General features: G+C 73.1%; 46 protein-coding genes and 1 pseudogene. 32 read left to right on the forward strand and 15 right to left on the reverse strand.

Annotated features, from left to right (window positions below):
* From IE274_RS39765 to IE274_RS32230, 3 genes are all read left to right on the forward strand, one after another.
* A partial coding sequence (locus IE274_RS39765; protein ID WP_229909971.1) for a hypothetical protein occupies window positions 1-1429 on the forward strand: 1429 nt, incomplete at its 5' end.
* The gene (mycP, locus tag IE274_RS32225) at window positions 1426-2613 is read left to right on the forward strand and encodes a type VII secretion-associated serine protease mycosin (protein ID WP_190119481.1); all 1188 of its coding nucleotides are present in this window, start codon (window positions 1426-1428) and stop codon (window positions 2611-2613) included. The genes IE274_RS39765 and mycP, both read left to right, overlap by 4 nt.
* 77 nt (window positions 2614-2690) lie before the next feature.
* Window positions 2691-3461 (forward strand): SseB family protein, encoded by a 771-nt coding sequence (locus IE274_RS32230; RefSeq protein ID WP_190119482.1) that lies wholly within the window; start codon window positions 2691-2693, stop codon window positions 3459-3461.
* 10 nt (window positions 3462-3471) lie between these two features.
* On the opposite strand, the gene IE274_RS32235 is transcribed toward IE274_RS32230, so the two are convergent.
* The gene (locus IE274_RS32235; protein ID WP_190119483.1) at window positions 3472-3858 is read right to left on the reverse strand and encodes a DUF1844 domain-containing protein; all 387 of its coding nucleotides are present in this window, start codon (window positions 3856-3858) and stop codon (window positions 3472-3474) included.
* A 360-nt stretch (window positions 3859-4218) separates the two neighbouring features.
* Between IE274_RS32235 and infC the strand changes: the two genes are divergently transcribed.
* From infC to IE274_RS32285, 10 genes are all read left to right on the forward strand, one after another.
* Window positions 4219-4878 (forward strand): translation initiation factor IF-3, encoded by a 660-nt coding sequence (gene infC, locus IE274_RS32240; protein ID WP_190119627.1) that lies wholly within the window; start codon window positions 4219-4221, stop codon window positions 4876-4878.
* Window positions 4879-4984: 106 nt separating this feature from the next.
* Window positions 4985-5179, forward strand: coding sequence for a 50S ribosomal protein L35 (rpmI, locus tag IE274_RS32245; RefSeq protein ID WP_004944288.1), 195 nt, complete (start codon window positions 4985-4987; stop codon window positions 5177-5179).
* A 96-nt stretch (window positions 5180-5275) separates the two neighbouring features.
* The gene (gene rplT, locus IE274_RS32250; protein ID WP_030356289.1) at window positions 5276-5659 is read left to right on the forward strand and encodes a 50S ribosomal protein L20; all 384 of its coding nucleotides are present in this window, start codon (window positions 5276-5278) and stop codon (window positions 5657-5659) included.
* 428 nt (window positions 5660-6087) lie between these two features.
* Complete coding sequence (locus IE274_RS32255; protein WP_372447044.1) at window positions 6088-6945, forward strand: TrmH family RNA methyltransferase; 858 nt, start codon at window positions 6088-6090, stop codon at window positions 6943-6945.
* 57 nt (window positions 6946-7002) lie between these two features.
* Window positions 7003-8151 carry a sensor histidine kinase gene (locus IE274_RS32260; protein WP_190119485.1) on the forward strand — a complete coding sequence of 383 codons (1149 nt, stop codon included), beginning with the start codon at window positions 7003-7005 and terminating at the stop codon, window positions 8149-8151.
* A 159-nt stretch (window positions 8152-8310) separates the two neighbouring features.
* A complete protein-coding gene (gene pheS / locus IE274_RS32265; protein WP_190119486.1) occupies window positions 8311-9465 on the forward strand; it encodes a phenylalanine--tRNA ligase subunit alpha in 1155 nt (384 codons plus the stop codon).
* A complete protein-coding gene (pheT, locus tag IE274_RS32270; protein WP_190119487.1) occupies window positions 9465-12041 on the forward strand; it encodes a phenylalanine--tRNA ligase subunit beta in 2577 nt (858 codons plus the stop codon). Before pheS ends, pheT begins: the two co-directional genes overlap by 1 nt.
* A gap of 240 nt (window positions 12042-12281) precedes the next feature.
* Window positions 12282-13436 (forward strand): PP2C family protein-serine/threonine phosphatase, encoded by a 1155-nt coding sequence (locus IE274_RS32275; protein WP_233102978.1) that lies wholly within the window; start codon window positions 12282-12284, stop codon window positions 13434-13436.
* Between the two features lie 268 nt (window positions 13437-13704).
* The gene (locus IE274_RS32280; protein WP_190119488.1) at window positions 13705-15054 is read left to right on the forward strand and encodes an NsdA family TPR-like regulatory protein; all 1350 of its coding nucleotides are present in this window, start codon (window positions 13705-13707) and stop codon (window positions 15052-15054) included.
* A 155-nt stretch (window positions 15055-15209) separates the two neighbouring features.
* The gene (locus IE274_RS32285; protein ID WP_190119489.1) at window positions 15210-15752 is read left to right on the forward strand and encodes an NUDIX hydrolase; all 543 of its coding nucleotides are present in this window, start codon (window positions 15210-15212) and stop codon (window positions 15750-15752) included.
* 22 nt (window positions 15753-15774) lie between these two features.
* Here IE274_RS32285 and IE274_RS32290 read toward each other — a convergent pair whose 3' ends face one another.
* Both IE274_RS32290 and IE274_RS32295 read right to left on the reverse strand, forming a co-directional pair.
* Window positions 15775-16032 carry a hypothetical protein gene (locus IE274_RS32290; protein WP_190119490.1) on the reverse strand — a complete coding sequence of 86 codons (258 nt, stop codon included), beginning with the start codon at window positions 16030-16032 and terminating at the stop codon, window positions 15775-15777.
* A gap of 282 nt (window positions 16033-16314) precedes the next feature.
* Window positions 16315-17175, reverse strand: a complete 861-nt coding sequence (locus tag IE274_RS32295; RefSeq protein WP_190119491.1) for a 3-hydroxybutyryl-CoA dehydrogenase — start codon at window positions 17173-17175, stop codon at window positions 16315-16317.
* A 182-nt stretch (window positions 17176-17357) separates the two neighbouring features.
* Between IE274_RS32295 and IE274_RS32300 the strand changes: the two genes are divergently transcribed.
* Window positions 17358-18620, forward strand: coding sequence for a glycoside hydrolase family 10-like protein (locus IE274_RS32300; protein WP_443732138.1), 1263 nt, complete (start codon window positions 17358-17360; stop codon window positions 18618-18620).
* A gap of 76 nt (window positions 18621-18696) precedes the next feature.
* Here the strand turns inward: IE274_RS32300 and IE274_RS32305 are convergent, their stop codons facing one another.
* Window positions 18697-18894 carry a DUF1918 domain-containing protein gene (locus IE274_RS32305; protein WP_190119492.1) on the reverse strand — a complete coding sequence of 66 codons (198 nt, stop codon included), beginning with the start codon at window positions 18892-18894 and terminating at the stop codon, window positions 18697-18699.
* A gap of 79 nt (window positions 18895-18973) precedes the next feature.
* Window positions 18974-20026, reverse strand: coding sequence for a DMT family transporter (locus IE274_RS32310; RefSeq protein WP_229909958.1), 1053 nt, complete (start codon window positions 20024-20026; stop codon window positions 18974-18976).
* Here IE274_RS32310 and IE274_RS32315 point away from each other — a divergent pair.
* The 3 genes from IE274_RS32315 (at window position 20025) to IE274_RS32325 (ending at window position 22823) form a co-directional block, all read left to right on the forward strand.
* Window positions 20025-21464 (forward strand): aminotransferase-like domain-containing protein, encoded by a 1440-nt coding sequence (locus IE274_RS32315; RefSeq protein ID WP_190119493.1) that lies wholly within the window; start codon window positions 20025-20027, stop codon window positions 21462-21464. The genes IE274_RS32310 and IE274_RS32315 overlap by 2 nt on opposite strands.
* A 147-nt stretch (window positions 21465-21611) precedes the next feature.
* Complete coding sequence (locus IE274_RS32320) at window positions 21612-22073, forward strand: GNAT family N-acetyltransferase (protein ID WP_190119494.1); 462 nt, start codon at window positions 21612-21614, stop codon at window positions 22071-22073.
* A gap of 174 nt (window positions 22074-22247) precedes the next feature.
* A complete protein-coding gene (locus IE274_RS32325; protein WP_190119495.1) occupies window positions 22248-22823 on the forward strand; it encodes a histidine phosphatase family protein in 576 nt (191 codons plus the stop codon).
* A 38-nt stretch (window positions 22824-22861) separates the two neighbouring features.
* On the opposite strand, the gene IE274_RS32330 is transcribed toward IE274_RS32325, so the two are convergent.
* Complete coding sequence (locus IE274_RS32330; RefSeq protein ID WP_190119631.1) at window positions 22862-23323, reverse strand: DUF6314 family protein; 462 nt, start codon at window positions 23321-23323, stop codon at window positions 22862-22864.
* 124 nt (window positions 23324-23447) lie between these two features.
* Window positions 23448-24437: an aldo/keto reductase gene (locus tag IE274_RS32335; RefSeq protein WP_190119496.1), complete on the reverse strand. Its 990-nt coding sequence runs from the start codon at window positions 24435-24437 to the stop codon at window positions 23448-23450.
* A 231-nt stretch (window positions 24438-24668) separates the two neighbouring features.
* Between IE274_RS32335 and IE274_RS32340 the strand changes: the two genes are divergently transcribed.
* Complete coding sequence (locus IE274_RS32340; RefSeq protein WP_190119497.1) at window positions 24669-26297, forward strand: alpha/beta fold hydrolase; 1629 nt, start codon at window positions 24669-24671, stop codon at window positions 26295-26297.
* Here IE274_RS32340 and IE274_RS32345 read toward each other — a convergent pair whose 3' ends face one another.
* Window positions 26298-27266, reverse strand: coding sequence for an oxidoreductase (locus tag IE274_RS32345; RefSeq protein WP_190119498.1), 969 nt, complete (start codon window positions 27264-27266; stop codon window positions 26298-26300).
* Window positions 27267-27358: 92 nt separating this feature from the next.
* Between IE274_RS32345 and IE274_RS32350 the strand changes: the two genes are divergently transcribed.
* The 7 genes from IE274_RS32350 to IE274_RS32380 all read left to right on the forward strand — a co-directional run bounded on the left by IE274_RS32350 (window position 27359) and on the right by IE274_RS32380 (window position 35605).
* Window positions 27359-27814 (forward strand): MerR family transcriptional regulator, encoded by a 456-nt coding sequence (locus IE274_RS32350; RefSeq protein ID WP_190119499.1) that lies wholly within the window; start codon window positions 27359-27361, stop codon window positions 27812-27814.
* 147 nt (window positions 27815-27961) lie between these two features.
* Entirely contained in the window at window positions 27962-30181 is a 2220-nt protein-coding gene (locus tag IE274_RS32355; RefSeq protein ID WP_190119500.1) for an NADP-dependent isocitrate dehydrogenase, read from the forward strand.
* A gap of 425 nt (window positions 30182-30606) precedes the next feature.
* Window positions 30607-31635, forward strand: coding sequence for an N-acetyl-gamma-glutamyl-phosphate reductase (gene argC / locus IE274_RS32360; RefSeq protein ID WP_190119501.1), 1029 nt, complete (start codon window positions 30607-30609; stop codon window positions 31633-31635).
* A gap of 55 nt (window positions 31636-31690) precedes the next feature.
* Window positions 31691-32842 (forward strand): bifunctional glutamate N-acetyltransferase/amino-acid acetyltransferase ArgJ, encoded by a 1152-nt coding sequence (argJ, locus tag IE274_RS32365; RefSeq protein ID WP_190119502.1) that lies wholly within the window; start codon window positions 31691-31693, stop codon window positions 32840-32842.
* A gap of 62 nt (window positions 32843-32904) precedes the next feature.
* Window positions 32905-33810 carry an acetylglutamate kinase gene (gene argB / locus IE274_RS32370; RefSeq protein WP_190119503.1) on the forward strand — a complete coding sequence of 302 codons (906 nt, stop codon included), beginning with the start codon at window positions 32905-32907 and terminating at the stop codon, window positions 33808-33810.
* Window positions 33811-33825: 15 nt separating this feature from the next.
* The gene (locus IE274_RS32375; RefSeq protein WP_190119504.1) at window positions 33826-35052 is read left to right on the forward strand and encodes an acetylornithine transaminase; all 1227 of its coding nucleotides are present in this window, start codon (window positions 33826-33828) and stop codon (window positions 35050-35052) included.
* 7 nt (window positions 35053-35059) lie between these two features.
* On the forward strand, window positions 35060-35605 hold the full coding sequence (locus IE274_RS32380) for an arginine repressor (protein ID WP_030356315.1): 546 nt from the start codon (window positions 35060-35062) through the stop codon (window positions 35603-35605).
* Here the strand turns inward: IE274_RS32380 and IE274_RS32385 are convergent.
* The 6 genes and pseudogenes from IE274_RS32385 to IE274_RS39770 form a co-directional block, all read right to left on the reverse strand.
* Entirely contained in the window at window positions 35602-40713 is a 5112-nt protein-coding gene (locus IE274_RS32385; RefSeq protein ID WP_190119505.1) for an HD domain-containing protein, read from the reverse strand. The genes IE274_RS32380 and IE274_RS32385 overlap by 4 nt on opposite strands.
* Window positions 40714-40879: 166 nt before the next feature.
* Complete coding sequence (locus IE274_RS32390) at window positions 40880-41884, reverse strand: bile acid:sodium symporter family protein (protein ID WP_233103015.1); 1005 nt, start codon at window positions 41882-41884, stop codon at window positions 40880-40882.
* 86 nt (window positions 41885-41970) lie between these two features.
* Window positions 41971-42660 (reverse strand): hypothetical protein, encoded by a 690-nt coding sequence (locus IE274_RS32395; RefSeq protein WP_190119507.1) that lies wholly within the window; start codon window positions 42658-42660, stop codon window positions 41971-41973.
* Window positions 42657-43040, reverse strand: coding sequence for a hypothetical protein (locus IE274_RS32400; RefSeq protein WP_190119508.1), 384 nt, complete (start codon window positions 43038-43040; stop codon window positions 42657-42659). Before IE274_RS32400 ends, IE274_RS32395 begins: the two co-directional genes overlap by 4 nt.
* Complete coding sequence (locus IE274_RS32405; protein ID WP_190119509.1) at window positions 43037-48034, reverse strand: HD domain-containing protein; 4998 nt, start codon at window positions 48032-48034, stop codon at window positions 43037-43039. The genes IE274_RS32400 and IE274_RS32405 overlap by 4 nt, the downstream gene beginning before the upstream one ends.
* 62 nt (window positions 48035-48096) lie before the next feature.
* Window positions 48097-48226: pseudogene (locus IE274_RS39770) on the reverse strand (pyridoxamine 5'-phosphate oxidase family protein); the annotation flags it as partial.
* A 108-nt stretch (window positions 48227-48334) separates the two neighbouring features.
* On the opposite strand from IE274_RS39770, the gene IE274_RS32410 reads away from it, so the two are divergent.
* From IE274_RS32410 to IE274_RS32430, 5 genes are all read left to right on the forward strand, one after another.
* Complete coding sequence (locus IE274_RS32410) at window positions 48335-49528, forward strand: argininosuccinate synthase (RefSeq protein ID WP_190119510.1); 1194 nt, start codon at window positions 48335-48337, stop codon at window positions 49526-49528.
* 119 nt (window positions 49529-49647) lie between these two features.
* Window positions 49648-51078 carry an argininosuccinate lyase gene (gene argH, locus IE274_RS32415; RefSeq protein ID WP_190119511.1) on the forward strand — a complete coding sequence of 477 codons (1431 nt, stop codon included), beginning with the start codon at window positions 49648-49650 and terminating at the stop codon, window positions 51076-51078.
* A 271-nt stretch (window positions 51079-51349) separates the two neighbouring features.
* The gene (locus tag IE274_RS32420) at window positions 51350-52318 is read left to right on the forward strand and encodes an aldo/keto reductase (protein ID WP_190119512.1); all 969 of its coding nucleotides are present in this window, start codon (window positions 51350-51352) and stop codon (window positions 52316-52318) included.
* 154 nt (window positions 52319-52472) lie between these two features.
* Window positions 52473-53024 (forward strand): TetR/AcrR family transcriptional regulator, encoded by a 552-nt coding sequence (locus IE274_RS32425; protein ID WP_190119513.1) that lies wholly within the window; start codon window positions 52473-52475, stop codon window positions 53022-53024.
* Window positions 53021-54562: an MFS transporter gene (locus tag IE274_RS32430; protein ID WP_190119514.1), complete on the forward strand. Its 1542-nt coding sequence runs from the start codon at window positions 53021-53023 to the stop codon at window positions 54560-54562. Before IE274_RS32425 ends, IE274_RS32430 begins: the two co-directional genes overlap by 4 nt.
* Before the next feature lie 115 nt (window positions 54563-54677).
* Here the strand turns inward: IE274_RS32430 and IE274_RS32435 are convergent, their stop codons facing one another.
* Complete coding sequence (locus IE274_RS32435; protein ID WP_229909959.1) at window positions 54678-55349, reverse strand: lysophospholipid acyltransferase family protein; 672 nt, start codon at window positions 55347-55349, stop codon at window positions 54678-54680.
* Between the two features lie 422 nt (window positions 55350-55771).
* Between IE274_RS32435 and IE274_RS32440 the strand changes: the two genes are divergently transcribed.
* Together IE274_RS32440 and IE274_RS32445 are read left to right on the forward strand one after the other, a co-directional pair.
* On the forward strand, window positions 55772-56953 hold the full coding sequence (locus IE274_RS32440) for a glycerophosphodiester phosphodiesterase (RefSeq protein ID WP_190119516.1): 1182 nt from the start codon (window positions 55772-55774) through the stop codon (window positions 56951-56953).
* A gap of 134 nt (window positions 56954-57087) precedes the next feature.
* The gene (locus IE274_RS32445) at window positions 57088-57645 is read left to right on the forward strand and encodes an RNA polymerase sigma factor (RefSeq protein ID WP_190119517.1); all 558 of its coding nucleotides are present in this window, start codon (window positions 57088-57090) and stop codon (window positions 57643-57645) included.
* Window positions 57646-57671: the final 26 nt, after the last annotated feature.

Consider the following 57671-nt stretch of genomic DNA (forward strand, 5'->3'; position numbering starts at 1 on the left):
GTCTGTGGGCGCGGGGGGCCTGCGAATCACCACCCCGGCCTCGGACTCGGGGGAGCCGCGCACCGGTACCGCCCCGTCCCTGGGCGCGGGGGACCCGCGCACCACCACCCCGACCCCTGGTGCGAGGGACCCGCGGACCGCCGCCGTCCAGAGCCCGGGCGCGAGCGGCCCGCGAACCACCGCCACCCCGCCCCCGGGCGCCCCACGGACCGAAGCCACCGCCCCCACTTCCCCACCGGGCGCGCGAGACCGCCGTACCCAGACCGCCACCCCGGACCAGGACACCCGCGCCTCCCGCGCCAGGGCCACCACCCCCCAACCGGCCGTGCCCGCCCCGCCGTTGGGCCCGGCGCCCGCCGCGCGTACGGCCGCCACGGAGGCGGACCCCACCGCACCGAAAAGCCCCACCGGCGTCCCGCCACGCCCCTTCCCCGCACCTCGCAGCGGCGACAGCCCGGCGAGCGGCGCCACCCCGGAAGGCCGCAACAGCGGCACCACGGCCGCCGGTACCGGCGCCGTGCGGGCCTTCGCCGCCCGACGGACCGCCGCCGCCCGCCGTGCCGTCGGGGCCGTGGACCTGACGCCGGGTCCTGACACGGGCCGCCCCTTCGTGTTTCTGGCGCGGCCCGCGCTGTACGACGACACCACCACCCGGCTGCGCCCCGTCGGCGCGTGGGTGCGGCCCCGGGCGGCGGCGGCCGCGGCCTGTGTGGTGCTGGGGCTCGGGCTCATCGGCGGGGCGGCGACGGGGAGTTGGCTGACGGGAGAGTCCGACGCGGCGGGGAGCTCGCGGAACGCGTACGTCGAGGCGGGGGAGCTCTGGCACAGCGTGCCCGTCGACGAGCTGTTCCCGCGCTCGATCAAGGGTGAGGGCGCGGGCCCCGGTGGCGCCGACCGCACCTGGAACCGCGTCGCCGTCGCCCCCGACAGCACCTGCAAGGACGCCTTCGACCCGCTGCTGCGCAAGGCCCTCGCTCCGGCGGGCTGCCTGCGCCTGCTGCGCGCCACGTACACGGACGCGACCCGCAGCCACGTCACCACCGTCGGCCTGCTGTTCACGAAGGCGGACGCCGAGGCGATGCGGGCCCTGCGCACCCGGTTCACCGAGGAGGGCCTCGACGCCCGGCCGGACCTGATGCCCCGCCCGTACGCCGCCGAGGGCACCGTCGCCGGGGACTTCGGCGACCTCCAGCGCGCCACCTGGACCCTGTCCGTGCTGCCCGACGCCCCCGTCATCGCGTACGCCGTCTCCGGCTTCGCCGACGGCCGCGCCGTCACCGACCCGGAGCCCGCCGCCGAAGCCATGAAGGCGGGCGCCACCTCCGCCCCCGCCCAGGCGGGGCTCGGCAACGACGCGAAGGGCATCGCCGACCGCGTCGAGCGCGGCCTGCGCAAGACCGTCACCGCGGCCACGGAGAAGTCCTCATGACCATGAGCGGAATGCGCCAGCGCACGCGGCGGGCGGTGGTCGGCACGGTCGCCGCCACCTGTGCGCTGCTGCCCGCCGTCGGCACCGCCCACGCCGACGACGGCATCCGCGGCCAGCAGTGGGCCCTCGACGTGATGCGCACCGACCAGGCCTGGCGGACCACCAAGGGCGCGGGCGTCACCGTCGCCGTGCTCGACACCGGCGTGGACGCCTCCCACCCCGACCTGGCCGGCAACGTCAGGACCGGCAAGGACATGGTCGGCTTCGGCGCCCGCCGCGGCGACAAGTCCTGGGCCCGGCACGGCACCGCCATGGCGGGGATCGTCGCCGGTCACGGGCACGGCGCGGGCCGCCGCGACGGCGTGCTCGGCATCGCGCCCGAAGCGCGGATCCTGCCGGTGCGGGTGATCCTCGAGGACGGCGACCCCGCCCGCAAGAAGGCCCGCTCCACCCGCGGCAACGCCCTCGCCGAAGGCATCCGCTGGGCCGCCGACCACGGCGCCGACGTCATCAACCTCTCCCTCGGCGACGACTCCAAGTCCGCCCACCCGGAGCCGACGGAGGACGCCGCCGTCCAGTACGCGCTGAAGAAGGGCGCCGTCGTCGTCGCCTCCGCGGGCAACGGCGGCGAACGCGGCGACCACATCTCGTACCCGGCCGCGTACCCGGGCGTCATCGCCGCGACCGCCGTCGACAGCAACGGCACGCGCGCCCCCTTCTCCACCCGCCGCTGGTACGCCACCGTCAGCGCGCCCGGCGACGACGTCGTCATCGCCGACCCCAACCGCAGGTACTACGAGGGCTGGGGCACGAGCGCGGCGGCCGCCTTCGTCTCCGGTGCCGTCGCCCTCATCCGCGCCGCCCACCCCGGCCTCGGCCCCGCCGAGATCAAGCAGCTCCTGCGGGACACCGCACGGGACGCCCCGGCCGGCGGCCGCGACGACTCCCGCGGCTTCGGCCTCGTCGACCCGGTCGCGGCACTCGCTCGCGCCGACAAGATCAAGCCCCAGTCCCTGCGTGCCACGGCCCGCACCGACAAGTACTTCGGCCCCGGCCCGGACAAGGCGCCCGAGGACGACGGCCCCGCCGGGTGGGTCGGCCCCGCGGCCGGAGGCCTGGGCGTGGCCCTGCTGGCGGCGGGGATCTGGCTGTGGCGGGGGCGGGCGGGGGCCGCGCGGCGGTAGGCGGCCGCGGCGGTACGTCGTCCGTGCGCCGGTGGGCGGCCGCAGCCGCCGGACACCGGCGGGCTAGGGTCGGGACCGTGGCGAACAAGAACATTCCCGACCCCGGCTTCTCCGACGACGACGGGTCGGCCGACCCCGCGCTCCGGGCGGCGCTCGCCGCCTGGGCCGAGGACCGGAGCGCCCACGGGCCGGTCCTCGAAGCGCTCGCGGGGGCCCGTCTCCTGGTACCCGTCGTCGCCGTGCTCGGCGAGGTCGAGGAGGGCGATCAACAGGGGGGCGAAGCTCTTCATGAGGGTGGTGGGAGACGGGCGGGCGGGCTGCGGCGCGAGAAGACCAGTGACATGGCCGTGCCCACGTTGAAGGCGGGCCACCGCACCGCGCTGCCCGCCTTCACCTCCACCGAGGCGCTGGCCCTGTGGGACCCCGAGGCCCGCCCCGTCGCCGTACCGCTGCACCAGGCGCTGCAGGCCGCCGCGCACGAGAAGGCCGACACGATCGTCCTCGACCTCGCGGGCCCCGTCCCCTACGAGCTGAACCGGCCCGCGCTGATCGCCCTCGCCGAAGGGCGCCGCAGCGCCGACGCGCTCACGGACCCGGCCGTCGTCGCCGCCGTGCGCGCCGTCGTCGCCGCCGAGCCCGCCGTGCTCCGCGCCCACCTCGGCCCCGGCACGGCCGACGGCACCCTCGCCCTGGTCCTGGACCCCGCGGCCACGCAGGCCGCCGCCCAGCGCCTCGCCGAGGCCCTCGCCGCCGACGAAACACTGAGGGCCCGCCTGGTGCGCGGCCTCGACCTGGCACTGCTGCCGGCCGAGGCGACGCCACCGGGCGAGCCCCTCTACGTACGGTGATGCGTGGGCGTCAGCCGAAGACGGGCCCCGTGTACTTCTCGCCGGGGCCCTGACCGGGCTCGTCCGGCACCAGGGACGCCTCGCGGAACGCGAGCTGCAGGGACTTCAGGCCGTCCCGCAGCGGCGCCGCGTGGAAGGAGCTGATCTCCGTCGCGCTCGCGTCCATCAGACCGGCCAGGGCCTGGATCAGCTTGCGGGCCTCGTCCAGGTCCTTGTGGGCCTCGCCCTCCTCGGCGAGGCCCAGGTTCACCGCCGCCGCGCTCATCAGGTGCACCGCGACCGTCGTGATCACCTCGACCGCGGGAACGTCCGCGATGTCGCGGGTCATGGCGTCGAAGCCGGGGCTCTGGGATGCGTCGTGGGGTGCGGGGGTGGCCGCGGGGCTCGTGTCACTCATGCCCCTCACCCTAGAGCCGCGCTCCGACGGTTAGCCCCACCCCCCGGGACCTGCTAACCTTGTGTAACGACCGGCTGGACACCCGCGTGCCAACGCAAGCGTCCGGCCCACAAGTGGAGGCTCCGATCTCCCACCTGGCCGCTCCGAGGGGCGGCGGGTCACCGGTCAGGCGGACACCGTGCGAAGCGCGAGCGTCCGCCCGATGCGCCCCGCGATCATCGCGGAGGTGCTCCGGTATTCGTTTGGAGCCCCTTCTGTGATCAGTCGGGGCATTTTTTGTGTTCCGGCTCGGTTGGTCGAGAAAACAGACGTAACGCGGCTGTCCGCCAGACGGTCGCGTGGTGCTACCGAGGAGGATCCATCAGCGCCGAGCCCCGCATCAACGACCGGATTCGCGTTCCCGAAGTGCGACTTGTCGGTCCCAGCGGCGAGCAGGTCGGGATTGTCCCGCTTGCCAAGGCCCTGGAGCTTGCGCAGGAGTACGACCTGGACCTGGTCGAGGTCGCGGCGAACGCCCGTCCGCCCGTGTGCAAGCTCATGGACTACGGGAAGTTCAAGTACGAGTCGGCCATGAAGGCCCGTGAGGCGCGCAAGAACCAGGCGCACACGGTCATCAAGGAGATGAAGCTCCGGCCGAAGATCGACCCGCACGACTACGACACCAAGAAGGGTCACGTCGTCCGGTTCCTCAAGCAGGGCGACAAAGTCAAGATCACGATCATGTTCCGTGGTCGCGAGCAGTCCCGTCCGGAGCTCGGCTTCCGGCTGCTGCAGCGGCTCGCGGAGGACGTCCAGGACCTCGGGTTCATCGAGTCGAACCCGAAGCAGGACGGCCGAAACATGATCATGGTCCTCGGTCCGCACAAGAAGAAGACCGAGGCGATGGCCGAGGCCCGTGAGGCCCAGGCGGCTCGCAAGGCGGAAGCGAAGGCCAACCCCGGCAAGTCGCAGAACGCCGCCGAGGAGGAGCTTTCCGAAGCCCCCGTCGAGGCCCCGGCCGAGGCTCCCGCCGAGGCCTGATCCCCGGACGCGAGTCCAGGGATCGCCAACCGAACACATGACGCTCCCGGATGCCCGGTTTCACGACCGGGCATCGGAGTGCCACTGACGAGGAGAGAACGGCGCTATGCCGAAGAACAAGACGCACAGCGGTGCCAGCAAGCGCTTCAAGGTCACCGGCTCCGGCAAGGTGCTCCGCGAGCGCGCCGGCAAGCGCCACCTGCTCGAGCACAAGTCGTCCCGTCTGACGCGTCGCCTCACCGGCAACGCCGAGATGGCCCCGGGCGACGCCAAGAAGATCAAGAAGCTTCTCGGCAAGTGAGTCCGGGCGCGCACCGCGCGCCTGAGCTCTGACCGGGACCCAATCGATACCGGGTCGTGTGAGTCCAACCACGGCCCCGCTACAAGGAGTTAACAAGTGGCACGCGTCAAGCGGGCAGTCAACGCCCACAAGAAGCGTCGGGCGATCCTCGAAGCGGCCAGCGGCTACCGCGGCCAGCGGTCGCGCCTGTACCGCAAGGCCAAGGAGCAGGTCACCCACTCCCTGGTCTACAACTACAACGACCGCAAGAAGCGCAAGGGCGACTTCCGTCAGCTGTGGATCCAGCGCATCAACGCCGCTGCCCGCGCCAACGGCATCACCTACAACCGCTTCATCCAGGGTCTGAAGGCCGCCAACATCGAGGTGGACCGCAAGATCCTCGCCGAGCTGGCCGTGAACGACGCCAACGCGTTCGCCGCGCTGGTCGAGGTCGCGCAGAAGGCCCTGCCGTCGGACGTCAACGCCCCCAAGGCCGCCTGACGTTCGCACTGGGCTTGAGCTGTGATTGGACCCGTAGGCCGATGGCCTGCGGGTCCCGTCTTGTTCGGCCCGCTCTTCGCCGCGCGTCGCTGCGGGCGGTTCGGCACCGCCGGTCGCTGACGTTTCGGCTGAGCGCCGTTGCGGCGGGGAAGGAATACCCGCCCCTCCCGGCGGGGGGCCGCCTGCCTCGCGGCGGCGTGCGGCCCTCGTCTCGCGGCGGTGAGAAGTGCCCGTCTCGCGGCGGCGTGCAGCCCCTGCCTCTTGGCGGTGAGGAAGCCCCCGCCTCTTGGTGGTGAGGAAGCCTCCGCCCCGTGGTGGTGAGCAGTGGCCGTCTCGCGGCGGTGAGAATGCCTCCGCCCCCTGGCGGTGAAGAAGTGCCCGCCCCCGGCGGTGAGAAGCCCCGACCCCGTATCCCCGAAGGCGACTTGATGGCCAGCAGTCCGGAACTGATCTCCCCGCGTTCGGTGCGCGTCAGCGCCGCGCGGCGGCTTGCCAAGCGGAACTTTCGCGGGAAGGAGCGGCTGTTCCTGGCGGAGGGGCCGCAGGCCGTGCGGGAGGCCGCCGGGCATCGCGGGAACGGGCGGGCCACGCTCGTGGAGCTGTTCGCGACCGTCGAGGCCGCCGAGCGGTACGCGGACATCGTCGGCGCGGCCCGGGACGCCGGGGCGAGCGTGCACCTGGCCGACGAGAGCGTCATCGCGGACATCTCGACGACCGTCACCCCGCAGGGTCTTGTCGGGGTGTGCCGGTTCCTCGACGTGCCGTTGGACGAGATCCTCGCGGGGCGGCCCAAACTCGTCGCCGTGCTCGCCCACGTACGCGACCCCGGAAACGCCGGGACCGTGCTGCGCTGCGCCGACGCCGCGGGCGCCGAGGCCGTGATCCTCACCGACGCCTCCGTCGACCTCTACAACCCCAAGGCCGTGCGCGCCTCGGTCGGCTCGCACTTCCACCTGCCGGTGGCCGTGGGCGTGCCCGTCGAGGAGGCCGTCCGCGGCCTGAAGGGCTCGGGCGTGCGGGTGCTCGCCGCCGACGGGGCCGGGGCGGACGACCTGGACGCCGAGCTGGACCAGGGGACCATGGGCACCGAGACGGCGTGGATCTTCGGCAACGAGGCCTGGGGGCTGCCGGAGGAGACCCGCGCACTCGCCGACGCGGTGGTGCGCGTTCCGATCCACGGAAGCGCCGAGAGCTTGAACCTCGCGACCGCGGCAGCCGTATGCCTCTATGCGTCCGCGCGTGCACAGCGCGCCGCCGGAGGGTGCCGCTCCGTCACCCCCGGCTAGTAGTGTGTCGGGCTCACAGGCCCATTGCGCCGGTTCCGAGAGGCGGGGATACGGGGAATGACTGTCGGCACGAGCAGACCACCGGGAGTACGGGACATCCTGTGCCCTCCCGCAGGCCAGTCGGGCCAGGCGGGCCCGGGCCCCGGCGAGCTCGGCATCGACCCGGACGACCTGCCCGACGGCCTGGTCGTGGCCGACGAGTCGGGGCGCGTGATCTGTTTCAACGCCGCCGCGGCCCGCATCACCGCCGTCCGCGCCAGCGACGCCATGGGCGCCTCCATCGAGCGGGCGCTGCCCCTGGAGGACCTAGAAGGACGCCGCTGGTGGCAGCTCACCGACCCCTACGGCGGCCTCACCACCCGGTTCGCCCAGCCCGAGCGGAACCTGCTGCTTCCCGGCGGCCGCGAAGTGCTCGTGTCCGCGCGGTACGTACGGACGCGGCCGACCGGGCCGTTGCGCCGCCTCGTGGTGTCCCTGCGCGACACCGAGGCGCGCCGCCGCACCGAGCGCAGCCACGCCGAGCTGATCGCCACCGTCGCCCATGAACTGCGCTCGCCGCTGACGTCCGTCAAGGGCTTCACGGCGACGCTGCTCGCCAAGTGGGAGCGGTTCACCGACGACCAGAAGAAGCTGATGCTGGAGACGGTGGACGCCGACGCCAACCGCGTCACCCGGCTCATCGCCGAACTGCTCGACATCTCCCGCATCGACTCCGGGCGGCTCGAACTGCGCCGCCAGCCCGTCGACATCGGCGCGGCCGTCGGGCGGCACATCCAGGCCCACGTCGCCGCCGGTCAGGACGCGGACCGCTTCCTCGTACGGCTGCAGCAGCCGCTGCCCGACCTGTGGGCCGATCCGGACAAGATCGATCAGGTGCTGAGCAATCTGCTGGAAAACGCGGTGCGGCACGGCGAGGGAACGGTCACCATTGATGTGGCGCCCTCGCCCTCCCTGCGGGTGCGGGGAGCCGCCGACACCGCGGTCACCGTCAGCGACGAGGGTTCCGGCATTCCGGAGGAGTCGATGGGCCGCGTCTTCACCCGCTTCTGGCGGGGCAGCAAACGCGGCGGGACGGGACTGGGGTTGTACATCGTGAAGGGCATCGTCGAAGCGCACGGCGGCACGATCACCGTGGGCCGCGCGGCCGGCGGCGGCGCCCAGTTCCGATTTACGTTGCCCGTGGGGGCCCCGGCGTATCTCCAGTGATCATCGCCGCGGCCGCCCGCGGGCGCATGCGTTCACCGCACCCCCGTTAGACTCGGACGTTGGCACCTTTGTGTCCCCATTCTCGGGACGATCTCAGGACCAGTCGTCTCCGACTCGTCGACGGGGACCATCCGCCAGTCAACGGAAGCACGGGAAGAGATGTCGGCACCGAACAAGTCGTACGACCCTGTCGAGGTCGAGGCACTGAAACCTGAAGAGATCGAGCGCATGCGGGACGAGGCGCTCGCCGCCTTCGCGGCCGCCGCCGACCTCGACCAGCTGCAGGAGGCGAAGACCGCCCACACCGGCGGCACCTCGCCGCTGGCGCTCGCCAACCGCGAGATCGGCGCGCTGCCCCCGCAGGCCAAGGCCGACGCCGGAAAGCGCGTGGGCATGGCCCGCGGCGCCGTGAACAAGGCGCTCGCCGCCCGCCAGACCGAGCTCGAGGCCGAGCGGGACGCGCGCGTCCTGGTCGAGGAGGCCGTGGACGTCTCGCTGCCCCACGACCGCGTACCGGCCGGTGCCCGGCACCCGCTGACCACGCTGTCGGAGCGCATCGAGGACATCTTCGTGGCCATGGGCTACGCGGTCGCCGAGGGCCCCGAGGTCGAGTCCGAGTGGTTCAACTTCGACGCCCTGAACATCGGCCCGGACCACCCGGCCCGCGGTGAGCAGGACACGTTCTTCGTCGACGCTGCGTCTCTGGGGGCCCCGGACGCCGCCCCGGCCGTGGACGCGGACGACTCCGGTGTCGTGCTGCGCACCCACACCTCGCCCGTGCAGATCCGCTCGCTCATCGACCGCGAGCCGCCGGTGTACGTGATCTGCCCCGGCCGGGTCTACCGCACCGACGAGCTGGACGCCACGCACACCCCCGTCTTCCACCAGGTCGAGCTGCTCGCCGTGGACGAGGGCCTGACCATGGCCGACCTGAAGGGCACCCTGGACCACATGGTGCAGGCGCTCTTCGGCGGCGAGGGCATGAAGACGCGGCTGCGGCCGAACTTCTTCCCCTTCACCGAGCCGTCCGCCGAGATGGACATGGTCTGCTACGTGTGCCGGGGCGAGTCCGTGGGCAACCCCGACCGCCCCTGCCGCACCTGCTCCTCCGAGGGCTGGATCGAGCTCGGCGGCTGCGGCATGGTCAACCCCAAGGTGCTGGCCTCCTGCGGCGTGGACCCCGAGAAGTACAGCGGGTTCGCCTTCGGGTTCGGCATCGAGCGGATGCTGATGTTCCGCCACCACGTAGAAGACATGCGAGACATGGTCGAGGGTGACGTGCGCTTCACCCGGCCGTTCGGGATGGAGATCTGATGCGGGTCCCGCTTTCCTGGCTGCGGGAGTATGTCGATCTCCCCGCCACCGAGACCGGCCGCGATGTGCAGGCCAAGCTCGTCTCGGCCGGTCTCGAGGTCGAGACCGTCGAACAGCTCGGCGCGGGCCTCAAGGGCCCCCTCGTCGTCGGCAAGGTCCTGACCATCGAGGAGCTGGAGGGCTTCAAGAAGCCCATCCGCTTCTGCACCGTCGACGTCGGCACGGCCAACGGCACCGGTGAGCCGCAGGAGATCGTCTGCGGCGCCCGGAACTTCGCCGTCGGCGACAAGGTCGTCGTGGTCCTGCCCGGCGCCGTCCTGCCCGGCGACTTCGCGATCGCCGCGCGCAAGACGTACGGCAAGACCTCGCACGGCATGATCTGCTCCGGCGACGAGCTGGGCATGGGCGACGACGGTTCCGGGGGCATCATCGTGCTGCCGCCCGAGCACGAGGCCGGCACCGACGCCATCGAGCTGCTCGAACTCGTCGACGAGGTCCTCGACATCGCCGTCACGCCGGACCGCGGCTACTGCCTGTCGATGCGCGGCGTCGCCCGCGAGACGGCCACCGCGTACGGCCTGCCGCTGCGCGACCCGGCGCTGCTCGACGTCCCGGCGCCGAACTCCTTCGGCTACCCGGTGCGCGTCAGCGACCCGGCCGGCTGTGACCGCTTCACCGCGCGCACCGTCACCGGCCTGCGCCCCGACGCCCGCTCGCCGATCTGGCTGCGCCGCCGCCTGCAGAAGGCGGGCATGCGCCCGATCTCGCTGGCCGTCGACGTCACCAACTACGTGATGCTGGAGCTCGGCCAGCCCCTGCACGCCTACGACCGCGCGCGCGTCCAGGGCACCATCGGCGTGCGCCGGGCCGAGCAGGGCGAGAAGTTCACCACCCTCGACGGCGCCCAGCGGGTGCTCGACGCCGAGGACCTGGTGATCACCGACGACCGTGGCGCGATCGGCCTCGCGGGCGTCATGGGCGGCGCCAACACCGAGATCGCCGACACCGTCGTGGACGAGCGGTCCGGCGAGGCGCAGGGCACCACCGATGTGGTCATCGAGGCCGCGCACTTCGACGCGGTCTCCGTGGCCCGCACCGCGCGCCGCCACAAGCTGTCCTCCGAGGCGGCCAAGCGCTTCGAGCGCGGCGTCGACCCGCAGGCCGCGTCCGCCGCCGCGCAGCGCACCGTCGACCTCCTCGTGCTGCTCGCGGGCGGCACCGCCGAGGCCGGTGTCACGGAGGTCATCGCGCCCTCCGCGCCGCACACCATCAGCATGCGCGCCGACCACCCGGACCGGGTCGCCGGTGTGACCTACGGCCGCGAGACCGTCGTGCGCCGCCTCCAGGAGGTCGGCTGCGACGTGTACGGACAGGACTCCCTGACCGTCACCGTGCCGTCCTGGCGGCCCGACCTCGCCGAGATCAACGACCTCGCCGAGGAAGTCATCCGCCTGGAGGGCTACGAGAACCTGCCCTCGACGCTGCCCCGGCCCCCCGCCGGTCGCGGCCTGACCGAGCGGCAGCGGCTGCACCGCCGGGTGGGCCGCGCGCTCGCCGGGGACGGCTTCGTCGAGGCGCCGAACTACCCGTTCGTCGGCGAGCAGGTCTTCGACCAGCTCGGCCTCGACAAGGACGACCCGAACCGCCGCGTCGTCAAGCTCGTCAACCCGCTGTCCGACGAGGAGCCCGCGCTCCGCACGACGCTGCTGCCGGGCCTGCTCGCCACGCTGCGCCGCAACGACGGGCGCGGCAGCCACGACCTGGCGCTGTTCGAGACCGGCCTGGTCTTCCACCCCCGCACCGCCGACGCGGCTTCGGGCAACGGCTCCGCCGGGCGCCCGCCCGTCGACCGGCGGCCCTCGGACGAGCAGCTCGCGGCGCTCGACGAGACGCTGCCCGAGCAGCCCCGGCACGTCGCGGTCGTCCTCGCGGGCGCCCACGAGCAGGCCGGCTGGTGGGGCAAGGGCCGCCCGGCCGACTGGGCGGACGCCGTCGAGGCGGCGCGCACCGTGGCCCGTGAGGCCGGGGCCGAACTCATCGTCCAGCAGGGGCAGTACGGCCCGTGGCACCCGGGCCGCTGCGCCGAGCTGAACGTGTTCCTGGAGCACGCCGACGGCGTCGCCGAGGACGGCACCGAGGGCGAGATCGTCTGCGTCGGCCACGCCGGTGAGCTGCACCCGCGTGTCATCAAGGCGCTGGGCCTGCCCGCCCGCAGCTGCGCGATGGAGCTGAACCTGGACGTGCTCGCCCAGGCCGGTGAGGGCACCCTCCAGGCGCCGCACATCTCGGCCTTCCCGGTGGCCACGCAGGACGTCGCGCTCGTCGTCGACACCGACGTGCCCGCGGCCGTCGTCGAGGCCTTCCTGCGCGACGGCGCCGGTGAACTCCTGGAGGACATCCGCCTGTTCGACGTCTTCACCGGCGAGCAGATCGGCGCGGGCAAGAAGTCGCTGGCGTACGCGCTGCGGTTCCGCGCCGCCGACCGCACACTGACCGTCGACGAGGCCACCGCCGCGCGCGACGCGGCCGTGGCGCGCGCCGCCGAGGTGACCGGCGCGGTGCTGCGCGGGGCGTAGTTCCGCGAGGCCCCGCCGTCTCGGCGGCGGGGCCGAACGGCGCCGCGAAGGCATCGCCGGTGCGCGAAGGCGCAGTTGAGGGGCGTATCCGTGGACACGGATACGCCCCTCACTCGTTAGGGTGACAACTTCCGGTGATCTGATCCGATCCGCCCATGCGGTCGACAGAATCAGTTCGGCCGTAGGGGCCGGTCCCGCACACGGCCCGCACGCTGGACTGGGCCTTAGGGGGCCGTCGGCATGATCCGGATCAAGCCTCGCGCGCCCGGTCGCGGCGCCGGGGCCCACTGCACGGCGCGGCTTCGGGCGAGAACTCCCCAGGGAGACTGCCCCGGAGCCACCGCTTCGTTCGAGCTGCCTCGCGCCCGCCGCCTGCGCCGGGCCCTGTCGCTCGGCCTGCCCACGGTGTGGGGCGCCGTCGCCATCACATACAAACTGACCTGTCCGCTCGCCCAACAGCAGAGCCTGGGTGCCCGGATCGTCACCAGCGCCGTCTTCTTCGCCGTCGGCACCGGGCTCGTCCTGCAGGTGCGGCGCGCGCTGCTGCGCGAGCTGCGCCAGCTCAGGGCGGTCGCGGGCGCCGCGCAGAACGTCCTGCTCCGGCCGCTGCCGCCGCGCGTCGACGGGCTCGCGCTCGCCGCCGGGCGGCTGTCCGCCACGCACGGCGCGTCCGTCGGCGGGGATCTGTACGAGGTCGCGGCCACCGACCACGGCGTGCGCCTGGTGATGGGGGACGTCCGGGGCCATGGCCTGGCCGCGATCGGCACCGCCGCCGCCGTCCTCGGCAGCTTCCGCGAGGCCGCCCACGAAGAGCCCGAACTGCCGCTCGTCCTCCGGCGCCTCGAGCGTGCCCTCGACCGGCACCTGCGTGAGCGCTCCCGCGCCGAGCACCCCGCGAACGGCGCCGCCCCGCCCGAGAGCCCGCTCGCCGAGGAGTTCGTGACCGTACTCCTGGTGGAGATCAGCCGGGACGGCGACGTGCGGGCGCTCAACTGCGGCCACCCCTGGCCCTATCGGCTGCGCGGCCGGGCCGAACCGATGCCGGGCGGGGACCCGCTGCCGCCGCTCGGACCCTTCCCGCTCCCGGCCGAACTGCCCCTGGCCCACTGCGGACGGCTGCTGCCGGGCGACGCCCTGGTGCTGTACACCGACGGGATGGAGGACGCCCGCAACGCCGCGGGCCGGTTCTTCGCCCTGCAGTCCGTGCTCAGCGAGGCCGCCCGGACCCTGCCTGTCTCACCGCAGGCCGTCATCCACGCCGTGTACGGCGAACTCCTGCGCCACATCGGCCGGCTGACGTCCGACGACGCCGCGCTCCTGGTGCTGCGCAACGACCGCTCGCGGGTGCCGTCACAGGCGACGGAGACCGGGCGGCGCGCCCGCACCATGAGCTGAACACCGCCCGGTCCGCTGCGGCCTGCGCCGTCCGGGCCGTCGCGGAACTGCCGGGCAGACGACGGCCGTCGGACGGCGCCACAGAGGGGCCGCCGCACTGTATGAGGGGGAGCCGGCGGCCCGGCCGCCTCCTGGTGAGGGCTCTCAGTCAACCGACCACGCGCCCGGCGCGGCAGAGCGCGCGCTCCCCGGATGCGAGCACTCCGTTCACACCCCGTGTGAAGAGGGCTCCACTAGGCTGGTCGCACCGAGCCACCGGAGGGCCTCCATGCAGCCCAACACCCTGCTCGACGCGATCCTCGACGAAGCGGGCATCTCCCACGCGGGCCTCGCCGCCCATGTGAATCAGGCGGGAAAGGCCAGGGGCCTCTCGCTGAGATACGAACACACCGCCGTGGCCCGCTGGTTGAAGGGCCAGCGCCCCCGCGGCCAAGTGCCCGACCTGATCTGCGAAGTCCTCGCGGGACGCCTCCAACGCACGGTCGCACTCGACGACATCGGCCTCGGCGTGCCCGGGATCCCGGCCGCGCGGCAGGGCTCGATGGCGTCCACGCTCTCCGGGTTCGTCGAGCGCGCCACCGCGCTGTGGCGCTCCGACGAACAGCAGCGCCCGCATCTGCTCGGCGCCCCCGCCGTCACCGGCACGCCCGCCGTGATGCCCGTCTGGGAGTGGGAGAACCCGCCCGAGGACGTGGACGTCTCCCGCGGCGGCCGCCACCCGGTCAGCATGGCGGAGGTGGAGATGATGCGCGCGGCCCGCACCCACTACGAGCAGATGTACCGCAAGACCGGCGGCGTCGCGATGCGCACCCGCATAGTCGGATTCCTCAACGCCGAGGCGGCGCCGCTGATCAGAGGCAGCTACACCGACGCGATGGGCCGTCAACTGCACCGCGCGACCGGCGGCCTGGTCGCGATCGCGGGCATCTGCGCGTACGACTCGGACGCGCACGGCCTGGCCCAGCGCTACTTCCACCAGGCGCTGCGGCTCGCCAAGGCCAGCGGGGACCGGGGACTCGGCGCGTACGTCATCGCGCTGCTCGTCAACCAGTCGCTGTTCATGCGGGAGTACCGCCAGGCGGTCGCCTTCGCGGAGGCCGCGCTGCGCGCCGCGGGCCGCGACATCACCCCGGCGCTCGCGTCCGATCTGTACGCGATGCAGGCCAAGGCGTACGCGCACCTGGGCGACGGCAGCAGCGCGCTGTCCTGCATCCGGCGTGCCGAGGCCGCGGCCGACCGGATCCGGCGGGGGCGCGAGCCGGACGAGACGGGCTATGTCCAACCCGGCCTGGTGAACGTACAGGTGGCGGAGGCGCTGCTCAGCCTCGGCGATCTCACCGGAGCGCACGAGCACGCGGCGGCGGCCGTGGACACCCCGGCGCACGACCGCGGCCGGGTGCACCGGCTCGCCATGCTGAGCCAGATCGAACTGCGCCAGGGCAACACCGACGAGGCGGTGGCCACGGCGGTGGAAATGGCTGAACAGGCGCGCGGGATGGAGTCCCAGCGGCTGCGCGACCGGCTGCGGGCGGTGCGCGAGCACCTGGTGCGCAGCGACTGCGCGGGCACCGCCGAGGCCGCCGAACTCATCGACGGCGCACTGCGCGTCCCGCTGTAGGAGCGCGTCGCGGCGTCGCGCGACCCTTGTGCTTCCGCGGGGAGCGGGGGCGAACCCACGCGTGACACGTGCTACTTCGCTCTGCCGTGCGCGGAGTGCTCTGGACACCCTCCTGCTGCGATATTGCCATCTATTCGGCGGAAGGTGGCAGAACCGTGCAGTGGACGAAACAGAGCGAACAAACTGTGTATGGAAACCGATGGTTCACCGTCAATCTCGCAGATGTCGAGCTACCTGACGGGCGGCACCTCGACCACTTCCTGATACGCCTGCGGCCCGTCGCGATCGCCACGGTCGTCAACGAGGCCAACGAGGTGCTGCTCCTGTGGCGGCACCGCTTCATCACCGACAGCTGGGGCTGGGAGCTGGCCGCCGGCGTCGTCGAGGACGGCGAGGACATCGCCTACGCGGCGGCTCGCGAGATGGAGGAGGAGACCGGCTGGCGGCCGGGACCCTTGCGGCACCTGATGAGCGTGGAGCCGTCCAACGGCCTCACCGACGCCCGGCACCACATCTACTGGTCGGACGAGGGGACCTACATCGGCCACCCCGAGGACGACTTCGAGTCGGACCGCCGTGAGTGGGTCCCGCTGAAGCTCGTCCCCGACATGGTGGCGCGGGGCGAGGTCCCGGCCGCCAACATGGCGGCGGCACTCCTTCTGTTGCACCATCTGCGTCTTGGCCAGGACGCGCGTTAACCGGCCTGTCTCCCGTCTCGGGCTAGCGCCCGAGTGCCTGCCATGCCGCCACCGCCAACGCCCCGATGGAGGTGAGGGCGGCGAGGGCCGGCAGTGGCCACCGGTTGTGCTCGAGGGCCGTGATCCGGACGGACAGGTCGTCCTGGTCCTTGGTGTGCTGGGTGTCGCTCTGGGTGAGTAACGCGAGCCGTCCGTCGACGCGGGCGAGGCCCACGTCCAGGCTGCGACGTAACTCTGCGAGTTCTTCCGGGACCACGGGACGCTCGGGGTCGGTGGTCACGAGTCGGCTCCTTTCGGTAGTCGTCACATCCCCCCTGTGCGCACGGAAAGTCAACTCGCCTGGTGGTCGGGGCGGGAGCGTGTGCGAAGGGCATATGCGAGCCCCCCGCGCACACGGTGTGTGAACGGCGCGGGCCCGGCACTCGCGGAGTGCCGGGCCCGTGAACTGGCCGAAAATTGACTTGAGTTCAGGTACGGAGAGTAATCGCCCCGGGGTTGCCAGGGGTGAAGCGGAAGGTGATCAGCCGCACCTGGACGCGAGTCGGGCGGGTGCTGGCCGGAATCAGGCGTACGTGTAGAAGCCCGAGCCCGACTTGCGGCCGAGGCGGCCCGCGTCGACCATGCGCTGGAGCAGCGGGGGAGCGGCGTACAGCGGCTCCTTGTACTCCTCGTACATGCTGTCCGCCACCGACGCCACGGTGTCCAGGCCGATCAGGTCGGACAGCTTCAGCGGCCCCATCGGGTGGGCGCAGCCCATCTCCATGCCGTTGTCGATGTCCTCGCGGGACGCGATGCCCGACTCGAACATCCGGATGGCCGAAAGGAGATACGGGATGAGCAGCGCGTTCACCACGAAGCCCGAGCGGTCCTGGGCGCGGATCGCGTGCTTGCCGAGCACCTTCTCCACCAGGGTCTGCGCCCGGCTGATCGTGCCCTCCGACGTGGTCAGCGCCGGGATCAGCTCGACGAGCTGCTGCACGGGGGCCGGGTTGAAGAAGTGGATGCCGATGACCTGGTCCGGGCGGGAGGTCGCCACGGCCAGCTTCACCAGCGGGATGGAGGAGGTGTTGGAGGCGAGGATCGCGTCCTGACGCGTCACCACCTGGTCGAGCACCTGGAAGATCTCGGTCTTCACCTGCTCGTTCTCCACGACCGCCTCGATGACGAGGTCACGGTCGGCGAACTCGCCCAGGTCGGTGGTGAAGCTGAGGCGGGCGATCGCCTCGTCCCGCTCCGTCTCGGAGATCTTGCCGCGCTCGGCCGCCTTGGACAGGGAGTTGTGCAGCCGGGTACGGCCGATCTCCAGGGCCTCGCCGGTGGTCTCCGCGACCTTCACGTCCAGGCCGGAGCGGGCGCAGACCTCCGCGATACCCGCGCCCATCTGGCCACAGCCCACCACTCCGACGCGCGCAATGTCGGCCATAGAGTCGGTCACCTCGTGCCTTTCGCTGATCAACGGACCGGCAGGATCCCCCGTACGAGCCGGTGCCTGCCTCGCCGGTGAACGTTACTCCGCAACCTGCGGTGGGATTCGGGCCGGGTCGGGCATGCTGTCCCCGAACGACCAGCGATTGTCGGTGGAATCCGGACTCGAGGGGCGGCTTCATGAGGCATTTGTCACGTCAGGGTGCGCGTACGGGATCACGTCGGATGTCGCGCCGGGCGTTCACGATGGCGGCGGCCTCGGTGGCCGCGGGGCTCGCGATGGCGGAAGGTGCGGCGGCGCTGCCGTCGGCGGGGCGCCGGGGCCGGGAGCTGCGCGGCATGTGGGTGGCCACGGTGGTCAACATCGACTGGCCCTCGAAGCCGGGCCTGTCCGCCGAGGACCAGCGCGCCGAACTGATCGCCTATCTCGACGAGGCGGTCCGCAGACGGCTGAACGCGGTGGTCCTCCAGGTGCGGCCGACGGCCGACGCGTTCTGGCCCTCGCGGTACGAGCCGTGGTCGGAGTGGCTGACGGGCACCCAGGGCAAGGACCCGGGCTGGGACCCGCTGGGCACCGCCGTCCGGGAGGCGCACCGCCGGGGTCTGGAGCTGCACGCCTGGTTCAACCCGTTCCGGATCGCCATGCACACCGACCCCGGCCGCCTCGTCCCGACCCACCCCGCCCGGCTGCACCCCGAGTGGGTCGTGCCGTACGGCGGGAAGCTCTACTACAACCCGGGCCTGCCCGAGGTGCGCCGGTTCATGCAGGACGCGATGCTCGACGCGGTCCGGCGCTACCGCCTGGACGCGGTGCACTGGGACGACTACTTCTACCCCTATCCCGTCGCGGGCCAGACCTTCGACGACGACGAGGCGTTCGCGCGGTACGGCGCCGGCTTCCCGGACCGGGCCTCGTGGCGGCGCGACAACATCGACCGGCTGGTGCGGGAGATGGGCCGCCGGGTGCACCGGATCCGCCCCGGCACCCGGTTCGGCATCAGCCCCTTCGGGGTGTGGCGCAACATCGCGACCGACCCGACGGGCTCGGACACGCGCGCGGGCGTGCAGACGTACGACGACCTGTACGCGGACACCCGCGGCTGGGTGCGGAAGGGCTGGATCGACTACATCTGCCCGCAGCTCTACTGGCACATCGGCCTGGCCGCCGCCGACTACGCCAAGCTCGTGCCCTGGTGGGACGAGGTGGCGCGGGGCACCGGCGTGCGGCTGTACGTGGGGGAGGCGCTGTACAAGGCGGGCGATCCGGCGCAGCCCGCCCCCTGGCAGGACCCGGCCGAGCTGTCCCGGCACCTGACTCTCGCCGCCGGGTACCGGCAGGTGCGCGGGCACATCTTCTACTCGGCGAAGCACGTCGTGGCCGACCGGATCGGCGCGATGCAGCGCGTCGTGGACGACCACTACACGTACCGGGCCGACGGCTGAGCGACGCCGGTCCCGTGCCTCGGCCCGTCCCGGGCCGGGGTGGTGGACCCGGGCCTTCCCGGCCCGGGTCCGGGGTTCAGTCCTCGTCTGCGGCGAAGCGGCGCACGACGGTGTCGGGCCCCGGCGACATGAGGGTCTCGTGTCCGTCGTCGAACCGCACGCGGTAGGGCGGCGCGCCGTTCTCGCCGAGGATCTCGATGACCTCCGCCGTCCGGTCGTGCTGCCCGACGATCCTGCCGTGGATCAGCAGCCGGTCGCCCACGGATGCATGCATGGGGAGTGCCCTCCTCGTCGGGATCACAACGGTGGCGGTGCGTGGCCGTCAGTGTACGACCGGTGGTGGCCGCCTGGCCCTACCCGCGTGCCCGTTGGGTCACGGCGATGCAGACCAGTACCGCCACGGCCGTCAGCGGCGCGGCGGGCGTCAGGGTCTCGCCGAGCAGGAACAGCGACCAGCCGAGGGTGAGCAGCGGCTGGGCGAGCTGGAGTTGGCTGGCCTTCGGGATGCCGATGGCGGCCATGCCCCGGTACCAGACGAGCAGGCCGAGGAACTGGGAGCCGATCGCGAGGTAGAGCACGCCCGCCGTGCTGTGCCAGGTGAGCTGGAACGGCTCGTGGCGCAGCGCGATCACCGCCCACACGATGTTGAGCGGCAGGCACAGGACGAGCGCCCAGCCGATGACCTGCCAGCCCGGCATGTGGCGGGCGAGGCGGCCGCCCTCGGTGTACCCGGCGGCGCACACGACGAGCGCCCCGAACAGATACAGGTCGGCGGTCGACAGGGCGCCCCCGCTCTGCTGCACCGTGAACCCGGCCACCGCCACGGCCCCCGCGATCGCCGCCGCCCAGAACGTACGGGACGGCCGTATCCCGGTGCGCAGCGCGGAGAACACGGCGGTCGTGAGCGGGAGCAGTCCCACGACGACCGCCGCGTGCGCGGTACTCGACGTCTGCAACGCCAGTGACGTCAGCAGCGGGAACCCGACCACGACACCGCCACCGACGACCGCGAGTCCGCCCCAGTGGGCGCGGGGCGGCAACGGCACCCGCAGCGCGAGGAGACAGCCGCCCGCGATGACGGCACTGAGCGCACAGCGCAGCGCGACGAGACTCCAGGGGCCGATGCCTTCGAGGCCCCAGGCGGTGGCGGGGAAGGTGAGGGAGAAGGCGATGACGCCCAGGGCGGCTTGTGCCGTGCCCGCGCGGCGGCGGTCGGGGGTGGCGGGTGCCGGGGGCGCGCCGACGGGCTGCGCGGCCGCGTCGGGCTTCGCGGCGCCGGGGGTCTTCGCGGCGCCGCCAGCCCCTGCGCTCCCGGCGGGCGTGCGGGTCGCGACCGTCTCGTCGGGGGCGGGCTGGGTGTCGACCGCTATCCGTCGCGGGGCAGTAGCGCTATCCTGTGCTCTCATGCATGAGCGTAGCAGTGTGGGTGAGTTGGCACAGAAGCTGCGGGGGGAGCTGAACCGCTACTCTCCGGGTGAGAAGCTGCCGTCCAGTCGGGTGTTGGTGGAGCGGTTCCGGGTGAGTCCGGTGACTGTGTCGCGGGCGCTCGCGCAGCTCGCCGCGGAGGGGCTCGTCGTCACGCGGCCCGGTGCCGGGGCGTTCCGGGCGGAACCGACGGGGGCGAGTGAGGCCGTCGTCGGTGACACCTCCTGGCAGGAGGTGACGCTCAGTGCGGACGCCATGACGGACGTCGTACCGCGGTCCGTCGACGCCACCGGCGTCCTCGCCACCCTCGCCGCGCCACCGCCGGGCGTCATGGAGTTCAACAGCGGCTATCTGCACCCGGCGCTCCAGCCCGAGCGCGCCATGGCCGCCGCGCTCGCCCGCGCGGGCCGCCGCCCCGGCGCCTGGGACCGGCCCCCGGTCGAGGGCCTGCCCGAACTGCGCGAGTGGTTCGCGCGCGGCATCGGCGGCGCGATCACCGCCGCCGAGGTCCTGATCACCTCGGGCGGCCAGAGCGCCCTGACGACGGCGCTGCGCGCCCTCGCCCCGCCCGGTGCGCCCGTCCTGCTGGAATCGCCCACCTATCCGGGCCTGTTGGCGATCGCGCGGGCCGCCGGACTGCGCCCGGTGCCGGTGCCCGTGGACACCGACGGCGTGCGCCCGGAGCTGCTCGCCGCCGCGTTCCGGGCCACCGGGGCGCGCGTGTTCGTCTGCCAGCCGCTGTTCCAGAACCCCACCGGCGCCGTGCTGTCCGCCGCGCGCCGCCCGGAGGTGCTGCGGATCGCCCGCGAGGCGGGCGCGTTCGTCGTCGAGGACGACTTCGTACGCCGACTCGTGCACGAGGACGCGGGCCCGCTGCCCCGGCCCCTCGCGTCCGACGACCGGGACGGCGTGGTCGTGCACGTCTGCTCGCTCACCAAGGCGACCTCGCCGAGCTTCCGGGTGAGCGCGCTCGCCGCGCGCGGGCCCGTCCTGGAACGGCTGCGCGCCATCCAGGTCGTCGACCACTTCTTCGTGCCGCGTCCGCTCCAGGAGGCCGCGCTCGAACTCGTCGGGTCCCCGGCCTGGCCGCGTCATCTGCGGACCGTGGCGGTCGAGTTGCGCAACCGCAGGGACGCGATGGCGGCGGCGCTGCGCCTGCGCCTGCCCGAACTGGCGCTGCCGCACATCCCGGTCGGCGGCTACCACCTGTGGCTGCGGCTGCCCGACGGCACCGACGAACTGGCCCTCGCGGCGGCGGGGTTGCGCGCCGGGGTCGCGGTCGCGCCCGGTCGGCCCTACTTCGCGGCGGAGCCGCCGGCGGCCCACTTCCGGCTGAGCTTCGCGGCGCTCGCGGGCGCGGGGGAGATCGCGGAAGGGGTACGCAGACTGCGACAGGCGTGCGACGAGGTGCTGGTGTGACAGGGGACGCGCGGCCGGGGCGCCGCGAGCGGGCGGCGGACGAAGGGTGGGTGAGGGGCGAACGAGGGCCGGGTGAGGGGCGGGCGAGCGGCGAAAGCGCGGGGAAAGACGCTCGACGCCAGCCGTCGTCCCTGCCAGTCTCACGTCATGACCGACGAGTATGTTGCCCCTGACGGAAGCGAGTACGCCCTCCCCGACGGGTACGAGCTGTCCACCGACCCCGCCCGCCTCGACCTCGTCCGCATCCACGAGTGGCTCTCCACGGACGCCTACTGGTCCATGGGCAGGCCCCGCGAGAAGCAGGACGCGGCCGTCGCCGGTTCGCTCAACTTCGGCGTGTACGAGGAGGCCTCGGGCAGACAGGTCGCGTACGCGCGCGTGGTGACCGACCACGCGACCTTCGCCTACCTCTGCGACGTGTACGTCGACCGCGCGGTGCGCGGCAAGGGGATCGGCGTCGCGCTCGCCGCCGGGGTCCGCGACCACCTCGCCCCGTACGGGATGCGCAGGATCCTGCTCGCGACCGGGGACGCGCACGGCGTGTACGAGAAGGTGGGGTTCGCGGGGATCGACAACCCGCGGCAGTGGATGGTGCTCGGGGAGCAGTGAGGGCGCGGCGGGCGGTGGCGGCGTGTGCCGCCGCGCCGCGGCGGAGAGCCCCGCGGGGCCGCGGTCGGGCGTGCTGCCCGGCCGTGGCGGAATGTCGCGGGCCGGGACGGAGTCCTGTCGCGGTCCCGCCCGCACCCCCTTGACCGCGGGCACCACGCGCCCCACGATCACCGCATGCACGTTGGCGTGACGCTCATAGCGGCCGCGCGCGGCGCCGCCCTGCTGGCCGAGCGGTTCGACGACGACCGGCCCCTCGACGAGGCGGGCTGGCACGAGGTGCGCCGCGCCGCCCCCGCGCTGCTCCCGCTCGGCGTGGCCGAACTGCGCTACTGCTCGCCGACCCCGCGCAGCCGCGCCACCGGGGACGCCCTCGGCCTCGCGCCGCTCGCCCAACCCGCCCTGAGCGACTGCGACATGGGCCGCTGGCGCGGATACACCCTGGCCGAGGTGGCCGCGGGCGAGCCGGGTGGCGTCGACGCCTGGCTGCGCGATCCGCGGTCGGCGCCGCACGGCGGTGAGTCGCTGTTCGCGTTCATCATGCGGGTCGGCGGCTGGCTCGACACCCGGCCCGTCGGGGACGGCGCCCGGGTCGTCGCGGTGGCCGAGCCCGCGGTGGTGCGGGCGGCGCTCGTGTACGCCCTGCAGGCGCCCCCGTCGACGTACTGGAACATCGACGTCGGCCCGCTGTCGACGGTGACCCTCGCCGGGGACGGCCGTCACTGGAGCCTGCGGATCGGGGCGGTGGCGTAGGCCTCGCCCGGCACGCGGGCGGTGCCTCGGGCCCGGGGTCAGAGCAGGCGCGTGTAGTCCGTCGTCAGGAGCAGGTCCTTGGCGGGGCCCGCGACCCGCCACCGGGTGCGCCAGCGGGCCGCGTCGTACACCTCGAACGCGCCCCGGTACAGGTCCGCCGCGCACGGGTGGTCCGCGGTGTGCCGCCCGGTGCGCAGGTCCAGGTCGTGGAAGAAGCGGCCGTCGGCGAAGTCGACGCGGACCGTGCCCGCGCCGGTGCCCGGCAGGAAGCGGAGCGTGCGCTCGGCGGGGCGGGCGACGCCGTGCCAGGTGAACGTGCCGGACTCGTGGTGCAGCAGGCCGGTGCCGTCCTGCCCCGCCCCGTCGAGCGGCGTGAACAGGGTGGTGCCCGTGAACCGCCCCGCCGCCCCGTCGCCCGCCGTATCCGCCGCCTTCGCGTAGTCCCGCACCGTGCGCTCGACGTGCCAGCCCCCGGCCAGGTAGCCGAGGGTGTCCGGCACGGCGTGCACGAGGGCCGTCACGGCGGCGGAGAACTCGGCGGAGCGCTCATCGGAGAGGGGCATGCCCGCAGGCTACCCGGAAGGCTCTTTGTCGACTTGCCTCCCGCTGTCGCGGCTCGGGGTGTTACTTGTCGACGACCTTCAGGCTGTTCTCGTCGTAGCGCGTCCCGGCGATCCCGTCCGCCGGGGCCGCCGCCTCGATCGCGGCCAGCTCGGCGGCGGACAGTTCGAGCGTCGCCGCGGCCACGTTCTCCTCCAGGTACTTCTGGCGGCGCGTGCCCGGGATCGGCACCACGTCGTCGCCCTGGTGCTGCACCCAGGCGAGCGCGAGCTGCCCGGCCGTGACGCCGCGCCGGGCCGCGAGGTCGTTGAGGGTGTCGACGATGGCGAGGTTGCGCTCCAGGTTGCCGTCGGCGAACCGGGGCTGGGTCCGCCGGATGTCGTCCGCCGCCAGGCCGTCGACGGAGGTGACCCGGCCGGTCAGGAAGCCGCGGCCGAGCGGCGAGAACGGCACGATGCCGATGCCGAGCTCCCGGCAGACCGGCGCGATTTCCTCCTGCAGGTCCCGCGTCCACAGCGACCACTCGCTCTGCAGCGCCGCGACGGGGTGCACGGCGTGGGCGCGCCGGATGGTGCGCGCGCTGGCCTCGGACAGGCCGAGGTGGCGCACCTTCCCGGCGGCGACGAGTTCGGCCATGGCGCCGACGGTCTCCTCGATCGGCACGTCCGGGTCGACGCGGTGCACGTAGTAGAGGTCGATGTGGTCGACGCCGAGGCGGCGCAGCGAGGCGTCGCAGGCCTGGCGTACGTACGCGGCGTCGCCCCGGATCTCGATGGGCTCGCCGAGGCGGTTGGCGAAGCCGAACTTCGTGGCGAGCACGGCCTGTTCGCGTCGGTGGCCCGCGAGGGCACGGCCGATCAGCTCCTCGTTGTGCCCGCCGCCGTAGTAGTCGGAGGTGTCGAGCAGGGTGACGCCGAGGTCGAGCGCGCGGTGGATGGTGGCAGTCGACGTGGCGTCGTCCGAGGCCCCGTAGGCATGGCTCATCCCCATGCAGCCGAGCCCCTGCGCGGAGACGGTGAGGGCGCCGAGCCTGCGGGTGGGCATGCCGGTCATGTCGTACCTCCTGGTGAAGCGGTGTTCTTGGGCGTGACCTTAGGAGTTGAAGCGCACTCCACCGCAAACGGCTTTCCGCGCGGCGGCGGGAGTACGGGGGCTGTCCCCAGGGCCGGGGCTCCTGCTCGCCGGATGGCCGGCCGGGGCGCGGGTTCGTAGCGTGCTGGCGGACTGCCCGGCCGGATCTCCCCGGACCGCGAGCACCGCCCGCACCACGCCCCGAGGAGCACGATGCGCGCCACCACCACGACCACCGCCGGGCTCGGCCTGGCCGCCGTCCTCACGGGTGTCCTGCCCGCGCAGGCCCTGGCCGAGCGGCCGGCACCACCGGCCCCCGCCGGCCGCGCCGCGTCGGCCGCTCCGTCCGGGCCGGGCACTCCGGGCCAGGCCGCGCTCGCCAAGTACCGCACCCAGCACCTGACGTGGACCGCGTGCCCCGCCTCCCAGAAGGAGCTGAACGCGGCGGGCGCCCGCTGCGCCGACGTCACCGTCCCCCTCGACTACGCCGACCCGCACGGCCGCACCATCAAGGTCGCCGTGTCCCGCATCAAGGCGACCGCACCCGAGAGCGAGCGGCGCGGCGTCCTGCTGTCCAACCCGGGCGGCCCCGGCGGCACCGGACTCGCGTACACCCTCGCGCTGCGCCCCGCCCTCAAGGACGTCGCGGGCCGCTACGACCTGATCGGCTTCGACCCGCGCTTCCTCGGCGCGAGCACCCCGATCACCTGCGACCCGGCGCACAGGCCCGCCCCGCCCGAAACGACGAGCCCGCGTGCGGACTTCGAGGCGGCGGTGCGCGACGGCCGCGAGGACGCGCGCCGCTGCCACGCCCGCGGCGACAACGCGGCCCTGCTGCCGGGCGCCTCCTCGCGCAACGTCGCCCGCGACATGGACGTGATCCGGGCGGCCCTCGGGCAGCGCACCCTCTCGTACTACGGCGTCTCGTACGGCGCCGACCTGGGCGCCGCCTACGCGCAGTTGTTCCCGCGCCGCGTCGACCGGTTCGTCATCGACTCCGTCACCGACCCCGCCGCCACGCAGTACGAGCAGTTCCAGCGGTCGGGGGCGCCCGCCGAGCGCGCCCTGGACGAGTGGGCCGCCTGGACGGCGCGGCACCACCCGACGTACCGGCTCGGCCGCAGCGCCCGCGCCGTGCGCGCCCGCGTCGAGGAAGTCCTCACGCACGCCGAGCGGCGGCCGCTGGCCGTGGCCGGGCAGCGCCTGACCGCGCCGCTGCTGCGGATGATCCTCAAGCAGCCGCTCACGCAGCAGGAGAACGACCCCCTGGTGGCCTCGCTCGTACGCGACCTCGTCGCCGCCGACCGCGGCGAACTCACCGAACCGGGCCCCGAACTCGCCGCCATGCTCAAGATGCTGAACTCGCCCGAGGCCGCCGACAGCATGCTCGGCGGCACGTTCTTCATGTGCGGCGACGGCGGCTGGCCCGCCGGGGGCTGGCCGACGGCAACGGAGACGTACTGGCGGAACAGCGTGCGCAGCCGCGCCACGGAGCCCGTCTTCGGGCCGTTCGTCAACGGCATCACGGCGCCGTGCCAGTTCTTCGAGAAGCCGCCGCGCGAGCCCGGCGTGACCGTCGACAACGACGTACCGGTTCTGATGCTCCAGGCCAGGCGCGACCACACGCGCTTCGCGGACGCCCTCGCCATGCACCGCGCGCTGCGCGGCTCCCGCCTGGTGGCCACCGACATCCGCGGCCACGGCGTGTACGGCCGCGAGATCGACGGACTGACCCGGGTGCCGTGCGCCGAGCGCGCCGTCAACGACTACCTCGGGGGCGGCGAACTCCCGGAGCGCGACCGCGCCTGCCCGGCTCCGCGGGTCGGCCGGCCCCGGTCGTGACTACACCCAGGCGTTGGTCCCGGTGAGTTCGGCGGACAGGTCCCACAGCCTGGCCGCCGCGGCCGGGTCCGCCGCCCACGGCTTGACGCCGCCGATCAGCATGTCGTCGGTCGTGGCGGGCCCCGCGACGTCGCAGTCCTGGCAGTAGGCGCCGCCGTGCCCCTCCAGGAGCGGAGCGGTCGCCGCCCACACGGCCGTCGCCGCGCCCTGCGCCGCTGACTTGAAGCCGTCGGCGGGCCTGCCGTCGCGGTCCATCCAGCCCTGCGCGATCTGCTCCTCGCGCGGGACGTGGCGCTGGAGCGGCGTGAGGATGCTGCCCGGGTGCACGGCGAACGCGCGCGGGCCCCGGTCACCGGCGACGGCGTCCAGGTGCCGGGCGAAGAGGGCGTTCGCCGTCTTGGACTGGGCGTAGGCGAGCCACGGGTCGTAGGGGGAGCGGCGGAAGTGCGGGTCGTCCCAGCGGATGTCCGACAGGAAGTGGCCCGAGGACGCCACCGACACGACGCGGGCGCCGCCCGGGGTCAGCGCCGGGGCGAGGCGGTTGGTGAGGGCGAAGTGGCCGAGGTGGTTGACCGCGAAGTGGGCCTCCCAGCCGGGGCCGACGCGGGTCTCGGGGCAGGCCATGATGCCCGCGTTGGCGATGAGGAGGTCGACGGCGCGGCCGCTCGCGAGGACCGTGTCGGCGAAGGCGCGGACGCTGTCGAGGTCCGCGAGGTCGAGCGCGGCGACCTCCGTGCCCGGCGTGTCGCCCAGGGCCCGCGCGGCCGTGTCCGGCCTGCGTGCCGGGACGATCACCCGGGCTCCGGCGCGGGCGAGGGCGCGGGTGGCTTCGAGGCCGAGGCCGGAGTAGCCGCCGGTGATCACGGCGGTCCTGCCGGTGAGATCGATGCCTTTCAGTACGTCGGCGGCGGTGCTGCGGGCGTCGTGGCCGGAGCCGAGGGGGCGTTGGGGGGTGGTCCTGGTCGTCATGGGGAGGACGCTAGAACCTAGACTGCGATCTAGATCAAGCTCTGGGATCCGGGGTCTGGGATCCGGTGCGGCTCGGAAGGGGAGGTGTGCGCGTGGGGAAGGGTGACGACGGCGAGGGTGCCGGTCCGCTCGACGGCAAGCCCGCCGGACTGTCCATCGGGGAGGTCGCCGAGACGACCGGCCTGAGCGTGCACGCGCTGCGGTTCTTCGAACGGGAGGAACTGTTCCTGCGGCCGATCCCCCGGACCGGCGGCGGCCGACGCGTGTACGAGCCCGCCGACGTGGAGTGGCTCGCCCTGTGCAACCGGCTGCGGGCGTCCGGGATGCCGATCGCCGAACTGAAGCGATTCGCCGGACTTGTCCGCTCGGGCCCGGGGAACGAGCCCGAACGGCTCGCCCTCCTCCAGGCGCACGAGCGTGCCGTCCGCGCGCGGATCGTCGAGCTCGGCGCCAGCCTGGACATCATCCACGGCAAGGTCGTCGCGTACGAGGAGCACGTGCGCGCGGGCACGGCCGCCGGGGTGTGGGCGCCCGCACCGTCCCGGTGACCGGACGCCGCCGCCCCGCCTGGGCGCGGTGTGCCGACCCGCCCGCGCACCGCGTCCGGAAACTCGGGCGAGGGCCCTGTCGGGACCACCACCGCCACGAGATATCTTGATGTCGAGCAATGTTGCAGACGTGGAGCGGAGCACCCGGTGACTGACTCGACCATCATCTACACGCACACTGACGAGGCCCCCGCCCTCGCGACGCATTCCTTCCTGCCCGTGATCCAGGCGTACGCCTCGACGGCAGGCGTGAGCGTCGAGACCCGTGACATCTCCCTGGCGGGCCGGATCATCGCGAGCTTCCCGGAGCACCTGGAGGCGGGCCAGCGCATCGACGACGCGCTCGCCGAGCTGGGTGAGCTGGCCAAGACGCCGCAGGCGAACATCATCAAGCTGCCGAACATCTCGGCGTCCATCCCGCAGCTCAAGGCCGCCGTCGCCGAGCTGCAGGAGCAGGGCTACGCGCTGCCGGACTACCCGGACGACCCGAAGACCGACGCGGAGCGCGACATCCGCGCCCGCTACGACAAGGTCAAGGGCTCCGCCGTCAACCCGGTCCTGCGCGAGGGCAACTCCGACCGCCGCGCCCCCGCGTCGGTCAAGAACTACGCCAAGGCCCACCCGCACCGCATGGGCGCCTGGTCGGCCGACTCCAAGACCAACGTCGCCACCATGGGCGAGAACGACTTCCGCTCCACCGAGAAGTCCGCCGTCATCGGCGCCGCGGGCTCCCTGCGCATCGAGCTGGCCGCCGCGGACGGCGCCACCACCGTCCTGCGCGAGTCGGTGCCGGTCCTCGCGGACGAGGTCGTCGACGCGTCCGTGCTGCACGTCGCCGAGCTGCGCGCGTTCCTGACCGCGCAGATCGCCCGCGCCAAGGCCGAGGGCGTGCTGTTCTCCGTGCACCTCAAGGCCACGATGATGAAGGTCTCCGACCCGATCATCTTCGGGCACGTGGTGCGCGCCTTCTTCCCGCAGACCTTCGAGAAGTACGGCGACACCCTCACGGGCGCCGGTCTGACCCCGAACGACGGCCTCGGCGGCATCTACAAGGGCCTGGAGGCCCTGCCGAACGGCGCCGAGATCAAGGCGTCCTTCGACGCCGAGCTGGCCGAGGGCCCGGAGCTGGCCATGGTCGACTCCGACCGCGGCATCACCAACCTGCACGTACCGAGCGACGTCATCGTCGACGCCTCGATGCCCGCGATGATCCGCACCTCCGGCCACATGTGGGGCCCGGACGGCGCCGAGCACGACACCCTCGCGGTCCTTCCCGACAGCTCCTACGCGGGCATCTACCAGGTCGCCATCGACGACTGCCGTGCCCACGGCGCCTACGACCCGGCCACCATGGGCTCGGTGCCCAACGTCGGCCTCATGGCGCAGAAGGCCGAGGAGTACGGCAGCCACGACAAGACCTTCGAGGTCGCCGCCGCGGGCACCGTCCGCGTCGTCGACGAGGCCGGGAACGTCGTCCTGGAGCAGGCCGTCGCCGCCGGGGACATCTTCCGGATGTGCCAGACCAAGGACGCCCCGATCAAGGACTGGGTGAAGCTCGCCGTCTCGCGCGCCCGCGCCACCGGCGACCCGGCCGTCTTCTGGCTGGACGCGGACCGCGCCCACGACGCGCGCCTCATCGCCAAGGTCGAGCAGTACCTGCCGGAGCACGACACCGAGGGCCTGGACATCCAGGTCCTGGCCCCGGTCGAGGCGATCAAGTTCTCCCTGGAGCGCATCCGCCGCGGCGAGAACACCATCTCCGTCACCGGCAACGTCCTGCGCGACTACCTGACCGACCTGTTCCCGATCCTGGAGCTGGGCACCAGCGCCAAGATGCTGTCGGTCGTCCCGCTGATGAACGGCGGCGGCCTGTTCGAGACCGGCGCCGGCGGCTCCGCGCCCAAGCACGTGCAGCAGCTCGTCAAGGAGGACTACCTGCGCTGGGACAGCCTCGGCGAGTTCCTCGCGCTCGCGGTGTCCTTCGAGCACCTCGCGCAGACCACGGGCAACGCCCGCGCCCAGATCCTCGCGGACACCCTGGACCGCGCGACGGCCTCCTTCCTGGAGGAGAACAAGTCGCCGAGCCGCAAGCTCGGTGGCATCGACAACCGCGGCAGCCACTTCTACCTGTCCCTGTACTGGGCGCAGGAGCTGGCCAAGCAGACCGACGACGCCCAGCTCGCCGAGGCGTTCGGGCCGCTCGCCAAGACGCTGGCCGAGCAGGAGCAGACGATCGTCGCCGAGCTGCTCGCCGTCCAGGGCAAGCCGGCCGACATCGGCGGCTACTACCAGCCCGACCCGGTCAAGGCCGCCGCGGTCATGCGCCCGTCGGCCACCTTCAACCAGGCGATCGCCTCGCTCGCCTGACGCGCCCGGCGCCCTGAGCGCCCGACACACCGCATGCGCACCGCCCCGGTCGGCAGCCGCCGACCGGGGCGGTCGTGCGTGTGCCCGGGCCCGGCCGGCCGGTGGGCGCGGGTGCGCCCGCGGCACCGCTGCCGGCCCGGCCCCGCCTGCGCTGTCGAGAGCTGCCCAGCACCCTTCGGAGGGCGCTGCCCAGCACCCTCCGGCGCCGTTCCTTCAGGCACCTGAACTGTCAGCCGTTCCTGCCGGTCCGTGCCGCCCCGGTGCCATGATGGGCGGGCGCCGATCACCTGGGGGACGGGACGCGGCCCGGTGAACGGGCCCTGGCGGCGCCTCACCGAACAGCCGGTGGCCGCGGGCGGCACGGCTCCCCATTGTATAAAAGTGCGGCGCAATGTATATTCATGCCATCCATGCAGGAGGAATCCATGACGGTACGCGCAGCGGTCGCGGGAGCGAGCGGATACGCGGGCGGCGAGCTGCTGAGGCTCCTCGCCGTGCACCCCGAGGTCGAGATCGGCACCCTCACCGCCCACTCGAACGCGGGCGAGCGCCTGGGCGCGCTCCAGCCGCACCTGGCCCCGCTCGCCGAGCGCGTCCTGGAGCCGACCACCGCCGAGACCCTGGCCGGTCACGACGTCGTCTTCCTCGCCCTGCCGCACGGCCAGTCCGCGGCCGTCGCCGAACAGCTCGGCCCGGAGGTGCTCGTCGTCGACATGGGCGCCGACTTCCGGCTCCAGGACGCGGCGGACTGGGAGAAGTTCTACGGCAGCGCCCACGCGGGCACCTGGCCCTACGGACTGCCCGAGCTGCCCGGCGCCCGCGCCGCCCTCGCGGGCAGCAAGCGCATCGCGGTCCCGGGGTGCTACCCGACGGCCGTCTCGCTCGCGCTCTTCCCGGCGTACGCGGCCGGGCTCGTCGAGGACGAGGCGGTGATCGTCGCGGCGTCCGGGACCTCCGGCGCGGGCAAGGCGCCCAAGGCACACCTGCTCGGCTCCGAGGTCATGGGCTCCATGTCGCCGTACGGCGTGGGCGGGGCGCACCGGCACACGCCGGAGATGATCCAGAACCTGAGCGCCGCCGCGGGCGCCCGTGTCACGGTCTCCTTCACCCCGACGCTGGCCCCGATGCCGCGCGGCATCCTCGCCACCTGCAGCGCCAAGGCCAAGCCCGGCGCGACCGCGGAGAGCGTCCGCGCGGCGTACGAGAAGGCCTTCGCCGAAGAACCGTTCGTGCACCTGCTTCCCGAGGGCCGGTGGCCGGCCACGGCGTCGGTGTACGGCTCCAACGCCGTGCACGTCCAGGCCGCCCACGACCCGGCGTCCGGCCGCGTGATCGTGATCAGCGCCATCGACAACCTCACCAAGGGCACCGCCGGTGGCGCGGTGCAGAGCATGAACATCGCCCTGGGCCTCCCCGAGGAGCTGGGCCTTCCCACCATCGGAGTCGCGCCGTGAGCGGCGCGCCCGCGGCCGCCGGGCCGCATCCGACGACCGCCGACAAGGAGACGCAGTGAGTGTCACGGCAGCCAAGGGATTCCGGGCGGCGGGCATCGCCGCCGGGATCAAGGAGAGCGGCAACCCGGACCTGGCCCTCGTGGTCAACGACGGCCCCCGCCTGGCCGCCGCGGGCGTCTTCACGTCCAACCGCGTGAAGGCCGCGCCGGTCCTGTGGTCCGAGCAGGTCGTCAAGGGCGGACAGGTGTCGGCGGTCGTCCTCAACTCCGGCGGCGCCAACGCCTGTACGGGCCCGCAGGGCTTCCAGGACACGCACGCCACCGCCGAGAAGGTCGCCGGGACCCTCGGCCTGAACGCGGGCGAGGTCGCCGTCGCGTCCACCGGACTCATCGGCGTGACGCTCCCCATGGACAAGCTCCTGCCGGGCGTCGGGACGGCGGCCGCGGCCCTGTCCGCGCACGGCGGCGAGAAGGCCGCCATCGCCATCAAGACCACCGACAGCGTGCACAAGACGGCCGTGGCCGAAGGCGCGGGCTGGACCGTCGGCGGCATGGCCAAGGGCGCGGGCATGCTCGCCCCCGGCCTCGCCACGATGCTCGTCGTCCTCACCACCGACGCCGACGTCGCCGCCCCCGACCTCGACCGGGCCCTGCGCGAGGCGACCCGCCTCACCTTCGACCGCGTCGACTCCGACGGCTGCATGTCGACCAACGACACGGTGCTGCTGCTCGCGTCCGGCGCCGCCGCGGTGACGCCGGAGTACGCGGAGTTCGCCGACGCCGTCCGGCAGGTCTGCGACGACCTCGCGCGCCAGCTCATCGGCGACGCCGAGGGCGCGAGCAAGGACATCCGCATCGAGGTGATCGGCGCGGCCGACGAGGACGACGCCGTCGAGGTGGGCCGCTCCATCGCCCGCAACAACCTCCTCAAATGCGCCATCCACGGCGAGGACCCCAACTGGGGCCGCGTGCTCTCCGCCATCGGCACCACCTCCGCCGCCTTCGAGCCCGACCGCCTGAACGTCGCCATCAACGACGTCTGGGTCTGCAAGAACGGCTCGGTCGGCGAGGACCGCGACCTGGTGGACATGCGCTACCGCGAGGTGCGGATCACCGCCGACCTCGCCGCCGGGTCCGCGTCCGCCGTCATCTGGGCCAACGACCTCACCGCCGACTACGTCCACGAGAACAGCGCGTACTCCTCGTAGCGCGTACTCCCCAGCGCGGCACACGCCCCCGCGCGGTACGCCCTCTCCACCTGGAAAGCCCCATGAACACCCGCAAGCACACCGCACTGCCCAAGGCCCAGATCCTGATCGAGGCGCTGCCCTGGCTGACCCGTCACCGCGGCAAGACCGTCGTCATCAAATTCGGCGGCAACGCCATGGTGGACAAGGACCTGAAGGCCGCGTTCGCCCAGGACGTCGTGTTCCTGCACCACGCCGGACTGCGCCCGGTCGTGGTGCACGGCGGCGGCCCGCAGATCAGCGCCCAGCTCGACAAACAGGGCCTGGTCAGCGAGTTCAAGGCGGGGCTTCGCGTCACGACGCCCGAGGCCATGGACGTCGTCCGCATGGTCCTCGCCGGGCAGGTGCAGCGCGAGCTCGTGGGCCTGCTCAACGAACACGGACCCCTCGCCGTGGGCCTCACCGGCGAGGACGCGCGCACCATCACCGCGACCCGGCACCGGCCGCTGATCGCGGGCGAGCTGGTCGACATCGGCCAGGTCGGCGAGGTCACCGAGATCGACACCGGCGCCATCGAGGCGCTGCTCGCGGACGGCCGCATCCCGGTCGTCTCCTCGATCGCCCGCTCCCAGGACGAAGGCGGCAAGGGGCATGTCTACAACGTCAATGCTGATACGGCGGCTGCGGCACTCGCTGCGGCGCTTGGTGCCGAGACGCTGATGGTGCTCACCGATGTGGAGGGCCTGTACGAGGACTGGCCTCACAGCGACGACGTCATCAGCCGTCTGACCGCCACCGAGCTGGAGAAGCTCATCCCCGAGCTGTCCAGCGGCATGGTGCCGAAGATGCAGGGCTGCCTGCACGCCGTGCGCAACGGCGTGCACACCGCGCGCGTCATCGACGGGCGCGTCCAGCACTCGATCCTGCTGGAGATCTTCACCGACGAGGGAATCGGCACGATGGTCGTGCCGGACGAACTGAGCGACTGAACGAGGGGGACCGCCATGACCGCCAACCAGGAGCTGACCCGGCGCTGGCAGGGCGCGCTGATGGACAACTACGGCACGCCCCGCATCCCGCTGGTGCGCGGCGCGGGCAGCACGCTGTGGGACGCGGACGGCAAGCAGTACACCGACTTCGTCGGCGGCATCGCGGTGAACGCGCTCGGCCACGGCCACCCGGCCGTCGTCGAGGCCGTGTCCCGGCAGATCGCCGCGCTCGGCCACGTCTCCAACCTGTTCGTCGCCGAGCCGCCCGTCGCGCTCGCCGAACGGCTGCTCGACCTCTTCGGCCGCGACGGCCGGGTGTTCTTCTGCAACTCGGGCGCCGAGGCCAACGAGGGCGCGTTCAAGATCGGCCGGCTGACGGGCCGCACCCACATGGTCGCCAACGACGGCGGCTTCCACGGCCGCACCATGGGTGCCCTCGCCCTCACCGGCCAGCCCGGCAAGCAGCAGCCGTTCCTGCCGCTGCCCGGTGACGTCACGCACGTCCCGTACGGCGACGTGGAGGCCCTGCGCGCCGCCGTCACCGAGGACACCGCCTTTGTGATCATCGAGCCGATCCAGGGCGAGAACGGCGCCGTCGTCCCGCCCACCGGATACCTGAAGGCGGCCCGCGAGATCACCCGCGCCACCGGCACCCTGCTGGTCCTCGACGAGGTGCAGACCGGAATCGGCCGTACCGGCCACTGGTTCGCGCACCTCGCGCAGGAGGGCGTCGACCCCGACGTCGTCACCCTCGCCAAGGGCATCGGCGGCGGCCTGCCGCTCGGCGCGACCGTGGCGTTCGGCGCGGCGGCCGAGCTGCTGAAGCCCGGCCACCACGGCACGACCTTCGGCGGCAACCCGGTCGCCTGCGCCGCCGGACTCGCCGTCGTCGACACCATCGTGGCCGAGGGCCTGCTGGCGAACACCAAGCGCGCCGGGGAGAAGCTGCGGGACGGAATCGAGTCAGCGGGGCACGCGTTGGTCGACCATGTCAGGGGTGCGGGCCTGCTGCTGGGTATCGTGCTCACCGAGCCGCTGGCAGCCCAGGTGCAGCAGGCGGCTCAGGACGCCGGCTTCCTGGTCAACGCGCCCGCCCCCGATGTCGTACGGCTGATGCCGCCGCTGAACGTGCGCGACGACGAGGTGGACGCGTTCCTCCGGGCCCTGCCCGGCGTCCTCGACCAGGCTGTCGAGGCCAATGGGGCCAACGGTGCCAACGGGGACGGACGATCCGGGGAATGAGACGACGATGAGCCACGCGCAGGACAACGGGCCGGCCGAGCACGCGGGACCCGCCGTGCCGCAGACCCGCACCGCACGCCACCGCCGGATCGTGGACATCCTCAACCGGCAGCCGGTGCGTTCGCAGAGCCAGCTGGCCAAGCTCCTGGCCGACGACGGCCTGACCGTCACCCAGGCCACCCTCTCCCGGGACCTCGACGAGCTCAACGCCGTCAAGATCCGCAACACCGAGGGCGACCTGATCTACGCCGTGCCCAGCGAGGGCGGGTTCCGCACCCCCCGCGCGCCGCTCGGCGAGTCGGCCAAGGAGCAGCGCATGCGGCGCCTCTCCGTGGAACTCCTCATCTCCGCGGAGGCCTCCGCCAACCTCGTCGTCCTGCGCACCCCGCCCGGCGCCGCCCAGTTCCTCGCCTCCGCCATCGACCAGGCCGAACTCCACGACATCCTCGGCACGATCGCGGGCGACGACACGGTGATGCTGATCAGCAGGGAGCCGAGCGGGGGGCAGGCGCTGGCGGACCACTTGCTGCGGCTGGCCTCCAACGAGCACTAGTTCCTGGCGTCCGGAGCCTTGCGGGACGGTTCCTCGGGGGGCTCCTCGGTGAGGTCCGGGTCGTACGGCTCTTCGGGGAGCTCCGCGCCGTGCGGCTCCCCGGCCAGCTCCAGGCCGAAGAGCGCCGCGTAGCGTCCGAGGCGGTCCTCGACCCAGTCCGCGCTCTCGCCCACCGCGTCGGCGGCGAACCGGATCTCTTCGGGGGTGACGCGTCCGCCGAGCGCGGGGAGGGCGCCGTCCGCGTGGACGGAGAGGACGATCAGGTCCTGCCAGCGGGGGAGTTCGGCGGGGATGGCCGCCGGGTCGAGGGCCGGGGGTGCTGCCTCCAGGGGGAGGTACGGGGCGATGCGCTCCCAGGTGCGGATGACCGGCTCGCCCAGGCGCCCGGCGAGGCTCAGGAGGTCCAGGGGGACGAGGGGGGTGCCGGGGGCGGAGACGCGGTGGTCGGCGCCGAGGGCGACCGTGTCCCAGGCGTCGGGTACGGCGGTGGGCAGGTTCGCGATCTCGGTGGTGGTCAGCTCGGGGACCAGGGCGCCCAGCTCGCGGAGGGGGGCGAGGCGCTCGTACGCCGATCGGGCGCCGATGCGGCGGCCTTGGGCGTACGTGACCAGGCGCTCGGCGGTGAGCGCCGTCCAGCGCGGGGAGTCGAACCACTCGTCGTACTCCTCGCCCCAGTCGAGCAGCGCGGCGCCCTCCCCGTGCTCCGGGCGGAACCCGGCAAGCGCGACCGGGAGTTCGGGCACCGTCAGCCCCACCCGCTTCGCCTCGCGGCGAGCCGTCTTCCACATGGTCGACAAGGGCGACTTCAGGTTGACGCACGACGCGAAGAGGATGTCGGCGGTCGGCAGGACCGGGTAGTCGGCGCCCACGAACGAAGGATCGGTGCCGGAGAACGCGTACTGGCTCGGCACCGGCAGCTCCTCCCACGCCCGCAGCAGCCCGCCCGCCGCGGGCACGTCCGCCCCGGCCTCCCGCAGGTCCTCGACGACGACGGCCAGGTCGTCCCAGGACACCTCGCCCGGCCTGGCGAGCGCGAGGTCGCGCAGCGTCAGACCGGCTTCGAGGGAGAGCCCCTCCGCGTGCGCGGCGCCGAGCACGGTCGCGGTCTCCGGAACCGGGATCATCCGGCCCGCCGCCGACTTCTCCTTGTGGCGCCGGCGGTACGCGATGCCGAGGTGGTCCGCCCAGCGCGCCAGCTCCTTCTCCGCCTTGCGCAGCGAGATCTCCCACTCGGCGGCCAGGGCGAAGGTCGCCGCCCAAGGGAGCGTGAGGCGGTCGTCCGGGCCCGGCGCGCAGTAGTTCTGCAGCACCCCGGAGATCTCCCAGGGCACGTCGGTCCACCGTCGCACGGACTCCGCGTCCGGGGCCGACCAGCCGAGCCACGCGAACCGGGCGAGCCGTTGGCGCGCCTCCTCGGGCGTGAGCCCCTGTGCGCCCGCGATGGCGACCGTGCCCGCGACGGCGACGACGTCCCACGGCCACTGGACGCGGCGCCAGCCCCGCGTGTCCTTCCGGTAGAGCAGCGCGAGATCCGACCAGTCGCATACGTGGTCGGTGTGGTGATCGGGTGCGGTGGGTGGCGCGGAGGTGAGGAACGGCCTGAACCGGACACACCTCTCGGCCAGGCGGCCCAGCGGCTCGCCCAGGGTGTGCGAGGCACGGACCAGGCCGCCGAGGTCGTCCGGCGCGTGCTCGTAGTCGTTCTCGTCCCAGGCTGTCGTGTCCCAGTACCGGTGAGGCAGCAGGCCTTGGACGATCCTGACGTCGCGCCACTCGGGTGTCCAGTCCAGGCCGTCCCCGGCGGCGTCCTGCAGGATTCGGGGCGGCTTCAGGAGCGGGTTGACGACCCGCAGGGCGCGCGCCGTGCGGACCACGTCGCGGACCGTCGTGTCCATCCCGTTCGCGAGCGCCACGGCCACCCGCCAGTCGAGCGGCTTCCGGTCGACCAGGTCTCTGTCCCAACCTCTGGGCACTCCTTGGGTGATGTCCGCCCAGCCGGGCTCTGGTACCGGGTGCCCTGCGGTCGAGAGGGGCGGTGCCTCTCGCGACTGCGGCACGCGCCCGAGCGCAGCGGCCCGCCACGGACACGTGCTGTCGGTCCAGTCCCGCGTGCGGGCGCCGGAGCTCTTGGGGTTCTCGATGAACTCGTCCAGGTGGAACCAGCCCGTGGAGTCGAGGTCCAGGGACGTACCCCAGGGCTTGGTGTCGCGCACCCGCACACCCTGCCCGCGCCACCGCTCCCACACCGCGCGGGCCGCCGCGAGATTGTCCCGCTCCAGACGCCACAGCCACGGCATGCCCAGGCCCGCCCAGTCGGCGAGCGCCGCCGCGCCCCGCGCCCACTGCTGCGCCTCCCAACCCGCGTCGTACGACTGGAGCTTCTTGCGGTTGAGGCTGAGCGTGCCCGCCTGCGGACCCGTCAGATTGAGTACGTAGCCGAAGGGCTTCTTGTCGGTCCCGATGCCGTCGCACAGAATCGCGCCCGGCCCGGCCACCCACCACAGCACCCCGGGAACGGCCTCGACGTACCTCGGTCGCCCGTCGTCCGTCGGCGCGTGGCGCAACACCCCCGGCTCCCACTCCCGCCCCCGCCCCGCCGCGTCCCGCACCTGAACCGCGAACTCGCTCACCATGACAAGGCGGTCCAGCGTCTCCACCGCCGAGATCGCGGACACGGCCGCCGAGTCCCGCAGATACAGCCGCACCCGCGTGCCGCCCTCAAGCAGCCCGTCCCCGTCCTCCGCGCACGCGGCATCGTGTTCCTGGACGCGGAACAGGTTCGCGCTGCCCGGGATGTCCACGCGCAGCGCCGACCGGGCCGGGATGCCGTCCGTGCCGACGGGGCGGGTCACCACCGTCATCTCCTCGGCCAGCATGAAGTAGCTGAACACGCCGATGCCGAAACGGCTGTTGGGGTAGAGGCGCAGGGCCGGGTCGTGGCGGTGCCAGGTGGCCTGTTCCTGGCGGAAGGCGCGGGACTGCTCGAAGCGGCGGCCCGCCTTGGTGAACGTGTTCTTGAGCTGGTCGAGGCCCATGCCGACGCCGTTGTCGCGGCATTCGACGTAGTGGCCGCGCTCGTCCTCGCCCTCGACGAAGGTGATGCGGCCCGCCCAGGGCGCCGGGCGCGCGCCCTTGCTCCGCAGATAGCGGTGGCGCATCGCGCGGTGGCGGCAGGCGTCCATCGCGTTCTGGTACAGCTCCCGCAGCGCCAGTTCCGGTTCGCCGTCGTAGATGCGCTCGCCCATGAGCAGGTCGCGGACCTCGGTCTGGGCGAGCTGGAAGCGCAGCAGCGGCACGTCGTACGCCCTGCGGCCGCGTTCCTCGACCGGGCGGAGGCCCCGGTCGGTCACCCGGGCGGGCAGGCCCGAAAGGAGCGCCGCCCGGGGCGCGGGCAGCCTGCGGGCGGTGTCCCGCAGCGCGCCCGCGAGCTCGTCCGCCTGCTCCACGACGCCCGCGAACGCGGCGTGCAGCGCGGGGTGCGGGCAGGCCGCGTCCAGGTGGAGGTCGCCGTCGGCGGCGTGCCAGTCCGCGTCGCGCACGGCGTTGACGGCGTCCTGGGGGAGGAGGGCGTCGCGGACGGCCAGGTGCTCGGCGAGGACGTCGGGGAGGGTGCGGACGTCGAGGGCGAGCACGCAGGCCAGGTGCAGCACGCCCGCCAACTCGTCGGCGCGCAGGGCCTGCCGGGCGCCGCCGGGCAGGGGGAAGGCCAGGTCGGGGCGGCCGCGGTCCTGGGGCGGCGGGCCGAGCGCGATGCCCGCGGTGAGGGCGGCCAGCGCGGCGGAGAGCTCGCGGGCGCGCGGACCGGGGCACAGCGCCTCCGCGAGCGCCGTCGACTCCGCTTCCGGCACCGGCTGCTCGTCCGTCACGAACCGCTCCGCGATCCACCGGTGCACGAGCCACAGGGCGACCCCGCGCGCCTCGTCGGGGCGGGCGGCCCGCCAGCAGTCCGAGAGCTTCTTCTTGATGTGCGGGTGGTGCTCGGCGACCTGTTCGTAGTGGCGGCGCCACGCGTCGCCGTCCTCCTGGCGCCAGGCGGTGTACGCCGAGATGTCGTGGGCGTGGCTCAGCCGCCGCGCCCACGCGGCCTCGTGCAGCAGCGGCGCGGCGACGAGCGCGGCGGCCTCAAGGGCCGACAGGGTCTGCGTCTTGGGTATGAGACGGGGCAATTGGTCGCGTACGACGCGGACCAGGAAGTCGTCGTCGGCCCACGGGTCGGGCATCCGCTCCTGGGCCAGGTGCACGACCTGCGCGCACGTCTCGACCAGGTCCCCCAGGCAGTCCCGCAACCGGGGCACGCTCCCCGCGTCGTCCTCGGCGACCCGCTCCCACAGCGCGGTGTCGGCGACGGCCTCCCGCCAGGCCTCCAAGAGCCGACGGCCCTCGCAGACGACCGCCGACCGGGCCTCGGCGTCGAGCTCCGCGCCGCAGTGCAGCCGGGGCTCCTGCGCGGCGGCGCCGTGCACGCGGGCGGCGCGCAGGGTGTGCCGCCGCGCCGTCTCGAAGACCTCCTGCACGGTCCGGGCCCGCGTCAACGGCCGGAACGCCTCGGCGAGTCCGAGCGTGAAGAAGCTGCCCTCCGCCGAATACCCCGACCGCTGCCCGGCCGCGCACGCCGTCACCAGCGCGAACCGCCCCGACGGCTGCCCCTTGAGGACGCTGCTGCCGAACACCCCGTCGGCCGACTCGCCCCGGCAGGCGTCGATCAGCCACAGCACGGTGCCCGCCCGGCAGTGGGTGAGGTACGGGCTGATGTCGGCGGGCACCAGCGTGTCCAGGTACGGCTGGGTCCACTCGGCGTCGGGGCCGTGCGGGGCGCGCGCGTCGGCCGGGACCAGGTGGTCGGTGCCGTCGACGCGGATGCCGTGGCCGGTGAAGTGGATCAGGAGGGTGCCGTCCGCAGGGACGCTCCGTGCCACCTCGTCGACGGTCGTGATGATCTCGGCGCGGGTCGCCCCCGGCACCGTCCGCACGTCGTACCCGGCGGCCTTCAGCGAGGCGCCGAGCGCCCGCAGGTCGGCGGTGACCGGCGCGTCGAGCGAGTCGAACCGGTGCGCGGCGTCCGGCGTGTCACCGACGCCGATGAGCAGTGCGGTACGTGGTGGTGCCATGCCCTCTCCCCAAGTGCGAGGCCCAATCGTCGCATTTCCGGGCGGGGTCGACGGGCGGAACGGGCGGGGTCGTCGGGCCGCTCTGGTCGGGGGCTCCGGGGCGGCGGGCCGGTCGGGGCACCGGGCCCGGGCAGGCCCGCCGGGATACGTCAGACCGGTCGCACCCTCACCCCACCCGCTCCGCCCGCCGCGCCCGGTGCGCCATCCACGCCGCCACCACCGCCCCCGACACGTTGTGCCACACGGAGAACACGGCGGCGGGCAGCGCGGCCAGCGGGCTGAAGTGGGCGGTGGCGAGGGACGCGGCGAGCCCGGAGTTCTGCATGCCGACCTCGAACGCCATCGCCCGGGACGCGGGCGGGCCGAGCCGGGCCAGCTTCCCCGCGCCGTAGCCGAGGGCGAGCCCGAGCCCGTTGTGCAGGACGACCGCGACGAGCACGAGCGCCGCCGCCGACTTGATGGCCGCCGCGCTGCCGGCGACGACCACGGCCACGATGACGGCGATGGTCACGGCCGACAGCCACGGCAGCGCACCGAGCACGCGGTCGACGTACCGCCCGAGGAACAGCCGCACGGCGAGGCCGCCGAGCACCGGCAGGAGCACGGTCTTGAGGATGTCCGTCACCATCGAGCCCGCGTCCACGGGCAGGTACGCACCGGCGAGCAGCAGCGTGAGCGGCGGCGTGACGAGCGGCGCGAGCACCGTGGACACGGTCGCGACGGACACCGAAAGGGCCACGTCGCCGCGCGCCAGATAGGTGACGACGTTGGAGGCGGTGCCGCTCGGCGCGCACCCGACGAGGATCACACCGGCGGCCAACTGCGGCGAGAGGTCGAGGGCGTGGGCGATCAGCCAGCCCAGGCCCGGCATGATCACGTAGTGCGCGACCAGGCCGAGCGCCACGGCCCACGGCCGGCGCGCGACGCCCTGGAAGTCCGTCGGCGTCATCGTCAGGCCCATGCAGAACATGACCACGCCGAGCAGGTACGGCACGCTCTCCTTCCAGCCCCCGAAGGTGCCGGGCGTCGCGAGGCCCACGGCACCCGCGGCGAGGACGAGCACGGGGAAGACGGTGACGGCGCGGCGGGCGGCACGGTCGGCGGCGCTCACGGGCCCGGGGGCCGTCGTCGAGCCGGGACTTGTCGGTTCGGTCTGCACCCGGCGATGCAACGTGCCGGTACGGCGGGGACGCAACCTCGTCTCGATATGTGGTCGCTACATGTGTTGTGGGGTGCACGGGGGGCGGGGCGCCGTCCTCACTTGGCGGCGTCGCAACTCCCCACGGGCGTCACGGAGATGACGGTACGAGCGGGCAGCGTGACCCGCTTCTCCTTCGCCCCGCCGCCCTTCGCACCGCCCGTCGCCCCGGCGCCACCGCCGCCGTCCTCGGCACCCTCCTCCGTGCCGCCCCCGGCGTCCTCGGTCCGCAACGCCACCCCGTCCCGCCCCGACCCCAGGAACTCTCCGCACCGCTCCCCGGACGTCGTGCTCACCCGCACCAGATGGTCCTTCGGTGACTCCGTCGTGACCCAGGCCACCGCGATGGCCCCCGCGGCGCACGCGACACCGAGCACGCAGCACACCGACGCGTACCGCAGCGACCTGACGACCCGCCGGACCTCGTCCTCCGTCCAGCGCCGCAGCGCCTGACCGGCGAGCAGGGTGCGCTCGCCGAGCCGCCCGTGCGCCGCCCGCACGGCGAGCACCGACCCGGCCACGAGCAGCAGGAACGCGGCGGCGACCAGGCCGGACGCCACCTGCTGGTAGATGTCCGGCAGGCCGTTCAGGTCGTCGCGGCCCTTGAGGACGACCAGCACGGCGAGCAGCGCCGCCAGACCGGTCAGACCCGTGCGCCAGCCCTCCGCCCGCCGTCGCAACTCGTCGAGCTGCGTGAACTCCAGCTCGCGCGCCAGCTCCGCCCAGCGGCGGTCGGCCTGGGCCGTCACGGCGTACCGCTCGGGGTGCCACCCGGCGTACCGCTGGGGGCGGCGGTCACCAGGGACCGTACGTGCCAACTGGCCCCGCATCCGACGAACACCGCGTTCTGCGGCAGGTGCGGATGCGGGTGCCCGCACTCGCAGAAGTGGCGTTCCTGGGCGAGCAGCGCGGCGTCCGCGGCCAGCGGCCCCTTCGTCCCGACGCCCGTCCCGGGCACGCCGTGCCGGTACGTCGTCCTCGTATCGCCGTGACAGCGCGGGCAGTACCCCCGCACCAGGGTGTGACCGTCGGGCGCGGGGCCGACGGTGAACCGGTCGCCCACCTCGCCGAGGTCCGTGTCCGCGTACGTGGTGTCGAACTGGTGGGAGGGGCGCGGGGGCTGGGTCATGAGGCGTCGTCCAGGTCGGGATCGAGGTCGAGTTCGAGGGCGAAGAGGGTGGCGTACAGGCGCAGGCGGTCGGTGACCCAGGCCTCGGACTCACCGGTGGCCTCGGCGGCCCGGGCGATGTGCCGGGTGGTCACCTTGCCGGTGAGGGCGGGGAGCCGGCCGTCGAGACCCACGGAGAGGATGGCCAGGTCCTGCCAGAGGGGGATGGTGTCCGGCGGCGGCGGGAGGGGCGGGAGGTCGGTGAGGAGGGGGAGGTAGGGGGCCACGCGCCGGAGCGAGCGGGGCACGGGCTCCCCCAGCCGGCCCGCGATGCTGACCAGGTCGAGGGGGCCGAACTCGGTGCCCGTCTTCGACAGCCACTGCGCTCTCTCCAGGGCCACCCGGTCGCGCGCGGAGGAGGGGGTGGTCGGGAGCGCCGCCAGGTCGGCCTCGGTGAGTTCGGGCACCTGGGCGCCGAGGGGGCGCAGCGAGGCGAGCCGGGCGTAGGCCGCGGCGGGGGAGATCTCCAGCCGGTCGGCGTAGGTGGCCAGGGCGGCGGGTGTCAGCCGCTTCCACACGGCTGCCGAGAGCTGGTCTTCGGCGAAGGGCTGGTCGGTGAGGTCGACGACGGGCTGCTCGGCGAGGGCGTTGATGTCGTGGGAACTGGGCCGGTAGGAGGCGAGTTCCGCAGGCAGGGGCGGAACGGTCAGGCCGAACCGGTCGGCGCCCTGGCGGGCGAGCGCCCACATGTCGGCCAGCGTCTCGTGGAGGCGCTCCGCGGTGTAGAAGAGCCCGGAGGCAGTCAGTTCGTCGGCCGGGTCGTCCTCCGAGCCGTGGACGGCCTCCTTGCCCGAGAGCGCGAAGCGGCTGCGCAACGGCAGGGTGGACCACTCGGTGACCATGTCCACGTGGTCGGGGAGGCGGATCCCGGCGGCCCGCAGCTCGGCGACGGCCCGCGTGACGTCGACGCTGCCCGGCAGACTCTTGGCGCCCTTTCCCAGCGCCTCGTACCCGATGCCGTGTTCGAGGCGGGCGCCGACGTTGTTCAGCCCGCTCGCCAGCGCGCCGGTGTCGGCACAGGGCACGATGCGGCCGTGGCCGTCCGTGTCCCGCCGTTCGTACGACAGGCCTGTCGCGGCGGCCACGCGGGCCAGGCGCTCCGCCGCGTCCGCGAGATCGGTCTCCCAGCGCGCGGCCATGACCACCGTCGCACCCCAGCGCAGCGTCCGGTCCCCGTCCCCGGACGTGAACTCGGCCAGGACCTGGCGGAGTTCGCTGTCGAGATCCGCCCAGGCCCCGACCACGTCGGCGTCGAGCGCCGTCCAGCCCAGCCAGGCGAAGTCGGACAGCACCGGCAGGATCTCCGCCGGTGTCCTGCCGGTGTTCCGCTGCACCTGGAGCACCTGCGCCGGTTCCGTCACCGGCACCAGCTTCTCCTCGTACCCGATGGTGGACTGGAGGAAGAGCATCTCGACGTCCTCCTCCGTGCACACGTAGTGCTGGTGGTGCGGGGGGACGGGCGGCAGCGACTCGCCGTGCAGCGGCGCCCAGCTCGCGTAGCGGGCGGCGACGTCGGCGAGCGGTTCGGTGAACTTCTGGGAGGCCAGGACCAGGCTGCCGCGGCCGCGGTTGACCCGGCTGTCGCCGTGCACCGGGGTGAACTGGCCGGCACCCGTCAGAACCTGGGCCAGGTTCCTGTCCCTGACGTCGGGCACCCGGTCGAGGTCGCCCTCCTGCACGGGCGGGGGAGCCTCAGTGGGGTGCGCGATCCGCAGCCGCCGCTTGCGCCGCAGGGCGTCGGTCACCGGCACGCCTTGCCGGGAGGCCTGTTCGACGACGAACCACCAGCTTCTGTTGTTGCCGTGCAGCACCGCGTCCCCAGGTTCGGGCACGGGATGGCCCGCGAGGCTCCTGGGGGACGACGCCGAGTGGCGGTTGTCCGCGAGGCACAGCGCGGCGGCCCGCCAGGGGGCGAGATTGCCCGCGTCGGGGCCGTACCTGCTGCGGGTCACGACGCTCTGGTCCGGGGGGAACCACCCCTCCGAGTCGAGCCAGTGCCGCCCGTCCCCCTCCCGCAGCGCGGTGACCCCCTTGCCCCGCCACTCCTCCCACAGCACCCGCGCCACCGGCAGGTTCCGCCGCTCCAGCTCCCACAGCCACTCCATCGAGAGCCCCGGCCACTCGGCCAGCGGCATGGCTCCCTCGCGCCAGTTGAGCTCCGCCCAGGCCCGGTCGTAGGACTGCAGCTCCTTGCGGCTGACGCTGAGCTGGCCCGCGTGCAGCCCCGTCAGATTGAGTACGTAGCCGTAGGGCAGCACGTCCGTGGCGATGCCGTCGCACAGCACACCGCCCTGCTCGCCCACCCACCACAGCACTCCGGGCACGGCCGCCACCGGTTCGAGCAGGTCGTGCGCGACCCCCACCTGCAGCACCCCCGGCTGCCACTCGTGCGCCGCCCCCGCCAGATCCCGCACCTCGAGCTCGAACTCGCTCACCCGCACCAGCGGCCGGAGCGTGCCCACGCAGGACAGGCCGTCGGCCGTGCCGTCCGCCCGCAGGTAGAGCCGGACGCGCGTGCCGCCCTCCGCGAGGCCGTCGCCCGCGCCCTCGTGCCGCTGGATGCGGAACAGGCTGCCGCTGCTCGGGATCTCGACGCTCAGGGCGTGCGCGGCCGGGATGCCGTCCGGGCTGACCTGGCGCGTCACGATCGTCATCTCGTCGGCGAGCATGAAGTAGCTGAACACGCCGATGCCGAACCGGCTGTTGGGGAACAGGCGCAGCTTCTGGTCGTGCCGCAGCCAGCGCGACTGCTCGCGCCGGAACGCCTTGGACTGCTCGAACCGGCTGCCCGCCCGCGTGAAGGTGTACTTGAGCTGTTCGGCGCTCATGCCGACGCCGTTGTCGCGGCACTCCACGTACCGGCCGCGCGCGTCCTCGCCCATGGTGATCGAGATCCGGCCGCGCCAGGGCGCGGGCTGCGGACCCGCGCTGTCCAGGTAGTCCCAGCGCATCTGCCGGTACCGGCAGGCGTCCATGGCGTTCTGGTACAGCTCCCGCAGCGCCAGCTGAGGCTCGCCGCCGTACAGCTGCTCGCCCATGAGCAGCTCGCGGACCTCGGTCTGCGCCAGATGGAAGCGCAGCAGCGGCACCTCGTACGTGGACTGGCCGCCGCGCTGGCTCGCCCTGAGGTCGCGGTCGGTGACCCGGGTGGGCACGGCGGACAGCAGGCAGGCCTCCGACCCGGGCAGCGTGCTCGCGAGGTCGGCGACCTGCGCGGCCAACTGGTCGGCCTGGTGCGCCACTTCGACGAGCGCGGCGTGCACCGCCTGGTGCGGGCAGGGCACGTCCAGGTGCAGCGAGGTGCCCTCGGGCTGCCAGCTCAGCAGGTCGGGGTGCGAGACGAGGCCGACGATCTCCTGCGGGAGCACCGGGTCGGACACGGCCAGATGCTCGGCCACGACCTCCGGGAAGGTCCGCACGTCCAGGGACAGCAGGCCCGCGAGGCGGAGGAGCGCCGCGAGGGGGCGCATCCGCAGCGCCTGGTAGCCGCCCGGCAGCAGGATCTTCGCGCGGTCGACGTCACGCGGGGCGCCGGAGGCTCCGGCCGCGCCCGAGTCGTCGAGCGGCTCGTCCAGGCCGATGCCCGCGGCGGCGGCCCGCATCAGGCCGGACAGCTCCGCGACCCGGTCGGGGGCGGGCGCGGCGCCGCCGAGGAGGGTGGTGGCGAGGGCGTCCGCGCACGGGGCGGGCACCGCCTCGTCGTCCGTCTCGAACCGGTCGGCCACCCACCGGTGCACCAGCCACATGGTGACCGCGACGGCGTCCTGGGGCCGTTCGCGGGCGTGGCACTCCGCGACCTTCCGGGCCACGCGTGCGTACTGGTCGCCGACCTGTTCGTAGTGTCTGCGGTGGGCGTCCGCGCCGGGCACGCGCTCCAGCGACTCGGGGCCGAACTCGGCCGCCTGGCTCAGCCGCTCCGCCCAGGCCGCCTCCCGCAGGAACGGCGCCGCGACCAGCGCGGTCACCTCCACCGCGGACAGCTTCGCCCCGTCCGGCAGGAGGGCCGGCAGGCGGTCGCAGAGCAGCCGTACCGGATAGGTGTCGTCGGCCCACGGGTCCTCGAACGGCAGGCGGCTCTGGGCGAGGTGCAGTGTGTGGGCGCAGCGCTCCACGAACGCGCTCAGACAGTCCTGGAAGCGCCGCACCGCGTCCTCGTCGCACGGCTCCACCCGCTCCCACAGGGGCGTGCTGCGCACCGCGTCCTGCCAGGCCTCCAGGAGCGGCCGCCCCTCGCAGATCTCGGCGGCCTTGGTCCGCGCCTCGAAATTGGTGCCGTAGTGGACGTGCGCGTTCTGCGTGTGCCCCTGCCGGTGGGCCACCGCCTTGGCCCGCGCGGCGGCCTTGGCGAACACGTCCTCGACGGAGCGGGCGGGCGCCAGCGGGCCGAGGGCCTCGGCGAGGCCGCGGGTGAAGAAGCTGCCCTCGCCGGTGTAGCCGCTGCGTTCGCCCGCCTCGCAGCCCATGAGGACGGCGAAGCCCCCGCCGGGCGGGCCGTTGTCGACGCTGTTGCCGAACGGCGCGCCGTCGCCGGGCAGTTCGGTGCGGCAGGCGTCGATGGCCCACAGCACGGTGTCCGCCCTGGACGCCTTCAGCCAGGGGCTGATGGCGGCGGGCAGCAGGGAGTCCAGGTACGGCTCCTGCCAGTCGCCGTCGGGCGGCGCCACCGCGTCGAACGGGACCAGGTAGTCGGTGTCGCCCACGCGGACGCCGTGCCCGCTGAAGTACAGCAGCAGCGTGCCGCCCTCGGGGACGGCCCGCGCGGTCTCGTGTATGCGTGCTCTGATCTGGCTGATCCCGGCGTTGTGCAGGACGGTGACGTCGTAACGCGCCGCCTGCAGCGCCGAGCTCATCAGCCGCAGGTCGGCATCGACGGCCTCGTCGAGGGGCTCCAGGAGCCCGTCCGCCGCGGGCACGTGCCCGACTCCGATCAGCAGCGCCGTGCGCGCCGGTGCCATGATGCCCCTCCCACCGGCCGTTCCGCGGGCCGGAGCACCATGATGGCACCGCGCGCACCCGCTCAGGCGAGCGTCGGCGGCAACGGCAGCGGCAGCCCCGGTAGCCCGTCGAGGCTCGTCGCCACGTGCTCCTTCTTCCTTCACGCAGTACGCGCCCAGCGACGCGTCGTCCTCGGTCGCGAACCGCTTCCCCGCGTCACCCTCAAGCTGGATTGACGAAGCATGCAGAGCAATGCATACTCATGCATGTCAGTGACTGCACTGCACTGAGCGAGCAATTGCACTGTGAGGAGAAACCCCGTGACCGAGCGCGTCGTACTCGCCTACTCGGGCGGCCTGGACACCTCCGTCGCCATCGGCTGGATCGCCGAGGAGACGGGCGCCGAGGTCATCGCCGTTGCCGTGGACGTCGGCCAGGGCGGCGAGGACCTGGACGTCATCCGCAAGCGCGCGCTCGCCTGCGGTGCCGTGGAGGCGGAGGTCGCCGACGCCAAGGACGAGTTCGCCGAGGGCTACTGCCTCCCGGCGATCAAGGCCAACGCCCTGTACATGGACCGGTATCCGCTGGTCTCGGCGCTGTCCCGGCCCACCATCGTCAAGCACCTCGTCGCCGCCGCGAACAAGCACGGCGCCGGCATCGTGGCCCACGGCTGCACCGGCAAGGGCAACGACCAGGTGCGGTTCGAGGCGGGCATCCAGGCCCTCGGCCCCGACCTGAAGTGCATCGCCCCCGTCCGGGACTACGCGATGACCCGGGACAAGGCCATCGCCTTCTGCGAGGACAAGGGCCTGCCGATCGCGACCACCAAGAAGTCGCCGTACTCCATCGACCAGAACGTCTTCGGGCGGGCCGTCGAGACGGGCTTCCTGGAGGACATCTGGAACGCCCCGATCGAGGACGTGTACGAGTACACGTCCAACCCCGCGACCCCCCGCGAGGCCGACGAGGTCGTCATCACCTTCAAGGAGGGCGTGCCGGTCGCCATCGACGGCAGGCCGGTCACGGTCCTGCAGGCGATCCAGCAGCTCAACGAGCGGGCCGGCGCCCAGGGCATCGGCCGGATCGACATGGTCGAGGACCGGCTCGTGGGCATCAAGTCCCGTGAGGTGTACGAGGCTCCGGGTGCCATCGCCCTGATCACCGCCCACCAGGAGCTGGAGAACGTCACGGTCGAGCGGGAGCTCGCCCGGTACAAGCGGCAGGTCGAGCAGCGCTGGGGCGAGCTTGTCTACGACGGCCTGTGGTTCTCCCCGCTCAAGCGGGCCCTGGACGGCTTCATCAACGAGGCCAACCAGCACGTCAGCGGCGACATCCGGCTGACCCTGCACGGCGGCCGCGCCGTCGTCACCGGCCGGAAGTCCGAGGAGTCCCTGTACGACTTCAACCTGGCGACGTACGACTCGGGCGACACGTTCGACCAGTCCAAGGCGCAGGGGTTCATCGACATCTTCGGGCTGTCGTCGAAGATCGCGGCCAAGCGGGACCTGGCCTGAGCAGCAACAGCCCCTCCGGCTTTTGAGGAGCGGGGTCCGGGGCGGAGCCCCGGTTCGGGAAGGGGCGGGGCAGGGGAGAAGAACCCCGCACCCCGCCCCCGGCACCTAGAGGAGCAACCGTGAGCAGCAACACCGGCGATGTCCGCCTCTGGGGCGGACGGTTCGCCGATGGCCCCGCAGAGGCGTTGGCGCAACTGTCGGCTTCCGTCCACTTCGACTGGCGACTCGCCCCCTACGACATCGCCGGTTCCCGCGCCCACGCGCGCGTGCTGCACCAGGCGGGCCTGCTCACCGCGGACGAGCTGACGCGCATGCTGGCCGGGCTCGACCAGCTCGAAGCGGACGTCGCCGACGGCTCGTTCGTGGGCACCGTCGCCGACGAGGACGTGCACACGGCCCTGGAGCGCGGCCTCCTGGAGCGCCTCGGCGCGGACCTCGGCGGCAAGCTGCGTGCCGGACGGTCCCGCAACGACCAGGTGGCGACGCTCTTCAAGATGTACCTGCGCGACCACGCCCGCGTCATCGGCGGCCTCATCGCCGAGCTCCAGGAGGCCCTGATCGGTCTCGCGGAGGCACACCCGGACGTCGCCATGCCGGGCCGCACCCACCTCCAGCACGCCCAGCCGGTGCTCTTCGCCCACCATGTCCTCGCCCACGTCCAGTCGCTCTCGCGGGACGCCGAGCGGCTGCGGCAGTGGGACACGCGGACGGCCGTGTCGCCGTACGGCTCCGGGGCGCTGGCGGGTTCGTCGCTGGGCCTCGACCCGCAGGCCGTGGCCGCGGACCTCGGCTTCGAGCACGGCTCCGCCGCCAACTCCATCGACGGCACGGCGTCGCGGGACTTCGTGGCCGAGTTCGCCTTCATCACGGCGATGATCGGTGTGAACCTCTCCCGGATCGCGGAGGAGGTCATCATCTGGAACACGAAGGAGTTCTCCTTCGTCACGCTCCACGACGCGTTCTCGACCGGCTCGTCGATCATGCCGCAGAAGAAGAACCCGGACATCGCGGAGCTGGCGCGCGGCAAGTCGGGCCGCCTCATCGGCAACCTGACGGGCCTGCTGGCGACCCTGAAGGCACTCCCGCTCGCGTACAACCGCGACCTCCAGGAGGACAAGGAGCCGGTCTTCGACTCCTGCGACCAGCTGGAGGTCCTGCTGCCCGCCTTCACCGGCATGATGGCGACGCTCACGGTCCACCGCGAGCGCATGGAGGAGCTGGCCCCGGCCGGTTTCTCCCTCGCCACGGACATCGCCGAATGGCTGGTCAAGCAGGGCGTACCGTTCCGGGTGGCGCACGAGGTCGCGGGCGAGTGCGTCAAGGAGTGCGAGGCGTCGGGCATCGAACTCGACGAACTGACCGACGAACAGTTCGCGAAGATCAGCCCGCACCTGACCCCCGAGGTCCGCACGGTCCTGAACGTCCAGGGCGCGCTGGCGTCCCGCGACGGCCGCGGCGGCACGGCACCGTCGGCGGTGGCGGCACAGCTGGCGGAGATCAAGGCGGACGTGGCGGCGCAGCATGAGTGGGCAACGGCCCGGAAGGGCTGATCCGTCCCGTCCTTCGGCGCCTTTCCGGCCCGCCCGGAACACTTCAGCCCGTCGTGGGGGTCCTCCCTGCTCCTCAAGAGCTTGGGGGAGTTTGAGGACGAGGCGCCAAGCGCCGACAGCGGGGGTCCAGGGGGCGGCAGCCCCCGGTTTCGGAGAAGGGGCTGGCCTGGGGCGCACCGCGAGGACCCACCTCACCCGCACCACCCGCCGGGAGTTACGTTGAAGGGGTGCACGCGACCCGCGTGCGCCCCTTCGCAGCGTGGAGCCCCGCATGTCCTTCGCCCGCCTCGCCACAGCGACCACCCCCACCGCCCACCTGGGCGTGGGCCTCGCCGCCGTCGGCAGGCCCGGCTACATCACGCTGGGCCGCGAGGAGGACCTGCCCGCACGTGGCGTGGAGGCCCTGCGCGAGCGAGCCTTCGAGCTCCTCGACGCCGCCTACGCACTCGGGGTGCGCTACCTCGACGTGGCCCGCTCCTACGGCCGCTCGGAGGAGTTCCTGGCCGACTGGCTGCGCGCCCGCCCCGACATCCGGGACGTGGTCGTGGGCAGCAAGTGGGGCTACACGTACACGGCCGACTGGCGCACCGACGCCGAGGCGCACGAGGTCAAGGACCACAGCGTCGCCGCGTACGACCGCCAGCGAGCCGAGACCGCCGACCTCCTCGGCGACCGCCTGGACCTCTACCAGATCCACTCGGTGACCCCGGAGAGCCCCGCCCTCACCGACAGGGAACTGCACGCCCGCCTCGCGGATCTGGCCGCGAGCGGCGTCACCGTCGGCCTCTCCGTGAGCGGCCCCGAGCAAGCGGCGGCGATCCGCGCCGCCGTCGAGGTCAGCGTGGGCGGCGAGCGGCTGTTCAAGACGGTCCAGGCGACGTACAACGCCCTGGAGACCTCGGCCGGACCGGCCCTCGCCGAGGCCCACGAAGCGGGCCTGACCGTCCTGGTCAAGGAGGGCATGGCCAACGGCCGCCTGGCCGGACCCCAGGCGCCCGCCGCGCTGCGCGCCGCCGCCGAGGCCACCGGCCTGGGCTGCGACGCGGTGGCCCTGGCCCTGGTCCTTCGTCAGCCCTGGGCGGGCGTCGTCCTCTCCGGCGCCGCCACCTCCGTACAGCTCGTGTCGAACCTGCACGCGACGGCCGTCGACCTGGACGCGGAACACCTGGAGCGCCTCGCGGACCTCGCGGAGGAGCCCACCGCGTACTGGCGCACGCGGGCCGCACTGCCCTGGCACTGAGCCGGACGGCCCAGCACTGACGGCCCAGCACTGAGGCGTACCCTCTCCGGCCCCCGCGCCCTTCTCCCGCTCCCCCTGCCCCCTCCCGCCCTCGTGGTGAGACCTCATTGATGCGCATGAGACGAATTTGTCTCACGTGGTCTATGGTTGTCTCATGTCAGTCGACCGTGACCAGGTGCTGCGCAGCGCCGCCGCCCAGCTCACCCGCAAGGGCTCCTCGACCCTGGACGAGGTCGCCAAGGCCTCCGGGATCAGCCGCGCCACCCTGCACCGGCACTTCGCCGGGCGCGACGCGCTCGTCCGCGCGCTGGAGGATCTGGGCCTCAAGGAGTGCGAGCTGGCGCTCGACGCCGCGCGGCTCGGCGAGGGCAGCGCGCAGGACGCGCTGCGCCGCCTGATCAAGGAGATCGAGCCCGCCGCGGGCCTGCTGGCGTTCCTCGTCACGGAGAACCAGCTGTTCGAGGGCGACGACCGGCACGAGGGCTGGTCCCGGATCGACGACCGGATGGCGGAGCTGTTCCGGCGCGGCCAGGAGAGCGGCGAGTTCCGCATCGACCTGAGCACGGCCTGGCTCACCGACGCCCTCTACGGCCTCGTCGGCGCCGCCGCCTGGGCCGTGCTCGACGGCCGCGTGGCGGCCAAGGACTTCTCATACATGATCGCCGAACTGCTGATCGGCGGCGCACAACGGAGAGTGGAATCATGACTAGCACCGAACAGCGCGTACGGTCCGCGGAGGTGGAGCGGCACCCCGGCCGCTGGCTCGCTCTCGCCGTGCTCGCGCTGGCCGTGCTGCTCGTCGCGGTGGACGCGACCGTCCTCGGTCTCGCGACGCCGTACATCAGTGAGGACCTGAAGCCGTCCGGCAACCAGCTGCTGTGGATCGGCGACGTCTACTCGTTCGTGATCGCGGGTCTGCTGGTGTCCATGGGCAGCCTCGGCGACCGCATCGGCCGCAAGAAGCTGCTGCTCACGGGCGCCGTCGCGTTCGGCGCGGTGTCCGTGCTCAACTCGTACGCCAGCACGCCCGAGTTGATGATCCTGGCCCGCGCGCTGCTCGGAGTCGCGGGTGCGACCCTGATGCCGTCGACCCTGGCCCTGATCCGGAACATCTTCCACGACCCGCGCGAGCGCAGCATCGCCGTCGGCGTGTGGGGCGCGATGGCCTCGGCGGGCGCGGCGGTCGGCCCGGTCGTCGGCGGCTTCCTGCTCGAACACTTCTGGTGGGGCTCGGTCTTCCTGATCAACCTGCCGGTGATGGCGGTCCTCGTCCTCGTCGGCATCAAGCTGCTGCCCGAGTCGAAGAATCCGGCGCCCGGCCCCTGGGACCTGATCAGCGTCGCCCTGTCGCTCATCGGCATGATCGGGATCGTGTACGCGATCAAGGAGGCGGCGGCCCACGGCCTCCGCTGGGACGTCGCTGCCTCCGGCGCCCTCGGCGTGGCGGCCCTGGTGTGGTTCGTACGCCGCCAGCTCACGCTGCCCGCGCCGCTCCTGGACATGCGCCTGTTCCGCAACCGCGGGTTCTCGGCGGCCGTGCTGGCCGACCTGCTGACCATCCTCGGCCTGGCCGGGCTGGTCTTCTTCCTCTCCCAGTTCCTCCAGCTCGTGCAGGGCAGGCCGCCGTTCGAGGCGGGCCTCGCCGAACTGCCCGCCGCGGTGGGCGCGGTGGCGGCGGGCCTGATCGCGGGCACGGTGGCGCGCCGGTACTCGGTGCGGGCGGTGGTCGCGGGCGGCCTCGCGGCGGTGGGCCTCGCGCTCGCCGCGCTGACCGTGCTGAGCCAGCAGACCGGCTATCCGCTGCTCGGTGCGGCGCTCCTGGTCGTCGGCATCGGCGCGGGCTTCTCCTTCACGGTGACCGCCGACGTGATCCTGTCCAGCGTGCCGAAGGAACAGGCGGGCGCGGCGTCCGCGGTCTCCGAGACGGCGTACGAACTCGGCGCGGCCCTCGGCATCGCCCTGCTCGGCTCCATCGTGACCGGCGTGTACCGCGACTTCACCGCCCCGGCAGGCACCCCGGCCGACGCCGCCTCGGCGGCCCACGACTCCCTGGGCGGCGCCGTCGAGGCGGGCTCCGGCCTGCCCGCGCACCAGGCCGAGCCCTTGCTCGCAGCGGCTCAGGACGCCTTCGTGGACGGCCTGAGACTGGCCGCGGGCATCGGTGCGGCGGTCCTGCTCGCGACGGCGGCAGCGGCGTGGTTCCTGCTGAAGGGCCAAAGGCTGGAAGACGGCCTGGAGCACTGAACCCCGTGGGCACCCGGCGCCGGGTGCGGAAACGGCGAACGCCCGCCCCGGTGCCGGGGAAATCACCCCGGCACCGGGGCGGGCGCACCGAACCTCTTCGCTCAGCCCCGTAGGGCTACGCGGCCTTTGCCTTGGTGGCGTACATGTCCACGTACTCCTGGCCGGACAGCAACATGACCTCCGTCATCACGGAGTCCGTCACCGCCCGCAAGACGTACCGGTCCCGGTCCATCCCGTCGTACCGCGAGAACTCCATCGCCTCACCGAAGCGGACGGTGACCTTGCCCGGGTGGGGCAGCCCCTTGCCGCCGGGCTGGAGCTTGTCCGTGCCGATCATCGCGAACGGCACGACCGGCGCCCCGGTCATCAGGGTCAGCCGCGCGATGCCGGTGCGGCCGCGGTAGAGGCGGCCGTCGGGGGAGCGGGTGCCCTCCGGGTAGATGCCGAAGATCTTGCCCTCGTCCAGGACGCGCTTGCCGGTCATCAGCGCGGCCACCCCGCCCCGGCCCCCGTCACGCGCCACCGGGATCATGCCGACGCCGGTGAAGAACCAGGCCATGAGACGGCCCTTGAAGCCCTTGCCGGTGACGTACTCGTCCTTGCCGATGAAGAAAACGGGCCGGTCGCACACCAGGGGCATGATCATCGAGTCGATGAACGTCAGGTGGTTTCCGGCCAGAATGACGGGACCGGTCCCGGGGATGTTCTCGGCGCCTTCCACCCGTGGGCGGAACATCAGGCGCAGGAACGGTCCGAGCACTGCCTTGATGAGCGCTAGACGGGACAACGAGTCCTCCGGTGTCAACGGGTCGACGACGAGTCTGTGCAGGTGAGGACCATACTCGCGGGTCCCCGTTGATTGCACATCGGGTTCATGTGCCCGATACGCAGAGTTGACCTGATTTTGCCTGCAGTTGCCCCCGCGCGAACCTCACTGTGACGACCGTAGCGCCGTGCGAACTGCGAGGCTTGTCCGAGTGGTGCTTCTCACGCGCGACGCATCTCACGGCTGAAGTCTTCCCGGCGCCCCGAGCCCGGGCGCACGCGCCGGTCGCTTCCCCCGCAAGGGCCGCGAGCCGTACTCGACACACGCCGTCAGCCACCCGTTCGGCCCCGGGTCTCCCACCCGTCACGTATCGCCACCTACGATCGGTGCCGCTTTGTCAGGTGCAAGGCGCTACACGGCGGTACACAGGGAGGGAGCGCTCAATGGCGACGCAGGAATCGGGGCGGCGGGGGACGGGGACGAGCCCGGGGCGGCGCGCGGTGCTCGGGGCCGCGGTGCTGGGGGCGGGCACGGCCGTCGTCGGGGCGCCCGGCGTGGCGAGAGCCGACGAACGCCACGGCCACGGCGGCCACGGGGGCGGCGGCTACCGCGACCTGCCCGTGCCGACGGTGGTCGCGCACCGCGGCACCAGCGGCTACCGGCCCGAGCACACGCTCGGCTCGTACCAACTCGCGCTCGACATGGGCGCGCACGTCATCGAGCAGGACGTGGTGCCCACCAAGGACGGCCATCTCGTATGCCGTCACGAGAACGACATCACCGGTACGACGGACGTCGCCGCGCACCCCGAGTTCGCGGGCCGCAAGACCACCAAGTCCGTCGACGGCGTCTCGCTCACCGGCTGGTTCACCGAGGACTTCACGCTCGCCGAGCTGAAGACGCTGCGCGCCAAGGAGCGCATCCCCGGCACCCGCCAGCGCAACACCCTCTACGACGGCCGCTGGGACATCCCCACCCTCGAAGAGGTCTTCCGCTGGGCGGAGAAGCAGGGGCGCGAGCGCGGCCGGCGCGTCTGGCTGCACATCGAGACCAAGCACCCCACGTACTTCCGCAAGCTGGGCCTCGGCCTGGAGGAGCCGCTCGCCAAGCTGCTGCGCCGCTACAACCGCCACCGCAGGAACTCCCCGACCTTCCTGCAGTCCTTCGAGCCGAGCAGCATCCAGCGCCTGCGCAAGCTCGTCGACGCGCCCGGCGTCGTCCTGCTGTCCACGGCCGCCTCCCGCCCGTGGGACTTCGTCGAGGCGGGCGACCCGCGCACCGTCGCCGACCTGATCAAGCCCGAGGGCCTGAAGTGGATCGCCTCGTACGCCAAGGGCATCGGCCCGACGCTCGACCTGGTCATCCCCAAGGGCCCCGACGGCAAGCTCCTGGAGCCGACCACCCTGGTCCGCGACGCGCACGCCGAGGGCCTGGTCCTGCACCCGTACACGATGCGCAACGAGAACACCTTCCTGCCCGCCGACTTCAAGAAGGGCACGGACCCGAACGCGTACGGCGACGCCTTCGGCGCGTTCAAGGCGTACTTCGCCACCGGCATCGACGGGATCTTCTCCGACAACCCGGACACCGCGCTGCTGGCCGCCGCGGACTTCAACGACGACTGACCGGTCCCGCCGACGGCTGACCGACCGTGTCGGCACCCGACCGGCGCCGTCAACGACGGGGCGCAAACCCCCGGTTGGGGTGAGGCGCGGCCGTTCCGGAAACCGATAACCGGAATGGTCGCGTCCCCGTCGGCATGACCCCTACGCCCCCGTCGGCCCCGCCCCGTCCCGCGCGGCCGTCGCTCTCGTACGACCTGGTCACCACCCTCCGCCCGCTGCTCGCCGCCGAGGCATCCGCCGAGGCGCACGGCTGCGCCGCCGACCCCGGCGACATCGAGCAGGCCGTCTGGCTGCGCCTGCTCGAACACGTGGACGCCGGGGGACCGCCCGCCGACCCCGCCGCCTGGCTGCGCGCCGCCGTCCGCGACGAGGCGCACCGCACCCGCACCACCGCCCGCCGGGAGCGGCCCTACGTCATCGAGCCCGCCGACCCGCGCGGCGGCCCCGAACAGCGGCTGCTGCGGGCCGACCGGCACCGCACCCTGTACGCCGCCGTCCGGAAACTGCCCGGACGCTGTCCGCGTCTCATGGCTGCGCTTCTGTCGCCGAAGGACCTGACTTACCGCGAAATCGCAGGGGAGTTGGGAATGTCACAAGGATCTTTGGGGCCGGAACGTTCCCGATGCCTGGGATGCCTGCGCAGAATGCTGGCGCAGGAGGTTGGGACTCCGGACCCGTGGGGAAAGGAGTGAGGGACAACCGGCGGAGCAGGTGAGCG

It is taken from the genome of Streptomyces flavofungini, assembly GCF_014650815.1.
GTDB classification, from domain to species: Bacteria; Actinomycetota; Actinomycetes; order Streptomycetales; family Streptomycetaceae; genus Streptomyces; species Streptomyces flavofungini.

Excerpts from the sequence above, each read along its gene's own strand:
- IE274_RS32305 (WP_190119492.1), bottom strand. The coding sequence starts at position 18,894 with ATGCATGCATCCGTGGGCGACCGGCTGCTGATCCACGGCAGGATCGTC.
- IE274_RS32425 (WP_190119513.1), top strand. The coding sequence starts at position 52,473 with ATGTCAGTCGACCGTGACCAGGTGCTGCGCAGCGCCGCCGCCCAGCTC.
- IE274_RS32385 (WP_190119505.1), bottom strand. The coding sequence starts at position 40,713 with ATGGCACCACCACGTACCGCACTGCTCATCGGCGTCGGTGACACGCCG.
- IE274_RS32310 (WP_229909958.1), bottom strand. The coding sequence starts at position 20,026 with ATGAGAGCACAGGATAGCGCTACTGCCCCGCGACGGATAGCGGTCGAC.
- IE274_RS32295 (WP_190119491.1), bottom strand. The coding sequence starts at position 17,175 with ATGGCCGACATTGCGCGCGTCGGAGTGGTGGGCTGTGGCCAGATGGGC.
- IE274_RS32315 (WP_190119493.1), top strand. The coding sequence starts at position 20,025 with ATGCATGAGCGTAGCAGTGTGGGTGAGTTGGCACAGAAGCTGCGGGGG.
- IE274_RS32235 (WP_190119483.1), bottom strand. The coding sequence starts at position 3,858 with ATGAGTGACACGAGCCCCGCGGCCACCCCCGCACCCCACGACGCATCC.
- IE274_RS32345 (WP_190119498.1), bottom strand. The coding sequence starts at position 27,266 with ATGACGACCAGGACCACCCCCCAACGCCCCCTCGGCTCCGGCCACGAC.
- IE274_RS32320 (WP_190119494.1), top strand. The coding sequence starts at position 21,612 with ATGACCGACGAGTATGTTGCCCCTGACGGAAGCGAGTACGCCCTCCCC.
- IE274_RS32335 (WP_190119496.1), bottom strand. The coding sequence starts at position 24,437 with ATGACCGGCATGCCCACCCGCAGGCTCGGCGCCCTCACCGTCTCCGCG.
- IE274_RS32400 (WP_190119508.1), bottom strand. The coding sequence starts at position 43,040 with ATGACCCAGCCCCCGCGCCCCTCCCACCAGTTCGACACCACGTACGCG.
- IE274_RS32340 (WP_190119497.1), top strand. The coding sequence starts at position 24,669 with ATGCGCGCCACCACCACGACCACCGCCGGGCTCGGCCTGGCCGCCGTC.
- mycP (WP_190119481.1), top strand. The coding sequence starts at position 1,426 with ATGACCATGAGCGGAATGCGCCAGCGCACGCGGCGGGCGGTGGTCGGC.
- IE274_RS32445 (WP_190119517.1), top strand. The coding sequence starts at position 57,088 with ATGACCCCTACGCCCCCGTCGGCCCCGCCCCGTCCCGCGCGGCCGTCG.
- IE274_RS32440 (WP_190119516.1), top strand. The coding sequence starts at position 55,772 with ATGGCGACGCAGGAATCGGGGCGGCGGGGGACGGGGACGAGCCCGGGG.
- argB (WP_190119503.1), top strand. The coding sequence starts at position 32,905 with ATGAACACCCGCAAGCACACCGCACTGCCCAAGGCCCAGATCCTGATC.
- IE274_RS32255 (WP_372447044.1), top strand. The coding sequence starts at position 6,088 with ATGGCCAGCAGTCCGGAACTGATCTCCCCGCGTTCGGTGCGCGTCAGC.
- argC (WP_190119501.1), top strand. The coding sequence starts at position 30,607 with ATGACGGTACGCGCAGCGGTCGCGGGAGCGAGCGGATACGCGGGCGGC.
- IE274_RS32405 (WP_190119509.1), bottom strand. The coding sequence starts at position 48,034 with ATGGCACCGGCGCGCACGGCGCTGCTGATCGGAGTCGGGCACGTGCCC.
- pheT (WP_190119487.1), top strand. The coding sequence starts at position 9,465 with ATGCGGGTCCCGCTTTCCTGGCTGCGGGAGTATGTCGATCTCCCCGCC.
- IE274_RS32275 (WP_233102978.1), top strand. The coding sequence starts at position 12,282 with ATGATCCGGATCAAGCCTCGCGCGCCCGGTCGCGGCGCCGGGGCCCAC.
- IE274_RS32375 (WP_190119504.1), top strand. The coding sequence starts at position 33,826 with ATGACCGCCAACCAGGAGCTGACCCGGCGCTGGCAGGGCGCGCTGATG.
- rpmI (WP_004944288.1), top strand. The coding sequence starts at position 4,985 with ATGCCGAAGAACAAGACGCACAGCGGTGCCAGCAAGCGCTTCAAGGTC.
- IE274_RS32380 (WP_030356315.1), top strand. The coding sequence starts at position 35,060 with ATGAGCCACGCGCAGGACAACGGGCCGGCCGAGCACGCGGGACCCGCC.
- IE274_RS32430 (WP_190119514.1), top strand. The coding sequence starts at position 53,021 with ATGACTAGCACCGAACAGCGCGTACGGTCCGCGGAGGTGGAGCGGCAC.
- IE274_RS32300 (WP_443732138.1), top strand. The coding sequence starts at position 17,358 with ATGAGGCATTTGTCACGTCAGGGTGCGCGTACGGGATCACGTCGGATG.
- IE274_RS32325 (WP_190119495.1), top strand. The coding sequence starts at position 22,248 with ATGCACGTTGGCGTGACGCTCATAGCGGCCGCGCGCGGCGCCGCCCTG.
- IE274_RS32280 (WP_190119488.1), top strand. The coding sequence starts at position 13,705 with ATGCAGCCCAACACCCTGCTCGACGCGATCCTCGACGAAGCGGGCATC.
- pheS (WP_190119486.1), top strand. The coding sequence starts at position 8,311 with ATGTCGGCACCGAACAAGTCGTACGACCCTGTCGAGGTCGAGGCACTG.
- IE274_RS32260 (WP_190119485.1), top strand. The coding sequence starts at position 7,003 with ATGACTGTCGGCACGAGCAGACCACCGGGAGTACGGGACATCCTGTGC.
- IE274_RS32420 (WP_190119512.1), top strand. The coding sequence starts at position 51,350 with ATGTCCTTCGCCCGCCTCGCCACAGCGACCACCCCCACCGCCCACCTG.